Origin of the sequence: Anaeromyxobacter sp. Fw109-5 (assembly GCF_000017505.1) — a bacterium.
Classification (GTDB): domain Bacteria; phylum Myxococcota; class Myxococcia; order Myxococcales; family Anaeromyxobacteraceae; genus Anaeromyxobacter.
Window position 1 is genome coordinate 1802807 of record NC_009675.1, and the last position, 55125, is coordinate 1857931.

A 55125-nucleotide genomic window follows, 5' to 3' on the forward strand; every position below is an offset into this window, starting at 1 on the left:
CGGTGGACCTGCGCGCGGGCGAGCGCGTGCTGGACGTCGCCGCCGGCAACGGGAACGCCGCGCTCGCGGCGGCGCGCCGGTTCTGCGAGGTCACGGCCCTCGACTACGTCCCGGCCCTGCTGGAGCGGGCGGGGGGCCGCGCCGCGGCGAACGGGCTCGAGGTGTCCCTGCTCGAGGGCGACGCGGAGCGCATTCCGCTTCCGGACGCGAGCTTCGACGTGGTGCTCTCCACCTTCGGGGTCATGTTCACGCCCGACCAGGAGGGCGCCGCGCGCGAGCTCGCGCGCGTGTGCCGGCCGGGGGGGCGCATCGGCCTCGCGAGCTGGACGCCGGAGGGGTTCATCGGCCAGCTCTTCAAGACGCTCGGGGCGTCCCTCCCGCCGCCGCCGGGCCTCCGCTCCGCGGCGCTGTGGGGAACGGAGGCGCGGCTGCGCGAGCTGTTCGACGGCTCGGTCGCGGAGCTCCGGACCGAGCGGCGCCACTTCGTGTTCCGCTTCGCCTCGCCGGCGCACTGGCTCGAGGTGTTCCGCACGTACTACGGGCCGGTGCAGAAGGCGTTCGCGGCGCTCGCCCCGGACCGGCAGGCGGCGCTCGGCACGGAGATCCTCGCGCTCCTCGAGCGGTTCGACCGCGGCGACGGCCGCGGGCTGGTCGTGCCCGGCGAGTACCTCGAGGCCGTGCTGACCACTCGCTGAACTTCCGGTCCACCCTGCGCGGCGACGGCGCCGAGCCGCCGCCGCGCCGCGCTCGCCCGCGGCCGTCCTCACCCGGGGTGACACGCTCGCCCTGAGCGACCGCGCGCAGGCCCTGGGGGGCGAGCCCCAACCCGCACCCGCGACGCGGGCAGCGCTCGACCTTAGCCTCGCAGCACTGCCGGGATCGGCGGCGGCGCACGGCGGGCGTCGCGGGGAGGGTACCGTGAAGCGGAAGATCGGTCGGCGGGCGTTCCTGTCGCGCGCATCCCTCGGGATCGCCGCGGCGGCCACGGGCGGCAGCGCGCTGGCGCAGATGGGCGGCGGTGGGATGGGCGGCGGGGGAATGGGCGGCGGGGGAATGGGCGGCGGGGTGGTCGATCCGCCGGTCGGCTCCGCGCTCGCGGATCCTCCCGTCGCGGCGAACGCCTCCACGACCGCGGGCGTCGTGGACGTGACCATCGAGGCGCGCCTGGCGGAGATCGACCTGAACGGCACGCGGGCGACGCTGCTCACGTACGACGGGAGCTTCATCGCGCCGACGATCCGCGCGCGGAGCGGCGACGAGGTCAGGCTTCACTTCCGCAACGGGCTTCCGCCCACGGGCGACACGAACCTCCTCGGACACGAGAAGTACGTCACCAACGTGCACGTCCACGGCTGGCACGTCTCGCCGGGCGACGTGAACGGCTACCCCGCGGACGACGTCCACCTGACGCTGTCTCCCGCCCAGAGCCAGGAGTACAGGTACGATCTGGCCATGCAGCGCCCGGGGTCGATCGGGCTGTATCACCCGCACGTGCACGGCTCGGTGGCCGAGCAGTACTGGGGCGGCCTCGTCGGCGCGCTGGACGTGCAGGACGACGCGCGCGAGGGCTCGGGGATGGCGTCGATCACGGCGCTCGCCGGCGTCGACACGCACCTCGTGGTGCTGAAGGACATCACGATCGTCGGCGGCGCGCCTGCTCCGTACGAGTCGCTACGGGACTACATGCACGGCAAGGAGGGGCAGCTCGTCACCGTCAACGGGCAGGTGAACCCGTTCCTCTCGATGCGGCCGGGCGAGGTGAAGCGGCTGCGCATCATCAACGCGTCGAACGCCCGCTTCTACCGGCTGTCGCTGCAGGGCCACGCGCTGCACGTGGTCGGAACCGACGGCGGCCTCCTGGACCGGCCCTACGCCGTCACGGAGATGCTGCTCTCGCCGGGTGAGCGGCTGGACGTGCTCGTGAAGGCGAGCTCCTCGAAGGGGAGCTACAAGCTGCTCGCGCTCCCGTACGCCCGGATGGGGAACATGGCGTCGGCCCAGGTGACGCTCATGACGGTGAAGGTCTCGGGCTCGCGCGCGAGCGGCGCGATCCCGGCCATCGTGAACGGAACCGCGGCCAGGCTGGACGAGACCGCGATGGAGCCGAAGCGCGTGCGCTTCGTGCTCAGCATGGGTCAGGGTCGCGGCTACGTGAACGGGCGGACCTTCGTGAGCCCCGAGGACGCTTACGTGCACATGTCGGACGTGGGGACCGACGAGCTCTGGGAGATCGTGAACGACAGCGGGATGGACCACCCCTGGCACCAGCACGTGAACGACGGCCAGGTCGTCGCCGCCTCCGGCGGCGACGCGGCCTTCGCCGCGTACGCGAGCTTCCTGACGCTCGCGCCCGCCTGGAAGGACACCATCATCATCCCCAAGGGAGGGAGCGTCACGATGCGCCTCCCGATCCGCGATCACACCGGCATGACGATGTGCCACTGCCACATCCTCGAGCACGAGGACATCGGCATGATGGCGATGTGGCACATCATGGGGGAGGGGATGCCGATGTGACGGCGGCGCCCTTCGGTCCCGGCGGTGCTGGGAACGAGGTCGCGTCACGGCCGCCGAGTCAGGGCGCCGGCGAAAGGGGGCATGGCTCGGTCGCTCGACCGCCGCCCTTGCGCCGCGCGCCCCGCGGCCCCACGGTTCGGCGGAGGGAGCCGACCGTGATCGAGGAAGTACAGCCGGGGACCCGGCCGGGGTCCGCGGAGGAGACGAACGTCCAGGACGAGCGCCGGCTCGACCCGCGCGCCAGCGTGCTCGTCGTGGAGGACGAGCACGAGCTCAGGGAGCTCATCGCGCGCTGGCTGGAGACGCGGAGCTATCGCGTGGTCGAGGCGGCCGACGGTCACGACGCAGTCGAGCTGCTCCAGGCGGGGCTCGAGCCGGACGTGATCCTGCTCGACCTCACCATGCCGCGGATGGACGGCCGAGCGTTCCTCGACTGGCTCCGCTCCCAGCCCGAGCATCGCCACCGACCCGTCATCGTCGCGAGCGCCTACCTCGAGGACGAGCCACCGCTCGACGCCGAGCGGACCTTCTCGAAGCCGTTCCGCCCCGATCTCCTCGAGCGCGAGCTCGCGCGGCTCGTGGCCGGAGATTGACGGCGTTCGACGGCCGATGCGGGCCGATCGCCGGGCGCCCGAGGCGCCGGCGGCGTATCCTTCGCCGGTGGGAAAGCTCTTCCTCCTCTTCACCGTCGTCCCGCTGGCGGACCTCTGGCTGCTCCTGCGGATCGGCGGCGCGATCGGCTTCTGGCAGACCGTCGCGCTCATCGTCCTCACCGGCGCCGCCGGCGCGTGGCTCGCGCGCGCGGAAGGAACCCGCGTCCTCCGCGCCTGGCAGGCGGCGCTCTCCGCGGGCCGGCCACCGGAGTAGGGGGTGCTCTCGGGCGTCCTGTTGCTCGCCGGGGCAGCTCTCCTCGTGGCGCCTGGCGTGATCACCGACGTCGTCGGGCTGGCGCTGCTCTTCCCACCGACGCGCCGCCTCGCCGCCGCGGGGGTGCGTCGCTGGCTCGAGCGCCAGGCGAGGACGGGGCGGGTGCGGGTGTTCACGGTCGGAGGAGCGAGGCCGGGGAGCGCCTCGACCTCGCCCGACGGCGAGATCGACGTGACGCCGCGCCGTCCGCCGCGATCGGGCGCCGCCGGGTAGGGGATCCTGCGCGGGGCTACGCCGCGGCGCGGGCGATCTCTCGCCCGACGCCCAGCGGCCGCTTACGACCCAACGAGCCCGCGCGCGGGCGTGTTGGCGGGAACGCACGCCGATATGCGTCTGCCCTGCACGCGCCCCGCCGGTGGCTCTTCCCTCCGACGTGGGCCTGCGCGCGGACGGAGGCTGAAATGGCGAACGTGATGCCGAGGAACCAGGACCGGGCGCTGACGCCGGAGCTGCTCGCGCCTCTCCGCGAGCAGCTCCGCGGGGCGCTTTGCCTGCCTGGAGAATCCGGGTACGAGCAGGCGCGCACCCTCTGGAACGCGATGATCGATCGCCACCCTGCCGCGGTGGTGCGCGCCGCGGGTGCGGCCGACGTGATGCGCGCCGTGGCGTTCGCGCGGGAGCACGACGTGCTGCTCTCGGTTCGCGGCGGCGGGCACAACATCGCCGGGAACGCGGTGTGCGAGGGCGGGCTCACGATCGACCTCACCCCGATGAAGTCGGTGCGCGTGGATCCCGGCCGCCGCACGGCGCGCGTCGAGCCGGGGGTCACGCTGGGCGAGCTCGACCGCGAGACGCAGGCGTTCGGCCTGGTCACGCCGGTCGGCGTCAACTCGACGACGGGGGTGGCCGGGCTCACGCTCGGCGGCGGCTTCGGCTGGACGAGCCGCAAGCTCGGGCTCACCGTCGACAACCTGATCTCCGCGGACGTGGTCACCGCCGACGGAAGGCTCCTGCACGCGAGCGAGGACGAGAACGCGGACCTGTTCTGGGCCATCCGCGGCGGCGGCGGGAACTTCGGCGTGGTGACCTCCTTCGAGTTCCGCCTGCACCCCCTCGGCCCGACCGTGCTGGCCGGTCTCGTGATCCACCCGTTCGCCCGGGCGAGGGAGCTCCTCGGCGAGTGGCGGCGCATCGTCGCCGCCGCCCCCGACGAGCTCACCGCCTGGGTGGTGCTGCGCAAGGCGCCCCCGCTGCCGTTCCTTCCCGCCGAGGTCCACGGCACCGAGATCCTGGTGCTCGCCATGTGCTGGACGGGAAACGTGGAGGACGGCCAGAAGGCGCTCGCCCCCCTCCGCGCGCTCGGCAAGCCGCACGCCGATGTCGTCGGACCCGTCCCGTTCGTCGCCTGGCAGTCGGCGCTCGACCCGCTCCTCACCCCGGGGGCGCGGAACTACTGGAAGTCGCACGAGCTCGCCGAGGTCGGCGACGGGGCGCTCGACGTCCTGGTGGATCATGCCGGACGTCTGCCCACCCCCGAGTGCGAGGTCTTCCTCGGCGCCCTCGGCGGCGCGGTGAGCCGCGTACCGGCGGACGCCACCGCCTACCCGCACCGCGACGTCCCGTACTTCGTCAACGTCCACACGCGCTGGAGGGATCCGGCCGAGGACAGCGTGTGCGTCGGGTGGGCGCGCGCGCTGTTCGACGCGCTCGCGCCCCACGCCACGGGCGGCGTGTACGTGAACTTCATGCCGGAGGACGAGGCGCAGCGCGTCCGCCCGGGCGCGTATGGCGCGAACTACGACCGCCTCGCGAGGATCAAGGCGAAGTACGACCCGGACAACCTCTTCCACCTGAACCAGAACATCCGCCCCGCGGGATAGTGGCGACGCACCGATGCGTGGTGGCCGCGTCACCGAAACCTCGGTGCGCGCGCGCCTCTCTCTCGCGAACGGCCTGGAAATCGGGGCTCTCAGGCTGGCAGGCCGTTCGCAGTGGAGAGGGGCGACGAGCGCGGCCGTCGCCGCGCCGACGCCGCCCAGGCGGACGAGGAGACGAGAGCATGCTCACCCGCATCGGAGGGACAGCGGCCCCCGGAGACGCCGTCGACCTGCTGCTCGAGTGTCACGTGCGGATCCGCTCCTTCCTCGCTCTCGCCCGCCGCATCGCCGAGGCCGGGGAGGCGGACGAGGGCGGCGTGGCGGAGGCGGCCGAGCGCGTGCGCCGCTACTTCACCCAGGCGCTGCCGCTGCACGCGCGCGACGAGGAGGACTCGATCCTGCCGCGCCTGCGCGGGCGCGAGCCGGCCGTGGACGCCGCGCTCGACGAGATGACGCGCGAGCACGCCGACCACGAAGCCCCGCTCGCCGTGCTCGTCGGAGCGTGCGAGGAGCTCTCGCGCGCGCCGCGGTGCCTCGCGGCCCTCGCGCCGGTGGTCGCGCGCGCGACCGGCGAGCTCGAGCAGCACTTCGCCGCGCACCTCGAGCGGGAGGAGCAGGTCATCTTCCCGGCCATGCGCCGGCTCTTCGACCGCGCGACGGACGAGGCCCTGGTCCGCGAGATCCGGGCCCGCCGCGGGGTGGTTCCGCCGCCGGAGCCCCTCGCGAGCCCCGGCGCGGGCGGCCCCTGAAGCAGAGGGAGGTCAGGCGGAGGCGCCCGGCGTCGCCGGCAGCGCAGCCTTGCGCCGGCGGGCGCCGTCGCGCGCGTACACGAGGGCCGGGGCGACCAGCAGGAACAGGGGTACGAGCGGCCAGAGCCGGCCGTGCCAGAGCGCCCAGTCCGAGAGCAGCAGCTCCCACGACCTGCCGCCGGCGCGCCCGAGCCCGAGCTCGAGCGCGACGGTGAGCGCGGCCCAGAGCGCGCCGGTGCGCCAGGCCTGTCGACGCGAGGCGAGCGCCCACCAGCGCGTCAGCGAGAGGATCGCTGCCGCGAACACTCCGAGGAGGATCACCGTCGAGAGCTGATGGGCGGCGCCGTCCCCGAGCTCATCCGCGTAGGCGAGCTGGCGGAGGGTTCCGTTCCCGATCGCGAGGGCGAGCAGGAGGAGCCAGGCGGCGAGTGCGCGTGGGATCGACATGGTTGGTGCTCCGACGAACGCGCCGCAAACGGCGCGCAGTCGCCCATCTACACGAGCGCGGGTTCCGAGGCGCGCGCAGGATTGTCGCATGCGACGGGAGTGGTCCGCAGGCGGGAGCCTGCGCTCCCGAGGACGTGCGAGAAGTGGGGCGCGAGCACATGTTGTCGCGCGGCAGGTGACGAGGAGGCGCACATGCGGAGCAGCCCGGCCGGACCCTTCGCTTTCGGACGAGCCTCCTCGGGCGGATGGGGGGCCGCGCGCGCGCTGGCGCTGCTGGCGCTGCTCGCCGCCTCGGCGCCGAGCCGGGTCCCCGCCGCCGCGAGCGACCCGCTCCGCGCGCCGGCCCGAACCCTGGACGTGCCCTACGAGCCGACCGCGCCAGAGGTCGTCGACGCCATGCTGCGGCTCGCCGGCGTGAGCCCCGGGGACGTGGTGTACGACCTCGGCTGCGGCGACGGCCGGATCGTCATCGCCGCGGCGAAGCTCGGGGCGCGGGCGGTGGGCGTGGATCTCGATCCCGAGCGCGTCCGCGAGGCGCGGGCCAACGCGCGCGCGGCCGGCGTGGAGAGCCGGGTGGAGATCCGTGAGGGCGACCTGTTCGAGGCCGATCTCCGGCCTGCGTCGGTGGTGATGCTGTACCTGTGGCCGGAGGTGAACCTGCGCCTGCGGCCGAAGCTCCTGGCGGAGCTCCGCCCCGGCACGCGCGTGGTCTCGCACGCGCACGACATGGGCGATTGGGAGCCGCGGCGGACCGCCGTCGTCGGGGGAGCCCGGATCTTGCTGTGGACGATCCCGGGGCGGAAGGCGCGCTAGGTAGCTGGCGGTGCATGCGCCGTGGCTCGTGGGGGGTCGTGGGCGGGGTCGCGGTCGCGGTCGCGGTCGTGGTTGGGGTCGGGGGTCGCGGGCGGGGTCGGGTCGCGGGCGGGGTCGCGGTCGCGGTCGGGGTCGGGGTCGGGGTCGTGGTCGGGGTCGTGGTCGTCGTCGCGGTCGCGCTCGCGGTCGCGCTCACGGTCGCGGGCGGGGTCGGGGTCGCGGTCGCGGTCGTCGTCGCGGTCGCGGTCGCGGTCGTCGCGCTCGCGGTCACTATTCGTGAACCGCGCTCTCGTCACCAGGCAGGCTCGTGCCACCGGTGGGTGGCACTGCGCCTGCGGCTCTCGGGTCCACGCGCCGTTCGGGGGGACGGCCTTCGTCCGGGGGCTCACAGTCGTTGGTCATGGGGCGGCTCCTTCTCCGGGGGTGAAAGGAGCCGCCCCATGGCCAACAACCTCGCTTCCCTTGCAGACGTAGCTCGCTCCACCGTTCCCTCTCCCTCAACGTCCCGCATCCCTTCTCCCGCGCGCGTCCTCCCTCACCACAAGCTCCACGCGTTCGCCGTCGCGCGTGACCTGCTCCTCGCCGTCGTCGGCTCGCCCATCCGCGACGCGAAGCTCCGTGACGAGGCCGTCCGCTCGGCCAAGTCCGCCTGCCTCAACACGGCGGAGGGCGCCGGGCGAGTGACGAGGGGCGACAAAGCCCGCGCGTTCGCCATCGCCCGCGCCGAGACCGTCGAGGCCGCGGCGGCGGTCGAGATCGCGGCGCTGTGCGGGGACACCTCCGCCGCCCACGCGGAGGAGGTGGCTCGGATCGCGGACCGCCTCGTGGCGATGCTGACGGGGCTGGTGCGCTAGACCGGAGCGGCGCGGTGACCTCGCTCGGGTCACCGCGCCTCGTGCTGCGTTCAGCGCGTGGGGGCCCTGCGGAGCAGCCCTCGCAGCATGGCCCGGAGCCGGTCGGCGAGGGCGAGGATCTCGGCTGCGTCGGTCTCCTGGACCGCCCCGATGGCGGCTGCGAGGTCCACCGCCGCGACGACCTCGTGGAGCGAGCCGTCGGAGGCGAGGAAGTACTTGCGCCGCATGGCGACGCGGTCGTCGGGGAGTCCCTCGCTGAGGTTCAGGAACGCGCTCTTGGCCGCGCGGGTGGCCTGATCGCGGAGCTCCGCGTCGGAGAGCTGGGCGCGGTGAACGCGCACCGCGAGCTCTCGGGCGCAGCGGTAGACGTCGAGGGTCTGGAAGGGGAAGGGTGACGGAGAGGGAGAGGGGGAGGGAGTGAGGGTGGGGGAAGAGGAAACGGAACCGGGCTTCAACTGGACGAGAACGGTGTTTGGCATCGCGCCTCCTTCACCCCGGACAGGAGGCGCGATGCCAAACGCCCAAGCTCGAACCCGTCCTCCATTCACGAGGACCACGCGCTGCAGCCGCCGTGACGGGCAAAGCCCGGCGCGGCGGCTGATTGAGCGGGGTTCACGTCCTCGCGTTCGCCCCTCGACTCCGCGCCGTCCTTCGCCAGGCTCAGGACAGCGCTACGCTCGGGACGAGCGGAAATTCCTAACGGTCGCGGTCGGGGTCGCGGTCGGGGTCGCGGTCGGGGTCGCGGTCGGGGTCGCGGTCGGGGTCGCGGTCGGGGTCGCGGTCGGGGTCGCGGTCGGGGTCGGGGTCGCGGTCGGGGTCGGGGTCGCGGTCGGGGTCGCCCCTCGACTCCGCGCCGACGAGCGGGACTTTCTGATGGTCGCGGTCGCGGTCGCGGGTCGCCCCCGCTACGCCAGGTTGTGGAACACTCGCTGGACGTCCTCGTCCTGCTCCAGCGCGTCCACCATCTCGAGCACCTCCTTCGCCTGCTCTTCGGGGAGCTCGACGGGGGTCTGCGCCACGAATTCCAGCTCCGCCGAGAGGAGGGGGAGCTTCCGCTCCTCGATGGCCCCCTGCAGCTGCCCGAAGCTCTCGAACGCGCTGCGGATGACGAGCTGCTTCTCCCCCTTCTCGCCGGTCCCCTCGCCCATCTCCTCGAGGCCGTGGTCGATGAGATCGAGCTCGATCGTGTCGAGGTCGAGCCCCTCGGGCGCGAGCCGGAAGACGCCCATCTTGCGGAACTGGAACGCCACGCTGCCCGACGTGCCGAGGTTGCCGCCGTGGTTCTTGAAGTGCATCCGGACGTTCGCCACGGTCCGGACCACGTTGTCGGTGGCGGTCTCGACCATCACCGCGATGCCGTGGGGCCCGTAACCCTCGTAGAGGACGACCTCGTACGCCTGCTGGTCCTGGCCGCTGGCGCGCTTGATGGCGGCCTCGACCTTGTCCTTGGGCATGTTGGCGCCGCGGGCGTTCTGCAGCGCGCGCCGGAGCGCCGGGTTGTTGTCCGGGTTCGGTCCGCCCGACTTCACCGCGATGGCGATGTCCTTGCTGATCCGGGTGAACACCTTCGCCATCCGGTTCCAGCGGGCGAACATCGTGGCCTTGCGCGTCTCGAAGATGCGTCCCATGCGTCCCTCTCTCGGCGCGGGGCGAGGCCATCCCTCGCGCCCCCGAAGGGCGGATATCTCACCCGGCTACCCGCGCGCAAGCTCCGCGGGCGACGGGGGTCCCGGCGGGCCTGCCGGCGCGCCCCGCCGGTGCGCTCGCCGTGGCCGCGGGGGTCACTCGAGCCCGAACACCACGCGCCACTCGCTCCCCATGTTGTCGTCGGTGATCGGGGCCTTCCCTGCCGTGCGGGCGGCGATGTCCTGGCACCGCTCGACCGGACGCGCCGGAGAGGACCCGCCGCCCGGCTCGAGCGCCGTCTCCATCGAGAGGAGGGCGGCGAGGGCGCGCCGGTCGTCGGGGCGGGACGGGTCGAGCACGGGGCGCCCGTCGATCCGGTAGGCCTCGAGCGTCCGGCGCCAGCGCGCGAAGTCGAGGTCGAGCGGCGCGTCCGAGACGACGAGCTGGTTGCTGAAGCGGACGCCGTGCGGGAAGGCGAGGCAGCCCGTGCGCTGGGCGCGCTCGGAGCCGGTGGTGTTGTAGAAGAAGATCCCGCCCGGGCGGAGGTGTCCGCGCACGAGCGCGAGGAACTCCGCGGACAGCAGGCTGCTCGCGTGGGCGCGGAAGTGATAGGTCGTGTTCGAGACGATGGCGTCGAAGCGGCGGTGCGGGTTCGCGGAGAGCCAGCGGCGGGCGTCGTCCACGTGGATCGCCACCTTGGGGTTCGACAGCACCGAGGCCACCGCCGGGTCGCCGCGGACGAGCTCGAGGCAGCCGGGGTTGATCTCCACCACGGTGAGCGACTCGAGCTCGGGATGATTCGCGATCACCTGGGCCCACGAGCCCGAGGAGAGCCCGATCGACAGGACGTGGCGCGGCGAGGGGTGGAACAGCCCGAGCGCGTAGGCGCGCACGATGCCGTTCGTGTCGTGGACCAGGTCGGTGTTGAACCGGCCGTCGTACAGGCCGTGCCCGAACACCGTCCCGGTCGCGTCCACGGCCAGGATCCCGCTGCGGTTCTGGATGATCCGCGAGAACGCCGGCTTCCCCGCCGTGGACGACTTCCAGGTGAGCCGCTCGAGGACCCCGGACGAGAGCGAGGGCAGGCTGGCGGCCGCGAGCGCGCCCGCGCCGAGCGCCCAGGCCGTGGGCGCGGGCCGCAGCCCGGAGACGGCCGCGCCGAGGAGCAGCGCCGTCAGCACGCCGGCGAGGACCAGCGCCGCCGCGATGCCCGCGAGGCTCAGCCGGTCCATGAGGACGAAGCCCGTCACGACGCTGCCCGCCGCCGAGCCGACGATGTTGGCGAGGTAGAGCTGCGCCGTCCGCATCCCCGCGTCGCGATCGGCCGGCACCCCCAGGTGAGCGAGCGTCGGCAGGAGGACGCCCCAGCTCCGCGCGACCAGGAACACGAGCGCGAGCGCCACGGCGAGCGCGGCCCAGCCCAGCGGCGCGACGGCCCCGGCGAGCGGCAGGAAGGCCCAGCCGAGCGCGTTGCCCGCGAGGAGCGCGCGCAGCGCGGCGGCCAGCGCGTGCCGCGGACCCCGCCGGCAGCCGCGCGCGGCGCGGCGGGCGCCCGACGCCAGCCCCACCAGGAAGGCGCAGAGCGTGATGGCGAAGGCCGGAGCGCTGCTGCCGGTCGCGTAGGAGATCGTGCGGAAGAAGAACATCTCGTAGGAGAGCGAGACGAACCCGCCGAGGGCGCCGAGCCCCAGGACCGCCGCGAAGCGCGGGACGAGCGTCTCCGGTTGCCCGGACGGCGCGGACGCGGGCCCGGGCGCGACGGACGGCGAGCGGCCGCGCAGCTGCGCCAGGATCGCGCCCGCCGCGACCGCGGCGTTCGCCGCCACGGCGACGTGGAGCGCGCCGCGCATGCCGAGGAACGGGAAGAGCGCCCCGGCGGCCACCAGGCACGCCGCGCCGGCCCCCAGCGTGTTGACCTCGTAGAGCACGCCCACGGAGCTGCCGACGTTGGCGTTGCGACGGACGAGATGGCCCACGAGCACGGGGAGGGTCGCCCCCATGAGCAGCGTGGGAACGAGGACGAGCGCGAGGCTCACCGCCGCGACCACGGGCAGCGAGGCGCCGAGCACGAGCGCCGCGACCGCGTCGAAGACGCGGAGCGACACGAGGCCGAAGGCGCCGGTCGCGAGCTCGATCGCGGCGAGCAGGGGGAGGAGCGGCACGTCGTGCCGGCGCGAGAGCCAGCCGCCGGCGAGGCTCCCGAGCCCGAGGCCGAGCATGAACGCGGTGACGACGACCGTGACCGACTCGACGTTGACGCCGAAGATCCGGAAGAGCGCGCGCTGCCAGACGAGCTGGTAGATGAGGGCCGGGAACCCCGAGAAGAAGAACAGCGCCTGAAGGAGGCGGATCGAGCGCTCCGGCGCCCCGGCTCCCCGCGGCCCGTCGACCCACGTCGCGCTGGCGGTGTCGGTCATCCCGCCGCTTCCTACCGCGCGGCGTGGCCAGCCGGATGCGCTCCGTTGGGCGTGCGGCCGCCACGCCGAGCGTTCGTCCGGCGCCGCCACGACGAGGCGCCCCGCCTCGTCTCGCCTCGCCGAGGGAGGCGATCAGCCGGGGATGAGGGCGTGCAGCAGGTCGGCCCGGTCGACGGCGCCCAGCAGCCGCCCGCTCGCGTCGGTGACGGCGAGGACCTTGTGGTTTCCCTCCAGCACGAGGCCGATCGCCTCGCTCACGGGGGTGTCCTCGCGGGCCACCACGACCTCGCGGGTCATGAGGTCGGCGGCGGTCCGCGCCCGCGCGTGCCGCTCGGTCGCCGACTCCTCCGGGTCCGAATGGCCGAAGGGGAGGCGGCTCATGAGCGAGCGGAGCGCGCCCGGCCGGAGCGCCGGCGTGATCCGCTCGAGCAGCTCGGCGTCGGTGACGAGCCCGACCACGCGGTGCTCCGCATCCACCACGAGCGCGCGGTTCAGCCGCGTGGCGATGACCGCCTGGAACACCTCCGGCAAGGCGGTGTCCGGGCGCACCAGCGGGAAGTCGCGCCGCATGACGCGCGAGAGCGGCGTGTCACGCGCGAGCCCGAGCTCCCGGTGCGCGGGCGGCGCGCCCTCGAAGCCGCCGGCCGCGGCCCTGAGCAGATCGACGCGGCTCACGATCCCGACGAGCTTCCCGTGGTCGTTCACCACGGGGAGGCGCTTCAGGCGCAGCCGCGCCATCCGCTCCGCCACCTCGGGGAGTGGCGCGGCGGCCTCGACCGTGACCGGCGGGCGGGTCATCACGTCGCCGGCCACCTGGGTGGAGCGGGACAGCCGCTCGCGCAGCCCGTCCAGCGCGGGCCGGTCGAGGCTCTGAACGAGCTCGAGCCGCATGCCCAGGCCGCCCTTCCTGGCGAGGTCGGAGCTCGTGACGATCCCGATCGGCACCTCGTCCTCCACCACGAGTACGGCCCGGTAGGGCTTGCCGAGCAGCGCCTCCACCACCTCGCGGATGGGAGCGTCCTCCCTGGTCGAGAGGACGCCGCGCGACATCACGTCGGCCGCGGTCATGGCTGCGGGCACGTCGCGGATGGGGCGCGGCTGGTGGAGCACGATCTCGGTGTCGTCCACGGTGATGAGGCCGTGCGGGACGAGCTCCTTCACGCGCGGCAGCAGCCGCTCCACCACCTCGGGACGATCGATCCATTCGACGATCACGGGCAGGTGCGGGGCGACGTCCGCGAGCCCGGCCGAGTGGAGCTCGCCCGCCGCGCCGAACCCGCTCGACGCCCGAAGGAGCGTCGCGCCCTGGGCGTTCTCGCGCCGAAGCAAGGCGAGCACCGCGTGCGCGGCGGGGCTCCGCCCGACGCGGTCCTCCTCGGTCGTGTAGACGCGGACGCGCTTCGCCTTCCCCACGTGTTCGCTCGCCACCGTGTGATCCCCCCGGCATGTATGATGCGCGCTCCCGGCCAGCGGCCGGGGGCGCCCCCCATGAGACTCACGCTCGGCATCTCTCCCTGCCCCAACGACACCTTCATCTTCGACGCGCTCGTGAACGGGCTCCTCGACACGGGAGCGCTGCGCCTGGAGGTCGTGCACGAGGACGTGCAGACGCTCAACGAGTGGGCCCTCGAGGGCCGGCTCGACGTCAGCAAGATCAGCTATGGCGTGCTGCCCCGCGTGGCGGAGGACTACGTCGTGCTGCGCTCCGGCGGGGCGCTCGGGCGGGGGGTCGGACCGCTCCTCGTCGCGCGCCCGGGTGCCGGGGCGTTCGACCCGGAGACGATGCGCGTGGCCATCCCGGGACGGGACACCACCGCGCACCTCCTCTTCTCGCTCGCGTACCCCGCCGCGACGCACAAGCAGTTCGCCGTGTTCTCCGGGATCGAGGACGCGGTCCTCTCGGGGTCGGCGGACGCGGGCGTCATCATCCACGAGAGCCGCTTCACGTACGCCGCGAAGGGGCTCGTGAAGCTGCTCGATCTCGGAGAGCACTGGGAGCGGACGACCGGCGCCCCCATCCCGCTGGGCGGCATCGTGGCGCGGCGCTCGCTCGATCGCGCGGCGACGCGGGAGCTCGACCGGCTCGTGCGCGCGAGCGTGGAGCACGCCCTCGCGCGGCGGCCGCACGTGAGCGAGTACGTGCGGCGGCACGCGCAGGAGCTGGACGAGGCGGTCATGCGCCAGCACATCGACCTCTACGTGAACGACTTCTCCGTGGACGTGGGCGAGCCCGGCAGGAAGGCCGTCGAGACGCTGCTCGGCGTGTACCGCCGGGTGAACCCCGGCTCCCCCCCGGTGCGAGGGGACGTCTTCCTCGAGGGCGCCGCCGGGCGGGAGCATCGCGGGGGGTGAACTCCCCGGGACGCCTCGTCGGGTACAGCCGCCACCTGCTCGTGCACCGGCGCGGCGCGCGGGGCACATCCCTGCACCACCCCAGGAGGCAGGCATGACGCGAAGGATGTTCATGGCGGCGGCGGCAGCGCTCGCGATCACCGGCGCCGCGCACGCCGAGGTGAAGACGCAGGAGGTCGAGTACCGGCAGGGCGACACCCCGCTGCAGGGCTTCCTCGCCTACGACGACGCCGCGACGGGCAAGCGGCCCGGCGTGCTCGTCGTCCACGAGTGGTGGGGCCACAACGACCACGCCCGCAACGCGGCGACGAAGCTCGCGGAGGCGGGGTACGTGGCGTTCGCGCTCGACATGTTCGGCAAGAGCAAGGTGACGACCCACCCCGAGGAGGCGAAGGGGTTCGTCGCGGAGGCGACGAAGGATCCGGACGTGAAGCGGGCTCGCTTCGAGGCCGCGCTCGAGCAGCTGAAGGCGCAGCCTCAGGTGGATCCGGCCCGGATCGGCGTCGTCGGCTACTGCTTCGGCGGCGGGGTGGCCCTCGACATGGCGCGCGCGGGCGAGGACCTGAAGGCGCTCGCCACCTTCCACGCGCCCCTCCAGCCTTCTGGAGAGCCCGCGCGCAAGGCGACCTTCCGGCCGCGGGCGATCCTGGTGCAGACCGGCGGCGCGGATCCGATGGTGCCGAAGGAGCAGGTCCAGGCCCTCGAGAAGGAGATGAAGGCCGCAGGGGTGAAGGCGCAGGTGATCACGTATCCGGGCGCGAAGCACGCCTTCACGAACCCGAAGGCGGACGAGGCGGGGAGCCCGGCGCTCGCGTACGACGCCAAGGCGGACCGCGCGTCGTGGGCGGCCATGCTGAAGTACCTGAGGCAGGTCCTCGGCAGGTGAACGCGCCCGGGGGCGGCGGCCGCGCGGGGCGGCGTGCGCCGGTGCTCTCCGTGACGGAGCTCCGCAAGCGCTACGGCGAGACCGTCGCGGTGGACGGCATCTCGTTCGAGGTGGGCGCGAACGAGATCGTCGGCCTGCTCGGCCCGAACGGCGCCGGGAAGACGACCACCATCAACATGGTGCTCGGCGTCCTGGAGCCGAGCGCGGGGACGATCCGCATCGAGGGCGTGGACCTCGCGCGCGAGCGCTCGCGGGCCCTCGAGCGGACCAACTTCGCCGCGGTCTACGCGCCGCTCCCCGGCAACCTCACCGTCGCCCAGAACCTGCGCTTCTTCGGGCTGCTCTACGGCGTGGGGCGGCTCGCCGAGCGGATCGACGCGCTCCTCGACCAGCTCGAGCTCGGCCGCTTCCGCGACACGAGGTGCGGGGTGCTCTCCTCCGGCGAGCAGACCCGCGTCGCGCTGGCGAAGGCCCTGCTGAACGACCCGCAGCTGCTGCTGCTGGACGAGCCGACCGCCTCCCTCGACCCGGCCACCGCTCGCGACGTACGCGCCCGGATCCGGGCGAGCGCGCGGGAGGGCACGCGAGGCGTGCTGTGGACCTCCCACAACATGTACGAGGTCGAGGAGGTCTGCGACCGCGTGCTCTTCCTCTCCCGCGGGAGGATCCTGCTAGAGGGAGATCCGCGGTCGCTCCCGCGGGAGCACGGCAAGGGGTCGCTCGAGGAGCTCTTCATCACGGTGGCCCGCGAGCCGCTCGCGCTGGAGGGACCATGATGGTGCGGGCGAGGCGCGTGCTCGCGGTGGTGCTCCGCCAGGCCTACCTGGTGCGCGGGAGCCTCTCGCGCATCGTGCCGCTCTTCGCGTGGGTGGCGGTGGACATCGTCCTGTGGGGGTTCATCACGCGCTGGCTCGACAGCGTCGCGGCGCCCGGGTTCAGCTTCGTCCCGGCGCTGCTCGGCGCCGTGCTCCTGTGGGACTTCCTCGCCCGCGTCATGCAGGGCGTGACCATGGCGTTCTTCGAGGACGTCTGGTCCCGCAACTTCCTGAACGTCTTCGCGACCCCCATCACGATCGGCGAGTACGTCGCCGGGCTCGTGCTCTCCAGCGTGGCGACGAGCGCGCTCGGCCTCGCCGTCATGCTCGTCATCGCGACGGGCGTGTTCGGGCTGTCGTTCCTCGCGTACGGCGCGCCGCTCGTGCCGTTCCTGCTCGTGCTGTTCCTGTTCGGCATCGCCCTCGGCATCACCGGCGCCGCGCTGGTGCTCCGGCTCGGCCCGGCCGCGGAGTGGTTCGTCTGGCCGATCCCGGCGCTGCTGTCGCCGTTCGCGGGCGTGTTCTACCCGCTCTCGACGCTCCCCGGGTGGATGCGCGCCGTGTCCTGGACGCTGCCGCCCTCGTACGTGTTCGAGGCGATGCGGGCGATGGTCGGCGGCGGGTCCTTCTCCGGCGCCGCGCTCGCCTGGAGCGGCGCGCTCGCGGTGTTCTACGTCGTCGTCGCGAGCTGGATCTTCTCGCGCGTCCACCGCCACGCGGTGAGGACCGGGCTCATAGCCCGCTACAGCGCCGAGACCGTGAGCTGATCCACGTGCTCCGCGGGCGGCGCGCGGGACCCGGCGAGCCAGTGTGAAGCGGCGCCGGCGGTCCCTCGACAGGCTCGCGGCCGGCGGGGCTGGGGCGCAGCGCCCGTACGTTCGCCCGGGTGCCCCCGCGGCGATACCCGGCGCGCCGCGGCGTGATCAGGTTCTCGTCCATGAGGGCGCTCACCTACGAAGGGCCGGCGCGCGTGCGCGTGCGGCACAAGCCGGATCCGCGCATCGAGCATCCGCAGGACGCCATCCTGCGGGTGACCTGCGCTGCGATCTGCGGCTCGGACCTCCACCTCCTCCACGGGCTCGTCCCCGACACGCGGATCGGCTCGACCTTCGGCCACGAGATCGTGGGGGTGGTCGAGGACGTCGGCTCGCAGGCGGACGGCGTCGCGAAGGGCGACCGGCTGATGGTCCCGTTCAACATCTCCTGCGGCGGCTGCTACTACTGCGAGCGCGGGCTCACCGCCTGCTGCGAGAACACCAACCCGTCGAGCGACATCGCGTGCGGGGTCTACGGGTACTCGCACACGACGGGCGGCTACGACGGGGGGCAGGCGGAGTACGTGCGCGTGCCGTTCGCGGCGATCGGGCCGATGAAGGTCCCGGACGACATGTCCGACGAGGAGGTCATCGCGCTCACCGACGCGCTCCCCACCGGCTACCAGGGCGCGGAGATGTGCAACCTCTCGGGCGGAGAGACGGTGGTGGTCTTCGGCGCCGGGCCGGTGGGGCTCTTCGCGATGAAGTCCGCCTGGCTCCTCGGCGCCGGGCGGGTCATCGCGGTGGACAAGGTCGGGTACAGGCTCGACTTCGCGCGCCGCTGGGCGGGCGTCGAGACGATGGACTTCGAGGCCGTCGACGTCATCACCGCCGTGAAGGACCTCACCGAAGGGCGCGGCGCGGACGCCTGCATCGACGCGGTCGGGCTCGAGGCGGCGGGCTCGCCGATGCAGCGCGCCGCCGGTGTGTACGCGAAGACGGTGGCCGGCTCCGCGACGGCGCTCAACTGGTGCTTCCACGCGGCGCGCAAGGGCGGGACCGTGTCGGTGGTGGGCGTGTACGGCCCGCCGTACAACCTCGTGGACTTCGGCACGGCGATGAACAAGTGCCAGACGATCCGCACCGGCCAGTGCAGCGTGCGTCGCTACATGCCGCAGCTGCTCGAGCACGTCCGCGAGGGGCGCATCGACGCGCGGGCGCTCATCACGCACCGCTACCCGCTCGACGAGGCCTCGGAGGCGTATCACACGTTCGCCCAGAAGAAGGACGGCTGCATCAAGCCGGTGCTCCTGCCGCACGGACGGACGCTCCATTGAGCCGGGGCCCGCGCGAGAACCCAGGGGAGAGGCCCATGCAAGAGACGACGAGCACCACGCCGGCCGGCACGGGGCGCGAGCCCGGCGCCGGCCAGCCGGTCGGGGTCGATCTGGATCCGGCGCGGCGGCCGGGGGTGCCGCGCATGCACGCTCCGGAGAGGCTGCCTCACACCCGCTTCCCGCCGGAGCGGCAGCGGAGCCGCGCGACGGTGTTCATGCACGGCCGGCCGCACAAGACGTTCCCGCCCGTGTTCGGGACCGCCGTGCCGCCGAAGGGCCTCTCCGGCCTCGTGCGCCGCGCCGCGTACCACTACCCCGACCACTACATGCGCCACTGGACGATGCTGCTCTTCGCCGATCGCGTCGACCTGTGGGAGCACCGCGCGCGCAAGGCGCTGCGGCTCGCCGCGCCGGCCCTCGTGGCGCTCGTCGCCGTGCGCGCCGGGCTCCGCGCCATCGCGCGCTAGACGCTCGCGGCTCGACCTCGCCGAGCCCCGGCTCGCGCCGACCGGGCGCGCGGGACGGGCCTGAGCGCGCGCATGCCCGATCGGTCGTGTCACCGGCTGCCTGGCGAGGCCCCGCCAGCGCGTCCGCCGAGCGCTCCCTGCGATCCGCCAGCGAATTTCCTGCGAGCCGAAAAAGCTCGTCGGCCGGGGGGGCGAGTGCCCTCTGACGCGGCGGCGGTGCGGGGGTTCCGTCTCACCATCGCTCTGTGGCATGGCGAAGGGGCGGACGGGCGAGGGTCAGTGGGTCGGTCGGTCGGGTGGGGTCCCGCTCGCAGGAGAGCGCTCCATGAGCCGATGGACCCGCGTGCCCGCCGAGGCGTGGCTCGCTTGCGCGCTGCTGCTCACGTCCGGGAATGCCCGCGCGGCGCCGCCGGCCTCGGCGTCGATCTGGGTCGCGCCCGCCAGCGAGAAGATCCTCCCCGCCGCGCCAGCGCGCGCGAGCGCGGCCGCCGCGATCGCCGCCGCGCGGAACGAGTTCGAGGCGTTCCAGGTGGTGATCACCGGCTCGGCGCGGAAGGTGCGCGCTACGGCGTCCCCGCTCGTCGGGCCGGGCGGGGTGACGATCGCCGCGCCGCGGCTCTATCGCGAGGCGCTCCTGAACCTCACGCGTCCATCCGCGCCGGACGGGGCGACCGGCAGGTTCCCGGACGCGCTCGTCCCGGACGTGGACGACGTCGCCGGTGAGCGAAGGAACGCGTTCCCGTTCGACATCCGGGGATCCGAGAGCCGGGCGCTCTGGGTCGAGGTCTTCGTCCCGCCCGGCGCCGCGCCCGGCTCGTACCGCGGCGAGGTCCGCGTCGAGCACTCCGGACGCACCTCGATCGTGCCGGTCGAGCTGACGGTCTGGGACTTCGAGCTGCCCTCGACGGCGACGCTCAGGAGCGCCTTCGGGCTGGCCTGGGGCGCGCTGCCCTCCGGGCACGGCATCAGCTCGTCGGACCTCGCCGCGTTCGCGACCCTCCGCGCGCGCTACGGCCAGCTCGCGCTCGACCACCGCGTCTCGCTCTCGCACCACGACGACGGCATGTGGAACGACCTCGAGCACTTCGACCGGTATTACGGCCCGCTGATGGACGGCACGGCTGCGACGCGGCTCCCGGGCGCGCGGCTCACCGCGGTCGAGTACCTGGGGCCGCTCGCGGACGTGGCGAACCTGGCGCGCTGGGCGCAGCGCTACCGGTCGCGGCCGGGCTGGTTCGAGCGGCTCTTCCAGTACACCTGCGACGAGCCGCCTTATCAGGGCTGCGGGTGGGGAGACATCGCCCTCCGGGCCAGCGCCGCGAAGAAGGCGGATCCCGAGTTCCGGACGCTCGTGACCACGACCATCCAGGAGGCGGAGGCGAACGGCGCGACGGGGCTGCTCGACCTCGTGGTGCCGGTCGTGAACTTCATCGACGACAAGTCCGGCGGCTACGCCGGCGACCAGCGCCCGAAGTACGACGCGTTCCTGGCGGCCGAGCCGCAGAACGAGGTGTGGCTCTACCAGAGCTGCATGAGCCACGGGTGCGGCGGGAGCTCCGCGTACGGCACGGGCTGGCCGAGCTACATGGTCGACGCGAGCGCGGTGCGGAACCGCGCCATGCAGTGGCTCGCCTTCAAGTACCGGGCGACGGGCGAGCTCTACTGGGACACGACGTACGCCTACCTGTCCGGCGATCCCTGGGCGAGCGTGTGGGAGTTCGACGGCAACGGGGACGGCACGCTGTTCTATCCCGGCACTCCGGCCAAGATCGGCGGGACCACCCACGTGCCGGTCGCCTCGATCCGGCTGAAGATGATCCGCGAGGGCATGGAGGACCACGAGTACCTCGTCCTGCTGGCGGCGCTCGGGGACCGCGGGCTGGCGGCGCAGCTCGTGGACGAGCTGTTCCCGGCCGCGTCCGTCTCGGACCCCGGGGTCGCGCGGCTCATGGCGGCGCGCGAGCGGCTGGCGCGGCGGATCCTGGAGCTCCGCGGCAAGCCGCTCCCGTGATCGATCGGGCCGAGCGTCCGGCTGCTTGACTCGACGCGGCGTGCGGGACTAGCCTCGCTTCGTTCCTCGAACGAGCGCAGCGGGTGGCTGCGTCGCGTCCGCGGAAGACCCCGATCAGAACGACCCCAGCGTCGCCCGGCGGGCGTCGCGGAGCGCGACCGGCGCCCCGCGGCGGCCGGCGCGCGAACGTCGTCGCCAGGAGTGGTCCGACCATGCAGTCCGCGCTGTTGCCCGCGCTCCTCTTCGCAGCCGTCGCCGTCGTCGTGGGCCAGAAGCTCCTCGCGCGCCGACGGGCCGCGAGGCTCAAGGTCTCCGGGGGCCGCATGGCCCTCGTCCTGAACATCGTCAACCGGCGTTGACGCGGGGACGTCGCCCCCGGCCTGTCAGCGGCTGACCGCGCTGGCCGTCGCCGAGATCCTCGCGCCCGGGCGCGATGGAAGTACCATCGCGCCGTGGCGAGGCGGCGCGCGAGGAAGAGGACCGTCCGGTCCGGCAGGCGCGAGCCGCCGCCGCTCGCGGGCGTGCTCCTCCTCGCGGTCGTGTCCCTCGCGGCGGTCAACTTCGCCTACCAGGTCATCCGCAAGCCGACCGAGCTCCTCGGCCTGGTCGCGCCGGCGTCGCCCAAGCTGCCCGGGGACACCTGGTCCGAGTACGGCGAGCTCTTCGAGGAGCACTCCACGGCGCTCGTCCGGCCGGAGCTGCTCGCCGCGCTGGTGCAGGTGGAGAGCGCGGGCGATCCGCTCGCCCGGACCTACTGGCGCTGGCGGTGGAGCTGGAACCCGCTCGCGCTCTACGCGCCGGCGTCGAGCGCGGTCGGCATCCTGCAGATCACCGACGGCACCTTCGCCGAGGCGCGCCGCCTCTGCATCCACGACCACGGCGTGGCGCGCGAGGGCGCCTGGTACGACCCGCGCGCCTGCTGGTTCAACGCCCTCTACTTCCGCACGGTCCCGAGCCACGCCATCGAGATGACCGCCGCGATGCTGCACGAGCAGATGACCGAGATCCTCGCCGGCCGGATCGCGAGCCCCGAGCAGCGCCAGCGGCTCGCCGCGCTCGTCCACCTGTGCGGGCGCGGGCGCGGCCCCGCCTTCGCGCAGCGCGGGTTCCGGGCGGCCCCGGGCGAGCGCTGTGGCGACCACGAGCTCGATCGCTACCTGGACCGCGTGCGGGCGCTCGCGCTGGCGTTCGAGCGAATGCCGCGGCCGTGGCTCTGAGGAGCCGGCTCACCCGCAGCGCGACGGCCGGCAAGGTCCCGTCGCGCCGGCCTCGCAGCAGTGGAGGGCGGCGCCCTTCGTGTCGAAGAACGCCACCCGGTAGCCGGGCCCGTCACACTCGAGCACCGCATAGCCCCACGCCGTGCTGGTGAAGCGGACCTGCGTGCGCGCGGGCGTCCGCGTCGTGAACCCCCCGAAGGCGCCCATCGCCGTGCTCCCCGAGACGAACACCTCGAGGCCGTCGAGCGAGAGGTGCTCGAGGGTGTGGAAGTGCCCTGCGAAGAACGCGCGCGCGCGCCCGCCGGCTGCCCCGACGAGGCGCGCGATGCGGGCGGCGTACGGCAGCGGCCGCCGGTTCCCATACCCGTGGACGGCCGCGGGCGGGTGATGGCCGACGAGGAAGCAGGTCCGCTCGGCGCCGCAGGAGGCGGTGGCCTCGCGGACGAAGGCGAGCTCGTCCTCGAGCGTGAAGCCGCCGTAGTCCTTCACGGCGACGTTGGTGTCGAGCACGATGAACCGGACCGGACCGCGGTCGAGGACATAGTGGCGCGCCGGCATCGTCCAGGTGGGCGTGCGGCGCGCCACCGAGAGGCACGCCCGGCGCCGCGTGGCCTCGACCTCGCCCAGGGCCGCGCGCTCGCAGCCTGCCGCGCCCTCGCCGACATCGTGGTTGCCGAGCGCGAGGAAGATCGGCAGCGGCGTCCCGTCACGTGCCGACAGGCCGGCGAGAGGCGCCTCGTTCACCCGGAAGAGCGGATCGTCGGGTGGCTCGGCGCCGGGCGCGACGGTCACGCCGTCGTCCGCGAAGCGGCACGTCTCGGCCCCGGGCCGCGTCGGCTCCGGGCCGCAGCGGTAGATGTTGTCGCCGACCTCGAGGGCGAGATCGAACGGGCGCGCGCGGGTGGCGAGGCGCATCGCCCCCGCGGTGAGCCGCTGAGGGATGGTCCGGTAGCCGAAGTCGCCGAAGACCAGGACGCGCAGCGCCTCCGGCCGGCTCGGCGTGGCGGCGCCGTCGGGGTCGGCGCGATACCCGGCGTGCATGCACGAGAGGAGCGCGCTCCCGAGCAGCGCGGCCCAGGCGGCCGCCGGCACGCTCCGTGTCATCGCTCCGGCCTCCCGAGGCCCCAGGCGGCCCCCGCCCATGGAATCCGCGCTCAGGGCGTGCGCCTCCGGTGACGCGCCGCCCGATGGCGGGAACCTGCGTCGCGGCCCGCGCCGGCGCACGTCCCCCGGCGAGCGCGAGGCAGTCGGCTGGCGCCGGAGCACGTCGCGAGACAGATCCGATGGGTGCGCGCCCGGTTGAAGAGCCTTCGTAGCGACCAGATCCCGGACCTTTCCCGCTACGTCCCGCCGGAGCCGGAGTCGTTCGCGATCCCGCTCGTGCTGGAGGTGGGGCCGCTCGGCCTGCGCGGGCGTGAGCGGTTCGACCTCCTCGCCGTGACGCCGCGCTGGCTGCAGGAGCGCCACGGCAAGGGAGGGGCGATCCTCGGACGCGGCCTGCTCGTCGTGTTCGAGTGGCGGTACGAGCGGGTGAGGGCGTTCCTCGCGCGGAAGGTGGAGGCCTGCAGCGGAGCCACCTGGCTCGACGTCGTCCGGAAGGTCGGACAGATCGCCGAGTGGGAAGGCGGCGAGGAGAACGTCGTCGGAATCCGCTGAGATCCCGGGTCGTTGCCTGCGCACGCCCGACGCGCATCGCGCGAGGGGTTCCCGGGTGCGGCAAGTGGACGGTGGTCTCGGGGTCGATAGTGGAGTAGACGAGTCTGCTTTTGGCGCGCCTGGCCGGAACGCAGCCGGCCGGCACGGGACCGGCGCCTGCGCCCCGCAGGCGCGGGCAAGGAGCAGCGGTGGAAGGGCAGCAGGGCAGGGCGCAGCGGCCGCACGTCGTCATCGTCGGGGGTGGGTTCGGCGGGATCTACGCGGCGAGGGGGCTCTCGCGCGCCCCTGTGCGGGTCACGCTCGTCGACAAGCGCAACCACCACCTCTTCCAGCCGCTCCTCTACCAGGTGGCCACGGCGGCGCTGAACCCCGGCGACATCGCCGAGCCCATCCGCCACGTGCTGTCGCGCCAGAGGAACGCGCGCGTGCTGATGGCCGAGGCGGCGGCGGTCGAGCCGGACGCGAGGCGGCTGCGCCTCGGCAACGGGCTCGCGCTCGACTACGACTACCTCGTCATCGCGGCCGGCGCGACGCACTCCTACTTCGGCCACGACGAGTGGGCGCGGTTCGCGCCGGGGCTCAAGACGCTGGAGGACGCGGAGGAGATCCGCCGGCGGGTGCTCACCGCGTTCGAGCGGGCCGAGGCGGACCCGGATCGGCAGCGGCGCGAGGCGCTCCTCACCTTCGTGGTGGTCGGCGGCGGCCCCACCGGAGTCGAGCTCGCCGGCGCCCTCGCCGAGATCGCCCGGTTCACGATCCCGCGGGATTTCCGCACCGTCTCCACCGAGCGCGCGCGCGTCATCCTCGTCGAGGGCGCGGAGCGGATCCTGCCGGCGCTCCCGCCCGAGCTCTCCGCTGCGGCGCAGCGCGATCTCGAGCGGCTGGGGGTGCACGTCTGGACCGGCAAGCGCGTCACGGGCGTCGACCCGCGCGGCGTGCAGATCGGGGAGGAGCGGGTCGCCGCTCGGACGGTGCTGTGGGCCGCCGGCGTGGCGGGCGCGCCGATCGCGGGGACCCTGGGCGTCCCGCTGGACGCCGCCGGGCGCGTGGTGGTGAACGACGATCTCACCGTTCCCGGCCGCGAGGAGATCTACGTCGTCGGCGATCTCGCGTCCGCGCGGAAGAAGGACGGCACGCCCATCCCCGGGGTCGCGCCCGCGGCGATCCAGCAGGGGAAGCACGCCGCGAGGAACCTCGTCGCGACGCTCGCGGGCAGGCCGCGCAGGCCCTTCTCCTACTTCGACAAGGGCGTCATGGCGACGGTCGGCCGCGGGCGCGCGGTCGCCGGGTTCTGGCGCCTGCGCATGACCGGGCTGCTCGCCTGGTTCGCCTGGCTCTTCATCCACATCTGGTTCCTCATCGACTTCCGGAACCGGGCCGCGGTCCTGTTCCAGTGGGTGTGGCACTACCTCACGTTCAAGCGCGGCACGCGGCTCATCCTCGAGACCCCCGAGGAGGAGCGCTTCCGGGCCGTGGCCGGGATGGCGCCGCCGGACGTGGACGCGTGGCCGCCGAACGAGAGCGACGCCGACCGGCCCGAGACGTAGCGGGACGCCACTTGAGCGGAGTCGCCGCCCGCTCGCCCGTCCCCTGCGCGCGGGCGCCCGCCCGGGAGGCGCGCTTGGGCCCCGGAGCCCTGCCGGGTTAGAACCCCGCCCCATGTCGGAGCGGAGCGGAGACGAGCGGGCGGGCCTGAGCGGCGAGGAGGTGGCGATCGCGCTCCGCGTGCTCGCCCGCGTCGCGGCGGACCGGACGGTGCTCGCGGGCGTGGACGCAGAGACCCGGACGACGCTCCAGAAGCTCGCCGGCGAGGTGGCCCGGCCCGATCTCAAGCAGCGCAAGAAGCTCCAGCGGGCCCTCCTCCGCGACGAGCGCGTGCAGCGCAGGGCGCGCGACGAGGCCCTTCGCAAGGAGACGGGCATCCAGCAGCTCCGCGAGGCGCCGGTGTTCTCGACCCCGCTGCCCGAGCTGCCCCGCCCCGGGGCAGATGCGTCCGGCTGGTGGCCGCGGCTCGGCGACGGCAGGGCCGCGCCGCCCCCGCCCGACGGCGCCGCGGCCGGAGCGGAGCCCGCGGACGGGCCGGTCCTCTCCGAGCCTCGCAAGTGCTACGTCTGCAAGGCGCCGTACGACCGGCTCCACCGCTTCTACGATCAGCTGTGCCGCGCCTGCGGCGACGAGAACTACGCACGCCGAGCGGCGGCCGTGGACCTCCGCGGGCGCGTCGCCCTGGTCACCGGCGCGCGGGTGAAGATCGGCTACCAGGCCGCGATCCTGCTGCTGAGGGCGGGGTGCACCGTCGTCGCCTGCACGCGCTTCCCGCGCGACGCGGCCGCGCGCTACGCCCGCGAGCCCGACTTCGACGCGTGGAAGGATCGCCTCCGGATCCACGGCATCGACCTGCGCCACACCCCCAGCGTCGAGCTGCTCGCGCAGCGGCTGGCGGCGACGCTCCCGAGGCTCGACTTCCAGATCCACAACGCCTGCCAGACCGTGCGGCGGCCCCCGGGGTTCTACGCCCACCTGCTCGAGCGGGAGGAGGCCCCGCTCTCCGCGCTGCCCGAGGGGGAGCGCGCGCTCGTGCGCGAGCACGAGGAGCTCAAGGCGGCGCTGGCCGACCACCGGACCGCGGCGGGCGTCACGCGCGCGGCGCTCCTCTCCCAGGCGACGAGCGAGGCGGACCTGCTCCTCCCCGGCAGGAGCGCGCTGGAGCTGTTCCCGCGCGGCGTGCTCGACGCGGACCTCCAGCAGGTGGATCTCCGCGCGCACAACTCGTGGCGGCTCGCGCTGCACGAGGTGCCGACGCTGGAGCTGCTCGAGGTGCTCCTCGTGAACGCGACCGCGCCGTTCGTCATGACGGCGCGCCTCAAGCCCCTCATGCTCCGCGATCCCACCCCCCCGCCCGGCACCGGCACGAGCGGCGACCCCGCGAAGCACGTCGTGCTGGTCTCCGCCATGGAGGGGCAGTTCTACCGGGAGCACAAGACCGACAAGCACCCGCACACGAACATGGCGAAGGCGGCCCTGAACATGATCGTGCGGACGAGCGCGAGCGACTACGCGCGCGACGGGATCCACCTCAACGCGGTGGACACGGGCTGGGTCACGGACGAGGACCCGGCCCACCTCGCCGCGCGGAAGGCCGAGGAGCACGCCTTCTCGCCGCCGCTCGACGTGGTGGACGGCGCGGCGCGGATCGTCGCGCCGATCTTCGAAGGGTTCCGCTCCGGCCGCCACCCGGCGGGCCTGTTCTTCAAGGACTACCGCCCGACGCCCTGGTGAGCGGGGCGGACGAGCGCCGCCCACGCGAAGAACGCGGCGACGAACGCCATCCCCGCGACGCCGAGCCAGAAGGGGATGCGTGCGCGATCGAGCGCGGCGAGCAGGCGCGCGCCGAACGCGAGCGCGAGGAGGGTGGCGACCGTGGCCGCCCTCCAGGGGCTCTCCTGGAGTGGCGGCGCGCGGCCGCCGCGGGAGAGGACCACGTGCGCGGCGATCGCCAGCGTGAGGAGCGTGAACCCTCCGACGAACACGACGTGGAGCGCGGCGGTGCGCAGGCTCGGGGCGAGCGCGGCGAGCCAGTAGCCCAGCGGCACCAGCCAGGCGGCGAGCCAGACCAGCCGCCGCGGGAACCCGGGGAGCGGCGGCGCGCGGCGGAGCCCCGCCGCGAGGGCGAGCGCGCCGGTGGCGGCGATCGCGCGCAGCGACATCCCGAGCCTCGCGTCGAGCAGGGCCTCGATCGGGAAGGACGCGAAGAACGCCAGCGCCGCGATCCCGTGGAGCACGGGCGCCCGGCGAGCACGGCCCGGCTCCGGGGCGCGCTCGCTCGCGCCGTCCCCGCCGCGCGTGAGCCCGGGGAGCAGGCTCCCTCCCACCCCGAGCACCAGCCCCGTCACGAAGCCCTGCGCGAGGAGGGCCCTCCCGAGATTCCAGGCCGCCGGGGCGCTGGACGCCGCGACGAGCGGCGCCACCGCGGAGAGCAGCGCGCCCCCTGCGCCGGCGAGGATGGACAGGGGCACCCATACGAACGCCGCGGGGAAGGGCGGCCGCGCGGCCGCGCCGGTGCGACGGATCGTGAAGCGGAGCACGACCGCGGTGAGCACGAGCCAGAGCCCGTGGGCGAGCGCGGCCCGGCCCACCCAGGCGCTCGCCACGCACGCGGTCGGGAGCGCCAGCGCGGCGCCCATCTCCCAGGGGCCGGGGGCGGGCGTGCCCGTCCGGCGCGGGACGAAGGTGAAGAGGATGCCGATCAGGAAGCAGCTCAGGAACCCGTGGATCTGCGCGAGCGGGTGGAACAGCCCGAGCGCGCCTCCACCCGTCCCGCGGGAGACGAACGGCAGGACGGCCGCGATCGCCAGCCCCGCGCCCAGCGAGAACAACGCCCGGTACGGCTCGCGGCGCCAGGCGGGGGCTGCGAGGTGGGGCGCGCTGGCCATCCCGGGGATGTAGCGCGCCCGTCGCCCGAGGCGGCGCCCGGGAGGGACGGACCGGGGCCGCAAACCCAGTCCCGTCGAATCCGTCGTGGCCCGACGGCCACGCGGATCCGACGGGCGGCGCGGCTCGCCGCGGACGCAGGGGGTCAGCGCGCCCGCTCGGGCGGCGTCGTGCCGGTCGTCCCACCGCTCCCCGCTCCACCCCTGGCGCCGGTGCTCCCCGTGCCCGTGTCGCCCGTGCCGGAGCCTGCCCCGGTGCCGCTCTGGCTCGCCGGAGGTGCACCGGTGGTGGTGCTCCCCGTCACGACCTGCACGAGCAGCGCCGTCGGCTCGGTGCCCGCCATCTCGTACGAGACGTGGGCGTCCTCACCGGGCGTGAGCTGGGCCGCGGAGGCCTGCCGTCCGTCGATCTGGACGCGCGTCTGGGGCGTGATGGCGAAGGTCATCGGCTCGCCGCTCTGGGGCTGGACGACGAGCTGCTGCGGGGTGGCGCGCCTCACCTCGCCGGTGACGACCTGCTCGCCGCGCGAGACGATCTGCTGCTGCTGGTCGAGCTGCCGTGAGGCCTGCTGCTGCGCCTGCTGCGCCTCCTGCGTCGCCTGGCTGGTCCTCTGGTTCGCCTGCTGCTGCGCCTGCTCCGCCTCCGCGGTCTCCCGCTCCGCGCGCTGCTGGGCCTCGGTCAGCCGGCGCTGCGCCTCCTGGACGTCCCGCTGCGCCTCCGCCGCCTGCTCTTGCTGCTTCGACGCCTCCTCCTGCGCCTTGGCCGCCGAGCTGAGCGCCTCCTTCGACTGCTCCTGCGAGGCCTCCACGCGGCGCGCGGAGGGGTTGTCGGCGCTGGCGCGCTTGCCACCGAACGTCGAGCACCCGCTCGCCGCCACGGCGATCATCCCCGCGTAAAGTACGTTTCTCGTCCGTGTCCTCGTCGTCATGCCGCTCCCCCTCCGTGGGTCATGACTGCAAGCTGGAGGCGAAGACGAGGTCCCGCAATCGGGACGGCCGCGCGCTCTCCGCGCGTACGTCCGCTCCTCCCCGGGAGATCGGCGCCGCGCGCGACGGCGCCCGAGCAGCGGAGCGGGAGGCGCCTCGCCGTCGGCGCCTCGCTCTCGCTGACGGCCGCCCGAGGTGCGGGTGGTACGATGCCTCGCCTTGCGCCGCGCCGTCCTCGACCTCGCTCCGCTGGGCCGCCTCGAGTTCGGGGAGCCCACCCGCGTCGTGGCGACCGACGACCCCGCCCGCGTCCGGGCCGCCCTCGCGGAGGTCGAAGGCGAGGCGCGCCGCGGTCGATGGGCGGCTGGGTACGTGGCCTACGAGGCTGCGACCGGGCTCGAGCCCGCGCTCGCCGTCCGCGGCCGCTCGGGACCGCTCTTGTGGTTCGGCATCCACGACGCGCCGGCGAACCCATCGGCGCCGGCCGCGGGGGCGATCGCGGGAGCGCGCGTCGGGGCGCTCGCGCCGGAGGTCACGCGCGCAGAGCACGTCGCCGGAGTGGAGACGGTGCGCGCCGCGCTGGGACGCGGGGACGCCTACCAGGTGAACCTGACCTTCCGCATGCGCGGGAGCTTCGACGGCGATCCCTTCGCGCTGCACGAGCGGCTCCGCGGCGCGCAGGGCGGCGGGTACACCGGCTGCCTCGTCGTGGACGGGCGCGCGGTGGTGTCCGCGTCGCCCGAGCTGTTCTTCCTCCGGCGCGGAGACGCGATCCTCGTCCGGCCGATGAAGGGGACCGCCCGGCGCGGCCGGACCCTCGCCGAGGACGAGCGTGCGGCGAAGACGCTGGCGGCCTCGCCGAAGGAGCGCGCCGAGAACGTCATGATCGTCGACCTGCTCCGCAACGACCTCGGCCGCGTCGCGCGAACCGGCTCGGTGCGGGTGGCCGAGCTGTTCACGGTCGAGCGCTACCGGACGGTGCTGCAGCTCACCTCGACCGTCGAGGCGCGCCTCGCTCCCGCGGTCGGCCTCGCCGAGCTCTTCGCGGCCCTGTTCCCGTGCGGCTCGGTCACGGGGGCGCCGAAGATCGCGGCGACGCGGATCATCGCGGCGCTGGAGCGGAGCCCGCGCGGCCCGTACTGCGGCGCCCTCGGCGTCGTGGCGCCGGGCGGCGACGCGGTGTTCAACGTGGCGATCCGCACGCTCGACCTCGACCTCGAGCGCGGCCTGGCGACCTACGGCGTCGGCGGCGGCATCACCTGGGGCTCGGATCCCGGGCGCGAGTGGGACGAGGCGATGGCGAAGGCCGAGGTGCTCGCCGAGCCGGCGGAGGACCTCGAGCTGCTCGAGACCCTCCGCCTGGAGCGGGGCGTCTACGCGCGGCTCGACCGGCACCTGGCCCGGCTCGAGGCGTCGGCGCGCTACTTCGGGATCCCCGTGGACCTCGCGGCGGTGCGAGCGGCCCTCGACGCGGAGGCGCGGAGCGCGCCCGCCGAAGGGGCGCGCGTCCGGCTCCTCGTCGGGGCCGACGGACGGCCGCGGACGGAGTCGGCGGCGCTCCCGGCGGCGTCGGCGGAGCCGCTGCCGGTGGCGCTCGCGCGGGCCCCCGTCGATCGCGCGGATCGGCTCCTCTTCCACAAGACCACGCGCCGCGCGGTGTACGACGCCCGGCGCGCCGAGCGGCCCGACGTCTTCGACGTGCTGCTCTCGAACCGCGAGGGCGAGCTGACCGAGCTCACCATCGGCAACCTCGTCGTCGAGCTCGGCGGCGAGCGGCTCACCCCGGCCCTCGACTCGGGCCTGCTCGCCGGGACCCTGCGCGCGGAGCTGCTCGAGCGGGGAGAGGTTCGCGAGGCCGTGCTGCGCGTCGCCGACCTCGAGCGCGCCGCGCGGCTGTGGCTCGTGAACTCGCTGCGGGGGTGGGTGCCGCTCCGGCTGGTCCGGTGACCGTCACCCGAGCCTGGGAGCCGGGAACCGCGGCCGCTCGCCCCCCTCCGCCCATCGCCTCGCGCCTTCGCGCCAGGCGACGACCCCGGCCAGGAAGGCCGCCAGTCGTAGCCCTTCGATCCCGCCGCTCGCCTCGAGCCGCCGGAGCCCGGTGTCGAGGAGCCGCACCATGCCGGAGGGTCGGCCCTGCACGAGCCCCTTGTGAAAGCCGGCGGCGATCTGGATGAGCCCCTGGAGCGCGAGCCGCGCCGCGCCGGTCTCCGCGCGCCAGGCGTCCTCCCACACCTCGTGCGCGTCGAAGAAGCGGCCGGCGTCGAAGAGGCGCGCCCCCTCGGCGAGCGCGGCGCGGGTCTCCTCGGGGTGGGAGTCCTTCCCAGGCGGCACCCTCCTCCTCTAGCGCGGCTGCGTGGCCGCCGCGCGGGAGGGGAGCGCCACCCTGCTCGCCGTGCGGGCTTCGCCCCCGGGCCGGGGCGACTGTCCGGCGCGGCACGGGTTGAAGCGCAGGTCGCGGCGTGCGAAAACGCCCGTCCCGTGATCCGCTTCGACGGCATCTCCATGCAGCACGGCCGCCAGCTCCTCTTCGTCGAGGCGTCGGCCGTCCTCCACCGCGGCGAGAAGGTGGGCCTCGTCGGCCCGAACGGCGCCGGCAAGTCCACCCTGTTCCGGCTCGTCACCCGCGAGGAGGAGCCGGACGAGGGGAACGTCTCCATCGACCGCGGCGTCACCGTGGGCCACTTCTCGCAGGACGTCGGGGAGATGTCCGGCCGCAGCGCGGTCGAGGAGACCATGGACGGCGCCGGGCCGGTGTCGCAGGTCGCGGCGGAGCTGCACGCGCTCGAGCACGCCCTCGCCGACCCGGCGCGCGGCGACGAGCTGGAGGCCCTGGTCGAGCGCTTCGGCAACGTGCAGGCGCGCTTCGACGAGCTCGGGGGCTACGCGCTCGAGGCGAGGGCTCGCGAGATCCTGGGCGGGCTGGGCTTCACGACGGAGATGATGGACGGCGACGTCGGGGCGCTCTCCGGGGGCTGGAAGATGCGGGTCGCGCTCGCGCGCATCCTCCTCATGCGCCCCGACGCGATGCTGCTCGACGAGCCCTCGAACCACCTCGATCTCGAGTCGATCATCTGGCTCGAGGAGTTCCTCCAGGCCTACGACGGCGCGATCCTCATGACCTCGCACGACCGCGAGTTCATGAACCGGGTCGTGTCCAAGATCGTGGAGATCGACGGCGGCGAGCTCACCACGTACTCGGGCGACTACGACTTCTACGAGCGCGAGCGCGCCATCGCCGACGCGCACCAGCAGGCGCAGTTCGACCGCCAGCAGGCGATGCTCAAGAAGGAGCTCGCCTTCATCGAGCGGTTCAAGGCGCGCGCCTCGCACGCCGCGCAGGTGCAGTCGCGCGTCAAGAAGCTCGACAAGATCGAGAAGGTGGAGCCGCCCCGGGTCCGCAAGACCGTGGACTTCGAGTTCCGCGCCGCGCAGCGCTCCGGCGAGGACGTGGCGAAGCTCACCGGCGTGGTGAAGCGCTACGGGGCGCGCGCGGTGCACGACGGGCTCGACTTCCTCGTGCGGCGCGGCGAGCGCTGGTGCGTGCTCGGCGCGAACGGCGCCGGCAAGTCGACCCTGCTCAAGATGGTGGCGGGCGAGACCGCGCCCGACGCGGGGAGCGTCGCGGTCGGCGGGAGCGTGAAGATGGGCTACTTCGCCCAGCACGCGATGGAGCTGCTCGACGCCGGCCGGACCGTCTGGGACACGCTCCAGGACGCCTTCCCGCGCGCGTCGGTCGGCTCGCTGCGCACGCTCGCCGGCTGCTTCGGCTTCTCCGGCGACGAGATCGAGAAGCGCTGCAAGGTGCTCTCGGGCGGCGAGAAGGCGCGCCTGGTGCTCGCGAAGCTGCTCTACGACCCGCCGAACTTCCTGGTCCTCGACGAGCCCACGAACCACCTCGACGTCACGACGAAGGAGATGCTGGTGCGTGCGCTCGCGGGCTACGAGGGCACGATGCTGCTGGTCTCGCACGACCGGCGCTTCCTCTCCGCGCTCACGAACCGGGTGCTCGAGCTCACGCCCGAGGGGCCGATCCCCTACGGCGGAGGATACGCCGAGTACGTCGCTCGCACCGGCCGCGAGGGGCCGGGGCTCAGGCACCTGGGCGCGGCGCGGTAGCCGCTACACCAGGGCCAGGCGAAGTCGAAGGACCCCGACCCCGACCTCGACGTCGCCTCGATCGGATCGCTCGACGCCGGTCATCCCGAGCCCTTCGACTCCGCGGCCTCCGTCCGCTACGCTCAGGACAGGCTGCGCTCCGTCGCGTCAGCGACGGAGCGGATCGAGGGACCTCGACGACCCGACCGCGACCGCGACCCCGACCCCGACCGCGACCCCGACCGCGACCGCGACCCCGACCCCGACCCCGACCGCGACCGCGACCCCGACCGCGACCGCGACCCCGACCCCGACCCCGACCCCGACCCCGACCCCGACCCCGACCCCGACCTCGACCGCGACCGCGACCGCGACCCCGACCGCGACCGCGACCGCGACCGCGACCGCGACCCCGACCCCGACCCCGACCTTGTCATTCATCACATCGGCTCGTCCTGGACTCGGGACGAGGTGCCGACCGCGCGCCCGCGGTGGGCACGCGCGAGGGAGCAGTACGAGCGAGGGAAAGCGGCCTACGAGGGGCCGGAGAGGCGGCGTCGCCGCGCGTCCGCCGCGTCGCCGGAAGACGCTGCGGTCGGCTTTGCTCCCGTTCCGCCGACCGCGGTCACGTTGCCCACAAGCCCTGCTGAATGGCAGCTGGCGCGGTGCCGGCATGCCCCGTCCGCTCGGCGAGGTTTCCGCGCCGGAAGCGGTCCATGTGCTCGCGCCCGTAGGTCTGTTCGGCGTGCAACAGGTTGTGCGACCTGCAGGCGACCCGGAGATTCTCGAGCGTCGAGAGACCCCCCAGGGCGAGCGGCTGGATGTGGTCGAGCTCCAGCTGCCAGCGGCTGTCGCAGCGCCGCCCGTCCGGAGCGACCCAGGCGCAGCGTCCACCGTCGCGCTTCCAGACCTCGCGCCGCACTGCCGCCGGGATCGTGCTCGTGGGCGCGGCGGACTCGGCGGAGGGACGTGTCTCCCGGTCGGCCTTCCGCTGCCGCTCCGGCGCGATCGCGCCCTTGCGCTTGCCGTGCGTCTCGACGGCGCAGCGGATGGCCTCGCGGAGCACCGCCGCGAGATCGCCGTCCGGGATCTTGTGCGAGAGCAGCGCGGTGAGCGTCTCGAGGTCCTCCTTGCAGGACGCGTCGATGGTGACCCGCAGCGACCAGCCGCTCTCGCTCACGGCGCGGGTCTCCGCCCGCGTCTTCGGGCGGGGAACGTCGGGCAGCGCGGAGACCGTGGGCGGCAGCGACCCACCAGCCGCCGCCGGCGCGGGGATCGCCTCCTGCGGCTCGGCAGGTCCGTCATCCACTGCCGCCAGCGGCAGCGCCGGCGCGCTCGCGGCTGCAGCGCGGTCGGGCAGCTTGCGCAGGCCCGCCCGCGGAGCGGTGCGCGCCTGGAGCGAGGCGACGAGGTGATCCACCTCGGCCTTGGTGCGGTAGGCGGCCCGGGCGACGAGGTCGGGCAGGTTCTCCTCGGTCAGCACCTGGCCGAGCAGCTGGACGGTGGAGATGCAAAGGCGGCCATCTCGCAGGGCGTCCTCGAGGCTGGGGAACCGGCGCAGCACCCGCATCGCCTGGATGCGTCGCCCGGCAGCGCCCTCGCGCAGGTGGAGCACCTCCAGGCAATACGCCCAGAGCGAGGGGTACCCGGCGTCCACGTACGCGCGGCGGCGATCGAACACCTCGAGGTGGAGGAGGAACTCGACCTGGACGTCGCGCTCCTGGCCGGCGAGCTCGCGCAGGCGCTGGGCGAGGAGGGTCGAGTCGAGGGCGGAAGGGGCGATCGCGGGCATGGTGCACCTCCTGTGCACCCTTCGTAACACGCGATTTCCGCACCTCCTGAGACGCGCCAGGATCGCGCCTGCGCCGTTTTCCGGCCCCGCCCCTTCGCCGTCCACGCGGCGCGCCGGACGCGCACGGCGCGGCCTGCCTGCGCTCGCGAGGTACGTGCTCTCGACGTACCGCGGACGTCGAAGCGCGCTTCGCCTCGAACCTCGTCAAGAGGGCGACGTTCACCCACCGCAACTGGGACTCGCGTGGCTCGCAAGAGCTGTCGCTGGAGATAGCAAGGACTTTGAGTGAATGCCGCCGTTGGCCGAGCGTGCGCGCAATTTCTCGGACCTGCTCTGCCCGCTGCCCAGTCACCGCCGACGCCGGTGAAGACGCACCGCATGATGGGCACAGGCGCGCCGGCGCGAGCGCTTCTCCCCTCGATGCCCGAGCCCCGTCTGCGTACGGGCGACGGCACACGACCTGCCGGCATGCGGGTGCTGTCGCCGTGGGATGTGATGAATCGAGAGGACCCCGACCCCGACCCCGACCTCGACCCCGACCCCGACCTCGACCTCGACCTCGACCCCGACCCCGACCCCGACCTCGACCCCGACCCCGACCCCGACCTCGACCCCGACCTCGACCCCGACCTCGACCGCGCCTCGCCCCCGCCCTCACCCTCGCCAGATCCTCCGGCGAGCGGACCGCCTCCGCGGTAACCTGCCGGGATGAGGACGGTCACCGCCACCCGCTACGTCACGCCGCTCCGGGAGGGCGGGTCGCTCCCCGCCATCGTGGAGGGAGACGACGACGGGCTCTACGTCGCGAAGTTTCGCGGGGCAGGGCAGGGGCCGAAGGCGCTCGTCGCGGAGGTGATCGCGGGCGAGCTCGCCCGGGCGGCGGGGCTGCCCGTCCCGGAGCTCGTCCGGCTCGAGATCGGCGCGGAGCTCGGGCGGAACGAGCCGGACGAGGAGATCCGCGACCTCCTCAAGGCGAGCGTCGGCGTGAACGTCGGCCTCGACTACCTGCCCGGGAGCGCCAGCTTCGATCCGGTGGCCGGCCCGGCGCCCTCGGCGGCGGAGGCGTCGGAGATCGTCTTCTTCGACGCGCTCGTGACGAACGTCGACCGGACGGCGCGGAACTCGAACCTCCTCTGCTGGCACCGGCGGCTGTGGCTCATCGACCACGGCGCGTCCCTCTACTTCCACCATGCCTGGCCGGAGGCGCCCGATCCTGCGCTGACGCCGTTCCGGGCCGTGAAGGACCACGTGCTCCTGGCGTGGGCCGCGGAGCTCCCCGCCGCGGCCGCGCGCCTCGCTCCCAGGCTCGCGAACGGCGCCATCGCGCGCGCGGTCGGGGAGGTGCCGGACGCCTGGCTCGAGGGCGAGCCCCGCTTCGCGACGGTGGCGGAGCACCGCGCCGCGTACGTGGGACACCTGGAGCGGCGGCTCGCCGTGGCGGAGCTCTTCACGGAGGAGGCGGACCGTGCCCGCGCGCTGCTCGTTTGACTACGCGATCGTCCGCGTCGTCCCGCGCGTCGAGCGGGAGGAGTTCGTGAACGCGGGCGTGATCCTGTTCTGCCTCGCGCAGGACTTCCTCGCCGCGCGCGTCGAGCTCGATCGGGAGCGCGTCCGCGCGCTCTTCCCGGGGGTGGATCTGCCGCTCGTCGAGGAGCACCTCGCCGCGCTCTCGCGCGTCGCCGCGGGCGGGGAGGGGAGCGGGCCCATCGGCGGGCTGTCACTCCGCGAGCGCTTCCACTGGCTCGTCGCGCCGCGGAGCACGGTCATCCAGGTCGGACCGGTGCACTCCGGCGTGTGCGAGGTCCCGGCCCAGGCGCTCGAGAAGCTCCTCGATCGCATGGTGCGGACGGCGCCGGATCCCCGGCGATGACGCGCGCCCCGGCGGCTCGGCGCGACGTCCCGGTCCTCTTCCTCTCGCGCTCCCTCCGGCTCTTCGCGTACGGGCTCGTGTCGGTCGTGCTCGCGCTCCACCTCTCCGCGGCGGGCTTCGGCGAACGGGCGATCGGGGCGCTCTTCACGCTGACGCTGCTCGGCGACACGGCGCTCTCGTTCTGGATCACCACCCGCGCGGATCGCTGGGGCCGGCGGCGCATGCTGGTCCTCGGCGCCGTGCTCATGGCGCTCGCGGGCGGGATCTTCGCGGCCACGACGTCGTTCGCGCTCCTCCTCCTGGCGGCCACGGTCGGCGTGGTGAGCCCGTCCGGCAACGAGGTCGGGCCGTTCCTCGCGGTCGAGCAGGCGGCGCTCGCGCAGGAGCTGCCCCCGGCGCGGCGGACCTCCGCCTTCGCCTGGTACCAGCTCGCCGGGGCCGGGGCGACCGCGCTCGGCGCGCTCGCCGGGGGAGCCCTGGCCGGCGGGCTGCAGGCGCGGGGCGTCGCGCCGCTCGCGAGCTACCGCGCCGTGATGGCGGCGTACGGGGTCGCGGGGCTCGCCCTCGCGGCGGTGTTCACCCGCCTCACGCCCGCGGTCGAGGCGCGGCCGGCGACCCGAGGCGCGGCCGCCCCCGCGCGGCTCGGGCTGCACCGCTCGCGCGGGACGGTCCTCCGCCTCTCCGCGCTCTTCTCGCTGGACGCCTTCGCCGGCGGCTTCGTGGTGCAGAGCTTCGTCGCCTGGTGGTTCCACGCCCGCTTCGGCGTGGGCCCGGCGAAGCTCGGCGCGATCTTCTTCGGCGCGAACCTGCTCGCCGGCGTCTCGGCGCTCTCCGCCGCCTGGATCGCGCGCCGCATCGGGCTCGTGAACACCATGGTCGCGACGCACCTGCCGTCGAACGTGCTCCTCGTCATGGTGCCGCTGATGCCGACCTTGCCGCTCGCGATCGGCGTGCTGCTGCTACGGTTCTCGATCTCGCAGATGGACGTCCCCACGCGCCAGTCGTACACGATGGCGGTGGTCGCGCCCGACGAGCGCTCCGCGGCGGCGGGCGTGACCGGCATCGCGCGCACCATCGGCGCCGCCCTCGCCCCGCTCGCGGCCGGCCCGCTCTACGCGAGCGCGGCGCTCGCGTCCGTCCCGTTCTTCGTCTCGGGCGGGCTGAAGATCCTCTACGACCTCGTGCTGTGGCGGAGCTTCCGCAGGGTGGTGCCGGACGAGGAGCGGGCCTAGAACCCGGGTCTGGGTCCACCGCGCGGCTGACGGACGGGCGAGCGCACCGGCGGCGCGCGATCGAGCTCGACCGCGACCCGGTGCTGGGACGGGAGGGATGGCATGGACTTGCAGCTCGCGGGAAGGACCGCCGTGGTCACCGCCGGCACGGCGGGGATCGGGCACGCCATCGCGGCCGAGCTCGCGGCCGAGGGGGCTCACGTCGTCGTCACCGGGCGCTCGCGGGAGACGCTCGAGGGCGCCCTCGCCGCGCTCCCCGACAGCGTGCGCGACCGGGTCCGCGGAGTGGCCGCCGACGTCGGGACCGCGGAAGGTGCGGCGGCGCTGGTGCGAGCGGTGCCGCGGGCGGACATCCTCGTGAACAACCTCGGCGTCTACGAGCCGAGGCCGTTCGAGGAGATCCCGGACGCGGACTGGGCGCGGCTCTTCGAGGTGAACGTGATGAGCGGCGTGCGGCTCTCGCGCGCCTACCTGCCCGGTATGCGCGCGAGCGGCTGGGGCCGGATCCTCTTCATCTCGAGCGAGTCGGCGTTCGCCATCCCGGCGGAGATGATCCACTACGGGATGACCAAGGCGGCGCAGGTCGCGGTCGCGCGCGGCATCGCGGAGACGACGAAGGGAACCCGGATCACCTCGAACGTGGTGCTGCCCGGGCCGACGCGGTCGGCGGGCATCGTCGAGTTCCTCCACCGCATGTCCTCGAACCCGGCCGCGAGCGACGCCGAGGTGGAGCGGGAGTTCTTCGAGAGGCACCGCCCGGCGTCCCTCCTCCAGCGGCTCATCGACGCCCGCGAGGTGGCGCACCTCGTGGCGTACCTGGCGAGCCCGCTCTCCTCGGCGACGAACGGCGCCGCGCTCCGCGTCGAGGGTGGCCTGCTGCGTCAGGTCGGGTGAGCGCTCGGCCCGCGGGCGGTGGCCGGTTCGCTGCCCTAGTGGTGCGCGGGCGGCTGCGCCTCCGTGCCCTGCTGGGCGCGCGAGGCGGTGCGGCCCTCGGCGTAGTGCTCCATGCCGGCGACGTCGATGATGACGCAGGCCTCGTCCCCGACCGTCCATGCGTCGTGGCCGGGCGGGATGGTGACGTAGTCGCCTGCGGCCATCTCCGCCTCCTCGCCGTCGTCCATCACGAGGTGCATCCGGCCCGAGACCACGTAGCCGGAGTGCGCGGCCTGGCAGCTCCGCGTGCCGGCGATCGGCTTCACGTGCGTCGACCATCGCCAGCCCGGCTCGAAGACGCCTCGGCCGACGGTCCCCTCGCCGAACCTCAGGATCTCCGCGTGTCCCTTGTCCGCGAACGGACGGGTCTCGTCGGGAGAGGAAAACCGCTTGATCGAGATGTGCGCCATGGCGACGACCTCCAGTTCCGGCCACCGGACGCAGCCGGTGAGCCACGGTGCTCCGCTAATTGACGACGATCAAGACGCTGCCCGCGGTCGTCGGGGGGCGCCCGGAAGGGCTCGGTGAGCGAGCGGAACGCGCGCGGGTGTCTCGCCGCGAAGGACGAGGAGGGCGCGAGGCCGCCCGGACACCCCTCGCCCGCGCGCCCGAGCGGCTGGTGCAGGTCCGTCAGCGGCCCGGCGCGTGGATCTGGTCGAACAGGCCGCCGTCCGCGAAGTGCCTCGCCTGCGCGCTCGCCCAGCCTCCGAAGACGGCGTCCACGGTGAACAGCCGTAGCTTGGGGAAGCGGTCCTCGTACCGGGCCGCCACCGAGGCCAGGCGCGGTCGATAGTGGTGTCGCGCGGCGATCTCCTGGCCCTCCTCCGAGTGCAGGAACTGCACGTACGCCTCCGCGAGCTCGCGCGTGCCATGCCGTTCCACGACGGCATCCACCACCGCCACCGGCGGCTCGGCGAGGATGCTCTCCTCGGGCACGACGAGCTCGAGGCCGCCGTGACCGAGCTTCTCCATCGCCAGCAGGGCCTCGCTCTCCCAGGCGAGGAGCACGTCGCCGATCCCGCGCGCGACGAACGTCGTCGTGGAGCCACGCGCTCCCGAGTCGAGCACCGGCACGTTCGCGTAGAGGGCGCGGACGAACGCCAGCGCCTGGGCCTCGTCGCCGCCGCCCTTCTCGAGGGCGTGGGCCCACGCGGCGAGGTAGCTCCAGCGCGCGCCGCCCGACGTCTTCGGGTTCGGCGTGATCACCTGGACGCCCGGCTTCACGAGGTCGTCCCAGGCGCGGATGCCCTTCGGGTTCCCCTCGCGGACGAGGAAGACGATCGTGGAGGTGAAGGGCGCGGCGCCGCCGGGGCGCCGCCCGGCCCAGTCCGGCGCGACGAGCCCGGCCCTGCCGAGCGCGTCGACGTCGTAGCCGAGCGCGAGCGTCACCACGTCCGCCTCCAGCCCGTCGATCACCGAGCGGGCCTGCTTGCCGGAGCCGCCGTGCGACTGCCTCACGGTGACCTCCTGGCCCGTGCGCGACCTCCATCGACGCGCGAACGCCGCGCTCGCCTCCCCGTAGAGCTCGCGGGTCGAGTCGTAGGAGACGTTGAGCAGCTCGGCGCGCGCGGGCTTCTCCGACGTGGCGCCGCGGCACGCGCCGAGCGCCGCGAGGAGCGCCAGGCCGCCGAAGGCCGCGAGCGCCGCGGAGCTGCGCCTCGCCGTCACAGCCCGCTCGCGGTGAGGCTGTCGAGCTCGCCGCCGCCCGCGGGGAAGACCCGCACGCGCCGCGGCGCGAGGTGGACGGCGTCGCCGGGGGCGAGCGCGAGCGCCTCGCTCTTGCGGAGATCCAGCTCCGCCTCGACGGCGCCGCCGAACCCGGGCGCGGAGAGCTCGACGCGCACGGCCGCGCCGAGCGGCAGCACGCGCTCGACGTTCGCCGCGAAGGAGCCGGGGACGGGCGCGCGGTGGATCTCGATCTCGTGGGGGCGCACGAAGACGTGCGCCTGGGCGCGGCTCGTGGCGGCGGCGGGCGCGGCGAACTCGAGGTCGTTCACGTACGCGCGGTCGCCCTCGACCCAGCCGTGGAACGCGTTCACGGCGCCGAGGAAGCGCATCACGAACGGGCTCGCCGGCTCCTCGAACACCTGCGCCGGCGTGCCGATCTGCTCGACGCGCCCGCTGTTCATGAGCACGACGCGGTCGGAGACCTCGAACGCCTCCTCCTGGTCGTGCGTCACGAAGACGCTCGTGACGTGCAGCTCGTCGTGGAGCCGGCGCAGCCAGCGGCGGAGCTCCTGGCGGACGCGGGCGTCGAGCGCGCCGAACGGCTCGTCGAGGAGGAGGATCCGCGGCTCGGTGGCGAGGGCGCGCGCCAGCGCCACGCGCTGGCGCTGCCCGCCGGACAGCTGCCGCGGGTAGCGGCCCTTGAGGCCGTCGAGCTGCACGAGCCGGAGCAGCTCCGTGACGCGCGCCGAGATCTCGGCGCGGGGCCTCCTCCGCACGCGGAGCGCGAACGCGACGTTCTCCTCCACCGTCATGTGCCGGAAGAGGGCGTAGTGCTGGAACACCACGCCGACGTTCCGCTCCCGGGCGCTGCGCGCGGAGACCTCCTCGCCGCCGTGCCGCACCTCGCCGGCGTCGGCGGCCTCCAGGCCGGCGATGATGCGGAGCAGGGTCGTCTTCCCGCAGCCGGAGGGCCCGAGGAGCGCGACGAGCTCGCCCTCCGGGATCTCCAGGGAGACGTCGCGCAGGACGGGGTTCCCGTCGAACGCCTTGTGCACGCCGCTGACGGCGATGCTCATGGGGTGCTCCGCGGGACGGCGCGCCGCCCGGCTCGAGGGTTCCACTCGAGCGCGCGCTTCGCGACGAGCGTGACGAGGGCGAGGACGAAGAGCAGCGACGCCACCGCGAAGGCCGCCTGGAAGGCGTACTCGCCGTACAGGATCTCGACCTGGAGCGGGAGGGTGTTCGTGACGCCTCGGATGTGGCCGGAGACCACGGAGACGGCGCCGAACTCGCCCATCGCGCGGGCGTTGCAGAGGATGACTCCGTACAGGAGGCTCCACTTCACGTTGGGCAGCGTGACGCGGGTGAGGATCTGCCATCCGCTGGCGCCGAGCACGAGGGCGGCCTCCTCCTCCTCGACCCCCTGCGCCTCCATGAACGGGATGAGCTCCCGCGCGACGAAGGGGAAGGTCACGAAGACGGTCGCGAGGACGATGCCGGGCACCGCGAACACGATCTTCACGTCGTGGGCGATGAGCCACGGCCCCAGCCATCCGTGCGCGCCGAAGAGGAGCACGGTCATCATCCCGGAGATGACCGGCGAGACGCCGAACGGCAGGTCGATGAGCGACACGAGGAAGCTCTTGCCGGCGTAGCGGAAGCGGGTCACCGACCAGGCCGCGGCGAGCCCGAAGACCGCGTTGAGCGGGACCGCGACCGCCGCGACGAGCAGGGTCAGCTTCACGGCCGCGAGGGCGTCGGGATCGACGAGGGCCCTCCAGTAGAGCGTCACCCCCCCGCGCAGCGCCTCGGCGAGGACCGTCGCGGCCGGGACGAGCACGAACCCCGCGATGAACAGCAGCGCGAGGCCGACGAGCGTCCGGCGCACCCAGGGCGGATCCTCCGTCGCCCGGCGCGGCCGCTTCGCCGGGCGGGCGAGGCGGGGCGGCCCGACGCCGGCCGCGTCGGGCAGGGGAAGCGAGGCGGCCGCCGGCGGGACGAGCTCGGAGCGCGCGAGGGCGGGCGAGGTCATGCCGTCCCCGTGCGCGTCCGCGTCCAGGCCTGAAGCCGGTTGATCGACACCAGCAGGACGAAGGACGCGCCGAGGAGCACCGTCGCGATCGCGGCGGCGCCCGCGTAGTCGAACTGCTCGAGCCGCGTCATGATGAGGAGCGGCGCGATCTCCGTCCGGAGCGGCATGTTCCCGGAGATGAACACCACCGAGCCGTACTCGCCGAGCGCGCGCGCGAAGGCGAGCGCGAACCCGGTGAGCGCGGCGGGGACGACGGCGGGGAGGAGGATGCGCCGGAAGGTCTGCCAGCGCGTCGCGCCCAGCACCGCCGCCGCCTCTTCCAGCTCCGGATCCAGGTCCTCGAGGACCGGCTGCACCGTCCGGATGACGAACGGCAGGCCGATGAACGTGAGGGCGATGGTGACGCCCAGGGGCGAGAACGCCGCCCGGATGCCGACGCGCTCGAGGTGGCGCCCGACGAAGCCGGTGGGGCCGTACACCGCGGTGAGCGCGAGGCCGCTCACGGCGGTGGGGAGCGCGAAGGGGAGGTCCACGAGCGCGTCGACGAAGGTGCGGCCAGGGAACCGGTAGCGCGCGAGGACCCAGGCGACGAGCACGCCGAAGACGACGTTCAGCGACGCCGCGACGAGCGAGGCGCCGAAGCTCAGCCGATAGGAGGCGAGGGCGCGCGGCGAGGCGACGACGGCCCACGCGTCGGAGAGCCCGAGCGTGCTCGACCGCAGCGCCACGGTCGACAGCGGGACGAGCACGACGAGGCACAGGTACAGCACGGTGAAGCCGGTCGAGAGCCCGAACCCGGGGAGCACCCCGCGGCGGGCGCGTGCGCGGGCGCTCACGAGGCGGCGACCTCGGCGGTGCCGGCTGCCGCGCCGCGAAGGAGGCCGCGCCCCCGCAGGTGATCGAGGATCCGGCGGGCCGACTCCTCGACGGTCTCGACGTCGGTGCGGACCACCACGTCGGGGCGGGCCGGCGGCTCGTAGGGATCGGACACGCCCGTGAACCGGGTGAGCTCGCCCGCGAGCGCCTTCCGGTAGAGCCCCTTCACGTCGCGCTCCGCGAGCGTCGCCACCGGCGCCGAGACGAAGACCTCGACGAACGGCACGCCGTCGCGCTCGGCGAGCGACCGCACCTCCTCGCGCGTGGCGGCGTACGGCGAGATGGCCGCCGTGACCGCCGCGGCGCCGGTCCGGGCGAGCAGGCGCGCGACGAAGCCGATGCGCCGCACGTTGGTGTCGCGGTCCTCCTTGCTGAAGCCGAGCCCGGCCGACAGGTAGGTGCGGACCTCGTCCCCGTCCAGGATCTCGACCGGCCGCTCCGCCGCCAGCGTGTCGCGCAGGGCGTGCGAGAGGGTGCTCTTTCCGGCGCCGGAGAGCCCGGTGAGCCAGAGGATGTAGCCGCCGAGAGGGGAAGCGAGAGAGGTCGGGGTCGAGGTCGAGGTCGGGGTCGAGGTCGAGGTCGGGGTCGGGGTCGAGGTCGAGGTCGGGGTCGGGGTCGCCGTCTCGCTCGCGATCCGCAGCACCGTCGCCGGCCGCGCGTGCAGCCCGCACTCGGTCTTCGTCCGTCCCCTCCAGCGCCCGGCGCGGGGATCCTCTCCCGCGCCCACCGGCGTCGTGCACGGGGCGCAGCCGATGCTCCGGTAGCCCTGGGCGTGGAGCGGGTTCGTGGGAACGTCGTGCGCCCGCACGTGCTCCTCGACGTCGCGGCTCGACCAGGCGGCGAGCGGGTTCACCTTCACGAGCTGAAACTTCTCGTCCCACTCGACGACGGCGGCGTTGGCGCGATCGGGCGTCTGGTCCCGCCGGATCGCCGTGACCCACGCGTCGAACCGGCCGAGCTCGGCGCGGAGGGGCAGCACCTTCCGGACCTCGCAGCAGTGGTCGGGGTCCGTCTCCCAGGGGGCGGGGGCGCCCTCCGGGACCGGCGCGTCCGCCGCCGAGCTGGCGACGCGGCGGATGGTGATCCCGTAGCGTGCCTCGAGGCGGTTCCAGAGCGCGTAGGTCTCGGGGAAGAGCGTCCCCGTGTCGATGGTGAACACGTCGAGCGGGATGCCGGCGCGGGCCGCCACGTCCACGAGCACGCAGCCCTCGGCCCCGAACCCGGTCGCGAACCCGACGCGGCCGGGGGGATACTCGGCCGCGACCGCCGCCAGGATCTCGGCGGGCGTCTTGCCCTCGAGCGCCTCCGCCCAGCGGGCGAGCTCCTCGCGCGGGGGGGCCGTCACAGGATCATCCCCGCCGCGACCGTGTCGTTCGTGGCCTCGTCGATCACGATGAGCGCGCCGGTGGCGCGGCTGACCGCGTACCGGTCGGCGGCGATCGGCTGCGCGAGCCGGAGGGACACGCGCGCGATGTCGTTCATGGCGAGCGTGTCGGCGGGCCGCTCGCCGAGCTCCGCGAGGTCCACCCGGAAGGCGATCTCCGAGATCGTGGCGCGCGCCTCGCGCGTCGTGTGGCGGACGAGGTAACGGCGCCCGGTCGCGAGCGGCCGCTCCGAGAGCCAGCACAGCATGGCCTCGACCTTGCGGGTCGGCTCGGGCGCCTCGCCGGCGCGGACCAGGAGGTCGCCGCGCGAGACGTCGAGCTCGTCCTCGAGGAGCAGCGTCACGGACTGATCGCTCACCGCGTTCGCGAGCGACGCGTCGAGGAGCCGGATCTCCTTCACGCGCGTCGAGCGGCCGGAGGGCAGCACCTGCACCGCGTCGCCCACCCGGATCTCGCCCGACTCGACCCGGCCCATGTAGCCGCGGAAGTCGTGGTGCTCGAGGGTCTGCGGCCGGCAGACCCACTGGACGGGGAAGCGGAACGGCTCCGGAGCCTCGGCGTGGCCGGGAGGGGCCTCCTCGAGCAGCTCGAGCAGCGTCGGCCCGCGGTACCACCCGAGGTTCTGGCCGCGCTCCACGACCATGTCGCCCTCGAGCGCGGACATGGGGATGAAGCGCACGTCCTCGATCCCGAGCCTCTCCGCGAACGCCAGGTAGTCTGCCTGGATCCGCTCGAAGACCTCGGAGGACCAGCCGACGAGGTCCATCTTGTTCACCGCCACCACGAGGTGCGGGATGCCGACCAGGTGGGCGAGGTACGAGTGGCGCCGCGTCTGGGTGAGCACGCCCTTGCGCGCGTCGACGAGGATCACGGCGAGGCTCGCGGTGGAGGCCGCGGTGACCATGTTGCGCGTGTACTGCTCGTGGCCCGGCGCGTCGGCGATGATGTACTTGCGCGTCCCGGTCGAGAAGTAGCGGTACGCGACGTCGATGGTGATGCCCTGCTCGCGCTCCGCCTGCAGCCCGTCGGTGAGGAGCGAGAGATCGACCGCCTCGAGGCCGCGCTTGCGCGAGGTGCGCTCGATCGCGTGCAGCGCGTCGGCGAGGATGGACTTGGTGTCGAGGAGGAGCCGCCCGATGAGCGTGCTCTTCCCGTCGTCGACGCTGCCGCAGGTCAGGAAGCGGAGCAGGCTGTCCGCGTCGGGCGCGGGGAGTCGTTCGGCGGCGAGCATCAGAAGTACCCCTCCTTCTTGCGCTGCTCCATCGAGGCGTCGGACGTCTGGTCGTCGAGGCGCGTCGCGCCTCGCTCGGTGATGGTGGTGGTCGCGGTCTCCGCCACGATCTCGTCGAGCGTCCGGGCCGTGGACTCGACGGGGGCGGTGCAGGTGATGTCGCCCACCGTGCGGAAGCGGACCGAGAGCTCCTCGACCTGCTCGCCGGGGCGGGGCGGCGTGAGGTCCGTCACCGGCACGAGGGCGCCCCCGCGGCGCACCACCGCGCGCCGGTGGGCGAAGTAGATGGAGGGGATCTCGAGCCGCTCGCGCGCGATGTACTGCCAGACGTCGAGCTCGGTCCAGTTGGAGATGGGGAACACCCTCACGTTCTCGCCCTTGTGGACGCGCGCGTTGTAGAGGTTCCACAGCTCGGGCCGCTGGTTCTTGGGGTCCCAGCCGCCGAACTCGTCGCGGAACGAGAACACGCGCTCCTTCGCGCGCGCCTTCTCCTCGTCGCGGCGCGCGCCGCCGATGCACGCGTCGAGCTCCAGCTCGGCGATCGCGTCGAGGAGCGTGACGGACTGGTGCTTGTTGCGGGACTCGCCCGGGTGCTTCAACACGACCCGGCCGGCGCGGATCGAGTCCTCCACCGAGCGCACCACGAGCCGCTCGCGCAGCTCCGCCGCGCGGCGATCGCGGAACTCGATCACCTCGGGGTAGTTGTGCCCGGTGTCGACGTGCAGGAGCGGGAAGGGGAAGCGCCCAGGGCGGAACGCCTTCTCGGCGAGGCGCAGGAGGCAGATGGAGTCCTTGCCGCCCGAGAAGAGCAGCGCGGGGCTCGCGCACTGCCCGGCGACCTCCCGCAGGACGTGGATGGCCTCGGCCTCGAGCCAGTCGAGGTGGGTCAGGGCGCGCGTTGACGTTGGGGCGACGGCCATTCCGCTGGATCTCCTCGGGGCGCGGCGGGAACAGCGGCGCGTCCGTGATAGCGGATGGCATCCTATAAAACGGACAGGCGTCAGGTCAAGCGGACGGCCAGGGCCTGGCGCGCACCGCCGATCCGCCAGCGGGACGCGCGGGTTCGAACCGGGCACGCTCCGAGCCCCCGCGTCTCACCCGCGCGCCCGCACCCGCGATTTCTGCCGGCGAGAGGGCGAGCACCACCGCCGCGGATGGCTACGTTCCCCGCCCACGGAGCGTAGAGGAGGGTGCCTCATGGAACGGATCGAGAAGAAGATCCTGATCGAGGTCGAGGCGGGGCGCGTCTTCGACCACCTCAGCGATCCCAGGAACCTGCTCGAGATCTGGCCCAGCCTGATGGAGGTCACGAACGTCGAGCTGAAGGAGGGGGGCCGAGCCGCCTGGGACTGGACCTACAAGATGGCGGGCCTGCGTTTCCACGGCCGGTCTGAGACCACCGAGGTGGAGCGGCCGAGGCGCCGGGTCACCAGGAACGAGAAGGGCATCCCGAGCACCTTCGAATGGACGTTCACGCAGCGCGACCACGGGACCGAGGTGGCCCTGAGGGTCGAGTACGAGCTGCCGCTGCCGCTGCTCGGCCACGTGGCGGAGCTGTTCCTGCGCCACTCGAACGAGCGCGAGGCCGAGACGCTGCTCCAGAACCTGAAGGAGCGGCTCGAGGCAGCCGCGACGGCCGCGCACGGGGCCGCCATGGAGTCCGGGAAGGAGCCACCGGCGCCGACGCTGCCCCATTGACGTTCCGGTCCGAGGGCGGCGAGGGAGGTCAGCCGCTCCCGCGCCACGCACCCGGCGCCCCGGGACGAGGTCAGCGCCGGGGACGAGGGCCCCGCCGCGTCCACGCGAGCACCGCGCCGACCAGGGCGATCGCCAGGGCGCCGCCTCCGCCCGTGCCGCAGCCCCCGCCGGACGCCGCCACGACGGGATACGCGTCCGATCCTGCGGGAGAGGAGGGCTGCGGCTGAGACGGTGGCGCCGTCGGGGTCGCGCCCGCGTCGGAGCTCGGCGGCGGCACGTCCTTCACGATCTGGAACTCGTCGAGGACGCTGCCGTCGGGACGCGTGGACTCGACCTGCAGCGTGCCGCCGTCCAGGGTGATCACGAGGTGCTGGAACTCCGTCGCCCTGAACGCCGTCCACTCGGCGGGCGGGATCACCGACTGGTACAGGTAGTCGCTCCCGCCGCCCGCGGTGACGTAGACCGGCGCGCCCGGGCGATCGTAGTCCTTCTTCACGAGCCCGCCCTGCCAGGCCGGCCAGGTCCGCTCGTACAGGTGGTTATGGGCCTGGAGCACGAGGTCGACGCCGCGGCCCTCGAAGATCGCGAGCAGCGCCCGCGGGACCTCCGGGTACACGCCGTACTTGCCCGTGGCGAGCGCCGGCCGGTGCATGGTGACGATCTTCCACGGCGCCTTCGTCGCGGCGAGGTCCGCGTCCAGCCAGGCGACCATCGTCGCCGCGTCGCAGCCCATCTCGCTCGGGTTCATCGGCGAGATGCAGTTCGTGTCGAGCGCGACGACGTGGAGGTCTCCCCAGTCGAACGAGTAGTACCGCTCGCCCTGCGGCCCCGAGGGCAGCTCGACCGCGTCGAGGTACGGCTGGGCGAACGGCACCCGGTACTCGTGGTCGCCGACGCCGGTCCACAGCGTGGCGTACGGCATGAGGTCCTTCCACACGCCGAAGAACGTCGTGTCCCACTCGGCCACCGCGCCGTCCGGATACGAATTGTCGCCCATCGTGAGCACCGCCTCGACGCCCCGCGCCTTCAGGCGGGCGACGTTCGCGCGCGCGTTCGGTCCGGCGGATCCCGTGTCGGCGGTCGCGCCGAGCACCGCGTGGCGCGCCGCCTCCGTGCCGGGGACGCCTGGCGTCCGCACCGCGCCCTCGCCAGCCCCCCCGCCGTCGACGGTCACGCGGAACGGGGTGGTGGCCGCCGGAGTGAGGCCCTCGAGGCGCAGCAGGTGCTTCGTGCCGTCGCTCGCGACGCGCGCCTGGCCGCCGCCGGGGAGCTCCGCGATCACCTCGACGTGGGCGGCCGCGTCGGTCGTCACGACGACGAGCGTGGAGGTGGGCGTGGTCTGTTGCAGGAACGGCCCGCGCACGACGCTCGCGGCCTGCGCGAGGTGGGGAAGCGCGAGGACCGCGGCGAGCGCGGGGAGGCGCGAGATGAAACGCACGTACGTCTCCTTCCGCGTCCGCCGTGACGGACGCCTGGACGATTCACTGGGGAGGGCGGCTCCCGGGAGAACAGCCCGCCGCCGGCGCCTCATTCCGTCGGGATGGCGCCGCGGTGTGTGGCCGGGTGCGCTCGTGTGGGCGCGAACGGATTGACGCTCGCCGGCTCCCTGCCTAGGACACCAGCACCGAGGCTGCCGCCGCCGCCTCCATGCGCCGGAGGTCCCGATGCCCTACGAGCCCGCCGAGATCCTCCAGCGCTACTCCGCGGGTGACGCTTCGTACCCGAACGGAAGCGCCCTCGCGCCCGACGCGCGAGCGGCCTGGGACGCGCTGCAGCGGCCCGACGCGGGGCGGCTCGGCTCGGCGCGGACGCGCGACTCGGCGCGGCGCGAGTGGATCGTCGAGGCGCACCGCGAGCGCCGGCGCGGGCGCCTCCTCGTGCTCCGGCCGGTGCACGGGGATCTCGAGCCGTTCCGCGCCACCGCGGACGGGTACAGGCCGGAGACACACCTCGCCGTCGCAGCCGACGATTGGAGCCTCCTCGCGCTGCTGGTCGCCGGCCACGACGGCGACGCGGGGCGGCCCGACGAGGAGCTCGCCGCCGCCGCCTTCCGGATCGTCGATCGCATGGTCCGCGAGGCGCAGCATCGGCTCCTCATGGGCGCCGCCGAGGACGAGGACGAGGAGGACTGACATGTCCGCGACCGCCGCCACGGGCCTCATCGCCCGCCACCTGACCGACGATCACGCGCGCCTCGACGCGCTGCTCGCCCGGGCGATCGCTCCGGAGCGCGCGCTGGACCGCGAGGCGTTCGACGCCTTCCGCGCCGGGCTCCTCCGCCACATCGCGCTCGAGGAGAAGCTCCTGCTGCCGGCGGTCCGCAGGGCGCGCGGTGGCGAGCCGCTCCCCGGCGTCGAGCAGCTCCGGATCGAGCACGGCGCCCTCGCCTCGCTGCTGGTGCCGACGCCGACGCCCGAGCTCGTGATCGAGATCCGATCGATCCTCGTCCCGCACGACGCTCGGGAGGAGGGACCGGGCGGCGTGTACGACGAGTGCGACGCGCTGCTCGGGAGCGAGGCGGAGGCGCTCGTCGAGCGCATGCGCGTCTACCCGCCGGTCCGCGTGGCGTCGTACTCGGACGGCCCTCGCGTGCTGCGCCGCGCCGAGGACGCCCTGCGGCTGTCCGCGAGGAGCCACGGGGGGCGCTGACCGCGAGACGCGCCCTCTCGGCGCGGGGTTCTGGGGTACAACCTGCCGGTCGCTCGACCGGGCCCTCGCCGTGGGCCCGCTCAGGGGAGCCTACCGGATGAGAACGTCAGCCCAGGACGCCGACTGCCGCGCGCGCGCCGCCGCGCTGCTCGAGAACATCGCCGACTACGTCTCGCTGCACGCCCGCCGCGCGCCCGGCGCGGTCGCGCTCGTCGAGCACAACACCGGCGAGACGGTCACGTGGAAGCAGCTCGACACGGCCGTGGACGCGTTCGCCGCGAAGCTCCTGGCGAGCGGCTTCCGCAAGGGCGACGTCCTCGCCACGAGCCTCCCGCTCCTCAAGGAGCACGTGTTCCTGCTCCTCGCCTGCTACCGGATCGGCGTCGTCGCCGCGCCCCTGGATCTGCGCCTGCGCGCGGGCGAGCTGCGCGCCTGCCTCGAGAAGCTCCAGCCGAAGGGCTACTTCTTCGCGGGCGCGCCGGCCCTCATGCCCGTGCTCCGCGAGGTGGTCGGCGGGTGTCGCTCGGTGCGCCACTGGGTCCAGTTCCAGAAGGAGCCGGACGGGATCCTCCCCGGCGCCACGTGGGTGAAGGACTTCACGAAGGGGATCAAGGCGACCTACGTGAAGGCGCGCCTCCTCGGGAGCGTGCGCCGCGCGCGGCGGGAGGTCGGGCGGCGCGACGGCTGCCTCGTCATCTTCACCACGGGCTCCACCGGCTCGCCCAAGCCGGCGCTCCTCTGCCACGAGAGCATCCTCGTGCAGAACGTCGGCCTCGCCGTGGGCTTCGGCCTGAAGGAGGGCGACCGGCTGCTGGTGAACCTCCCGCCGTCCCACGTCGGCTGCACGACCGAGCTGCTCGGGACCGCGATCTACGAGGGGCTCGTCTCGGTGCTGCTGCACATCTTCGACGCGGAGAAGAGCCTCGAGGCCATCGAGCAGCACCGCGTCACGGTGGTGGGGCAGATCCCGGCCCTCTTCAACCTGGAGTGGGCCCACCGGCGCTACCGCGACCTCGACCTGTCGAGCCTGCGCGCCGCCATCTACGGCGGGCAAGGCGTCCCGCGGGCGTTCCTCGATCGGCTGCGAGAGATGGCGCCCGAGATCGGCACGGGGCTGGGCCTGACCGAGACCTCCGGCTTCTGCACCTACACCGCCCTCGGCGCGACGGCGGACGATCTGGCGGAGGGCATCGGCTTCGACTCGCCGCTCTGTCCCATCTCCATCCGCGCGCCGCTGAACGCGGACGGCACCGCGGGCCGCGAGCTGCCGCCCGGCGACGTCGGCGAGATCTGCTTCGCGGGCCCGCAGGTGTTCCTCGGCTACCTGAACGATCCGGAGGCCACGGCGAAGGCGATCTCGAAGGACGGGATCTGCTACACGGGCGATCTCGGAGCCTACACGGAGCGAGGCCTCCGCCTCGCCGGGCGCGCGAAGCTGACCATCAAGCCGAAGGGCTTCCAGGTGTTCCCCGGCGACGTCGAGAACCACGTGGTGGGCGCGCTGGAGGGCCGGGTGAGCGCCGCCGCCTGCGTCGGCGTCGAGCACGCCGTATGGGCGGAGGCGATCGTCCTCTTCGTGGAGCGCGTGGCCGGCCAGTCCGTGACGCCGGAGGACGTGATGGCCGCCTGCGCGGGCATCGCGTCCTACGCCCGGCCGAGCCACGTCGAGCTGGTCGAGAGCGGCGCGCTCCCGCTCAACCGCGTCGCCAAGACGGACTACGTCGCCCTGAAGGAGCGCGCGCAGGAGATCGTGGACGGCCTGCGCCGGCAGGGCAAGTGGGACAAGCGCGCGTCCGCGTAGCCTGACGCGCCGGGCGGACCGCGCAGGGCGAAGGGGTCCCCGCGATCGCGGCGGTCCCTCGCGCGCGGGCCCGCCGGGGGCGGGCGGTTCACGCAGGGACCGCGCGGACCGTAGCGTCAACGGATGGTCCACATCCTCGACAAGCGCATCCGGCTGGCGTACCCGCTCGGGCACCACCTCCACTGCCTCATCGCGCAGCTCCCGAACCGCCTCCGCCGCACGCCGGAGGGGTGGCGGATCGCCGAGCCAGAGGGGCAATGGCGCATCATCCGCTCCGTGCTCGAGCTCGTCGCCGAGGGGCCGGGCAACCTCAAGAAGCTCCACTTCCTCATGCTCCCGGAGAGCTGCGTCCCGCTCGAGCGGCTGGACGACCTGCTCGACGCGGTCTCCCGCTTCCGCCCGAGCACCGTCACCATGTTCGGGCTCGAGCACGTGCGGCTCCGCACCTACCGCGAGCTGCTCGAGCGGTTCCGTGAGGACAACGCGGAGGCGATCCCGCTCGTCGATCGGGACATCGACTCCGGCGACGTGCTCGACGTCCCGGTGAACGTCGGATGTGTCGCGGCGAGGGACGCGGAAGGGCGGCTGCGGGTGTTCCTCGAGGCGAAGACGCACCCGTTCCGCGCCGAGGAGTTCCTCGACAAGTACGAGGACCAGTACCGCGGCCGGCACCTCTGGCTGTTCCGCAACGAGGCGACGCCCTTCAACTTCATGGTGCTCGTCTGCCTCGACTACGTGTACCGGAACCTCTACCAGTCGAACATCCGCGCCATCATCGACCACGCGAACCAGCTCTTCTTCCGCTCGCGCCAGACGCTCGACGCGCTCTTCGTCGTGCAGAGCAACCCCAAGCCGGAGCACCGCGTCTACCGCGACGTGCTCGCCGGGTTCTACGGCGAGTACCTCGAGGACACCCCGGGCGTGCGCGAGACGGTGACGGTGTTCGGCAACTGTTCCGGCGAGAGCGTCATGGGAGAGCGCGACCCGGGCGCCACCTACGGCATGTCCTCCGTGGTGATCGGGCCGCACCACCGGCTCGCCCAGGTGCGGCACGAGGAGTACCAGGTCGACGACTTCGGCGGCGCGCCGCTCTGCCGCCTGCGCTTCGGGGTGGGGACGCGGCTCTACTACCTCAACCTGCCTCAGCACCACGAGATCGATCCGCGCTCCTCGCGCATCCCGCTCAAGGTCCACGCCGTGCTGCGCCCCGGGCCGGACTGGATTTGGCGCGTGGCGAGGCCCGGCGATCGGGCGGAGCCGCAGCGGGTGGACGCGGCGGAGGAGGCCGGGGAGGAGAAGCTCGTGGTCGAGCGGTAGGATCCCGGCGCGCTCGCCTGAGCCTGTCGAAGGGCGAGCCGAGCACCCCGACAGCGCTCACGGGGTCGTGGGCGCCCGCCGCCGCTCGGCGCGCGCGAGCCGAGCGCCGGGGATCACCTGCTCCGCGCGGAGCGCGCGCTCGAGGTGCGCGGCGAGCGCGGCGTGGCCCTCGTCGTTCAGGTGGATGGCGTCCGCGGCGAACCGCGGCAGCGCCTCCGCGGCGAACGCGTCGTCCCCGCGCACCACCACCGCCCCCGCGGCCCGCGCCTCCTGCACGAGCGCGGCGTCGTACGGGGCTCGGCGGTGCTGCTGCAGGCGGCGGCCGGGCTGGGGAGTGCACACCACGAGCAGCGCGTCCGGGAACGCCTCGCCGAGCCCACGCAGCACCGCCGCGACGGCGTGACGGAAGGTGCCGGGCACGCTGGCCTCGCCGATGGGGATCGAGGCGACGGCGTCGTTCGCGCCGTACATGAGCACGACGACGGAGGGGTGGATGCCGCTGGCGGCGAGCGCGCGCCAGCGCACCTCGCCCGAGGCCGCGGCGCGTCCGGGCACCTCCGTGAGCGTCGAGCCGGAGAGCCCCGCGTTGATCTCCCGCCAGCCCACCCGGCGGGCGAGGAGCGACGTCCACCGCCGGTGGGTGGCGGTCGCGCCCGAGCCGGCGACGGTGCTCGACCCGAAGAACAGCACCTGGGGGGCGTTCGCGGGGAGGGGTCCGCGTGAGGGCTGCCCGTGCGCCTCGAGGCATCCGGCGAGGATGGCCAGCGCGACGGCGGCGGCGCGGGTCCGCAGGCCTCGGGTCACCCTCGCTCCGCCCATGCGGCTCACCGGACCGTCGGATTCACTGCGCGTGCGCTATCGTGAAACGCGCACCTGATGGCGGGATGGTAACCGGGGAGCCACGGCCGACGCGAGGGAGGGGGGCCTGCCGTGTTCGTGGGAGGCCCAAACCGGTCAGAGGCCGGAGCCACCGCGCTACGGCGCGGTGCGCCGTACCTCGATCACGGAGTAACCACGCCGTCCGGCCGGGAGCTCCACCTCCACGTCGTCCCCCGCCTCGTGCCCGAGCAGCGCCCGCGCGACGGGAGAGTGCACGCTCACCATCCCCCGCCGCGGGTCGGCCTCGTCGGGGCCCACGATGCGCCAGGTGAGCGCTCGGCCGTCCTCGTCCTCGACGACCACCCACGTCCCGAAGCCGACCTTCCCCTCCAGCGCGCTCTCAGGACCGAGGACCGTCAACGCGGCGAGCGTTCCCTCGACCAGCGCCGCTCGCCGCTCGAGCTCCGCGAGGCGGGCCGCGCGCGCATGCTCCGGCAGGCGCGCCGCCTCCGCGCGTGCGTCGCGGAGGGCCTCCAGCTCCTGGCGAAGCGCCGCCTGCCCCTCCGGCGTGACGTACCGCACCTCGCCCGGCGCCACCCGCGGCGGGCCCCGCACCATCGGGGTCTGCTCGGGCGTCTCCTCGCTGGTGAAGGCCTTCGACACGAACCCAACGTAAGGCCGCCCGCTCCTCGCCGCCCCATCGCACC

General features: G+C 74.0%; 54 protein-coding genes and 2 pseudogenes (1 of these 56 running past the window's edge). 32 read left to right on the forward strand and 24 right to left on the reverse strand.

Annotated features, from left to right (window positions below; translation table 11 throughout):
• The 6 genes and pseudogenes from ANAE109_RS08140 to ANAE109_RS08165 form a co-directional block, all read left to right on the forward strand.
• Positions 1–695, forward strand: partial view of a class I SAM-dependent methyltransferase gene (locus ANAE109_RS08140; RefSeq protein ID WP_011985911.1) — the 3' portion only. 166 nt of this gene lie to the left of the window's left edge; 695 of the gene's 861 nt are visible here — the last part of the coding sequence; its start codon lies beyond the left edge, outside the window; the stop codon is at positions 693–695.
• Positions 696–918: 223 nt separating this feature from the next.
• Positions 919–2517, forward strand: coding sequence for a multicopper oxidase family protein (locus ANAE109_RS08145; protein ID WP_011985912.1), 1599 nt, complete (start codon positions 919–921; stop codon positions 2515–2517).
• Positions 2518–2672: 155 nt separating this feature from the next.
• Positions 2673–3110 carry a response regulator gene (locus tag ANAE109_RS24045; protein ID WP_049768545.1) on the forward strand — a complete coding sequence of 146 codons (438 nt, stop codon included), beginning with the start codon at positions 2673–2675 and terminating at the stop codon, positions 3108–3110.
• 67 nt (positions 3111–3177) lie between these two features.
• Positions 3178–3657, forward strand: a pseudogene (locus ANAE109_RS25745) (FxsA family protein).
• Between the two features lie 188 nt (positions 3658–3845).
• Positions 3846–5264, forward strand: a complete 1419-nt coding sequence (locus ANAE109_RS08160) for an FAD-binding oxidoreductase (RefSeq protein WP_011985916.1) — start codon at positions 3846–3848, stop codon at positions 5262–5264.
• 179 nt (positions 5265–5443) lie between these two features.
• Positions 5444–6010, forward strand: a complete 567-nt coding sequence (locus tag ANAE109_RS08165; RefSeq protein WP_011985917.1) for a hemerythrin domain-containing protein — start codon at positions 5444–5446, stop codon at positions 6008–6010.
• Positions 6011–6022: 12 nt separating this feature from the next.
• Here ANAE109_RS08165 and ANAE109_RS08170 read toward each other — a convergent pair whose 3' ends face one another.
• On the reverse strand, positions 6023–6457 hold the full coding sequence (locus ANAE109_RS08170; protein ID WP_011985918.1) for a hypothetical protein: 435 nt from the start codon (positions 6455–6457) through the stop codon (positions 6023–6025).
• Positions 6458–6649: 192 nt separating this feature from the next.
• Between ANAE109_RS08170 and ANAE109_RS08175 the strand changes: the two genes are divergently transcribed.
• Positions 6650–7270 (forward strand): cyclopropane-fatty-acyl-phospholipid synthase family protein, encoded by a 621-nt coding sequence (locus ANAE109_RS08175; protein ID WP_011985919.1) that lies wholly within the window; start codon positions 6650–6652, stop codon positions 7268–7270.
• Here ANAE109_RS08175 and ANAE109_RS24590 read toward each other — a convergent pair.
• Positions 7267–7566, reverse strand: a complete 300-nt coding sequence (locus tag ANAE109_RS24590) for a hypothetical protein (protein WP_041448202.1) — start codon at positions 7564–7566, stop codon at positions 7267–7269. The two genes, ANAE109_RS08175 and ANAE109_RS24590, sit on opposite strands and share 4 nt — an antisense overlap.
• Before the next feature lie 144 nt (positions 7567–7710).
• Here ANAE109_RS24590 and ANAE109_RS08185 point away from each other — a divergent pair, with 144 nt between their 5' ends.
• The gene (locus ANAE109_RS08185) at positions 7711–8124 is read left to right on the forward strand and encodes a four helix bundle protein (RefSeq protein WP_011985920.1); all 414 of its coding nucleotides are present in this window, start codon (positions 7711–7713) and stop codon (positions 8122–8124) included.
• A gap of 50 nt (positions 8125–8174) precedes the next feature.
• On the opposite strand, the gene ANAE109_RS08190 is transcribed toward ANAE109_RS08185, so the two are convergent.
• The 4 genes from ANAE109_RS08190 to ANAE109_RS08205 all read right to left on the reverse strand — a co-directional run bounded on the left by ANAE109_RS08190 (position 8175) and on the right by ANAE109_RS08205 (position 13595).
• The gene (locus ANAE109_RS08190; protein ID WP_011985921.1) at positions 8175–8603 is read right to left on the reverse strand and encodes a four helix bundle protein; all 429 of its coding nucleotides are present in this window, start codon (positions 8601–8603) and stop codon (positions 8175–8177) included.
• Positions 8604–9029: 426 nt separating this feature from the next.
• Positions 9030–9752 carry a YebC/PmpR family DNA-binding transcriptional regulator gene (locus ANAE109_RS08195; protein WP_011985922.1) on the reverse strand — a complete coding sequence of 241 codons (723 nt, stop codon included), beginning with the start codon at positions 9750–9752 and terminating at the stop codon, positions 9030–9032.
• 153 nt (positions 9753–9905) lie between these two features.
• Entirely contained in the window at positions 9906–12167 is a 2262-nt protein-coding gene (locus tag ANAE109_RS08200) for a fused MFS/spermidine synthase (protein WP_011985923.1), read from the reverse strand.
• A gap of 132 nt (positions 12168–12299) precedes the next feature.
• Positions 12300–13595: a DUF190 domain-containing protein gene (locus ANAE109_RS08205; protein ID WP_011985924.1), complete on the reverse strand. Its 1296-nt coding sequence runs from the start codon at positions 13593–13595 to the stop codon at positions 12300–12302.
• Positions 13596–13655: 60 nt separating this feature from the next.
• On the opposite strand from ANAE109_RS08205, the gene ANAE109_RS08210 reads away from it, so the two are divergent.
• From ANAE109_RS08210 to ANAE109_RS08245, 9 genes are all read left to right on the forward strand, one after another.
• Complete coding sequence (locus tag ANAE109_RS08210) at positions 13656–14519, forward strand: 1,4-dihydroxy-6-naphthoate synthase (RefSeq protein ID WP_011985925.1); 864 nt, start codon at positions 13656–13658, stop codon at positions 14517–14519.
• Positions 14520–14613: 94 nt separating this feature from the next.
• Complete coding sequence (locus ANAE109_RS08215; protein WP_011985926.1) at positions 14614–15405, forward strand: dienelactone hydrolase family protein; 792 nt, start codon at positions 14614–14616, stop codon at positions 15403–15405.
• On the forward strand, positions 15402–16181 hold the full coding sequence (locus ANAE109_RS08220) for an ABC transporter ATP-binding protein (RefSeq protein ID WP_011985927.1): 780 nt from the start codon (positions 15402–15404) through the stop codon (positions 16179–16181). Before ANAE109_RS08215 ends, ANAE109_RS08220 begins: the two co-directional genes overlap by 4 nt.
• Positions 16178–16987, forward strand: coding sequence for an ABC transporter permease (locus tag ANAE109_RS08225; RefSeq protein WP_011985928.1), 810 nt, complete (start codon positions 16178–16180; stop codon positions 16985–16987). Before ANAE109_RS08220 ends, ANAE109_RS08225 begins: the two co-directional genes overlap by 4 nt.
• A 170-nt stretch (positions 16988–17157) precedes the next feature.
• Entirely contained in the window at positions 17158–18312 is a 1155-nt protein-coding gene (locus tag ANAE109_RS08230) for a zinc-dependent alcohol dehydrogenase (RefSeq protein WP_011985929.1), read from the forward strand.
• Positions 18313–18347: 35 nt separating this feature from the next.
• Positions 18348–18779 carry a hypothetical protein gene (locus ANAE109_RS08235; protein WP_011985930.1) on the forward strand — a complete coding sequence of 144 codons (432 nt, stop codon included), beginning with the start codon at positions 18348–18350 and terminating at the stop codon, positions 18777–18779.
• Between the two features lie 325 nt (positions 18780–19104).
• A complete protein-coding gene (locus ANAE109_RS08240) occupies positions 19105–20790 on the forward strand; it encodes a DUF4091 domain-containing protein (protein ID WP_011985931.1) in 1686 nt (561 codons plus the stop codon).
• A gap of 212 nt (positions 20791–21002) precedes the next feature.
• Positions 21003–21149 carry a hypothetical protein gene (locus tag ANAE109_RS25255; protein WP_158305879.1) on the forward strand — a complete coding sequence of 49 codons (147 nt, stop codon included), beginning with the start codon at positions 21003–21005 and terminating at the stop codon, positions 21147–21149.
• 93 nt (positions 21150–21242) lie between these two features.
• Positions 21243–22007 carry a transglycosylase SLT domain-containing protein gene (locus tag ANAE109_RS08245; RefSeq protein WP_011985932.1) on the forward strand — a complete coding sequence of 255 codons (765 nt, stop codon included), beginning with the start codon at positions 21243–21245 and terminating at the stop codon, positions 22005–22007.
• A gap of 9 nt (positions 22008–22016) precedes the next feature.
• On the opposite strand, the gene ANAE109_RS08250 is transcribed toward ANAE109_RS08245, so the two are convergent.
• Complete coding sequence (locus ANAE109_RS08250; protein WP_011985933.1) at positions 22017–23111, reverse strand: metallophosphoesterase; 1095 nt, start codon at positions 23109–23111, stop codon at positions 22017–22019.
• A gap of 195 nt (positions 23112–23306) precedes the next feature.
• Here ANAE109_RS08250 and ANAE109_RS08255 point away from each other — a divergent pair, with 195 nt between their 5' ends.
• From ANAE109_RS08255 to ANAE109_RS08265, 3 genes are all read left to right on the forward strand, one after another.
• Positions 23307–23663, forward strand: a complete 357-nt coding sequence (locus ANAE109_RS08255; protein ID WP_011985934.1) for an immunity 8 family protein — start codon at positions 23307–23309, stop codon at positions 23661–23663.
• A gap of 188 nt (positions 23664–23851) precedes the next feature.
• Positions 23852–25210, forward strand: a complete 1359-nt coding sequence (locus ANAE109_RS08260; RefSeq protein WP_011985935.1) for an NAD(P)/FAD-dependent oxidoreductase — start codon at positions 23852–23854, stop codon at positions 25208–25210.
• 112 nt (positions 25211–25322) lie between these two features.
• Positions 25323–26942: an SDR family NAD(P)-dependent oxidoreductase gene (locus tag ANAE109_RS08265; protein ID WP_011985936.1), complete on the forward strand. Its 1620-nt coding sequence runs from the start codon at positions 25323–25325 to the stop codon at positions 26940–26942.
• On the opposite strand, the gene ANAE109_RS08270 is transcribed toward ANAE109_RS08265, so the two are convergent.
• Both ANAE109_RS08270 and ANAE109_RS23345 read right to left on the reverse strand, forming a co-directional pair.
• Positions 26921–28096 (reverse strand): NnrS family protein, encoded by a 1176-nt coding sequence (locus tag ANAE109_RS08270; protein WP_011985937.1) that lies wholly within the window; start codon positions 28094–28096, stop codon positions 26921–26923. The genes ANAE109_RS08265 and ANAE109_RS08270 overlap by 22 nt on opposite strands.
• A gap of 143 nt (positions 28097–28239) precedes the next feature.
• Entirely contained in the window at positions 28240–29022 is a 783-nt protein-coding gene (locus tag ANAE109_RS23345; protein WP_011985938.1) for a hypothetical protein, read from the reverse strand.
• Between the two features lie 217 nt (positions 29023–29239).
• Here ANAE109_RS23345 and pabB point away from each other — a divergent pair, with 217 nt between their 5' ends.
• Positions 29240–30967, forward strand: coding sequence for an aminodeoxychorismate synthase component I (gene pabB, locus ANAE109_RS08280; protein ID WP_049768548.1), 1728 nt, complete (start codon positions 29240–29242; stop codon positions 30965–30967).
• 3 nt (positions 30968–30970) lie between these two features.
• Here pabB and ANAE109_RS08285 read toward each other — a convergent pair whose 3' ends face one another.
• On the reverse strand, positions 30971–31351 hold the full coding sequence (locus ANAE109_RS08285; protein WP_011985940.1) for a DUF309 domain-containing protein: 381 nt from the start codon (positions 31349–31351) through the stop codon (positions 30971–30973).
• 147 nt (positions 31352–31498) lie between these two features.
• Here ANAE109_RS08285 and ANAE109_RS08290 point away from each other — a divergent pair, with 147 nt between their 5' ends.
• Complete coding sequence (locus ANAE109_RS08290; RefSeq protein ID WP_011985941.1) at positions 31499–33136, forward strand: ABC-F family ATP-binding cassette domain-containing protein; 1638 nt, start codon at positions 31499–31501, stop codon at positions 33134–33136.
• A 147-nt stretch (positions 33137–33283) separates the two neighbouring features.
• Here ANAE109_RS08290 and ANAE109_RS25260 read toward each other — a convergent pair whose 3' ends face one another.
• Positions 33284–33556, reverse strand: coding sequence for a hypothetical protein (locus ANAE109_RS25260; protein WP_041448205.1), 273 nt, complete (start codon positions 33554–33556; stop codon positions 33284–33286).
• Between the two features lie 184 nt (positions 33557–33740).
• Positions 33741–34907, reverse strand: coding sequence for an HNH endonuclease (locus tag ANAE109_RS08300; protein ID WP_011985942.1), 1167 nt, complete (start codon positions 34905–34907; stop codon positions 33741–33743).
• Between the two features lie 495 nt (positions 34908–35402).
• On the opposite strand from ANAE109_RS08300, the gene ANAE109_RS24810 reads away from it, so the two are divergent.
• The 5 genes from ANAE109_RS24810 (at position 35403) to ANAE109_RS08325 (ending at position 38903) form a co-directional block, all read left to right on the forward strand.
• Positions 35403–35606, forward strand: a complete 204-nt coding sequence (locus ANAE109_RS24810; RefSeq protein WP_041448206.1) for a hypothetical protein — start codon at positions 35403–35405, stop codon at positions 35604–35606.
• A gap of 9 nt (positions 35607–35615) precedes the next feature.
• Positions 35616–36395 (forward strand): HipA family kinase, encoded by a 780-nt coding sequence (locus ANAE109_RS08310; protein ID WP_011985943.1) that lies wholly within the window; start codon positions 35616–35618, stop codon positions 36393–36395.
• Complete coding sequence (locus ANAE109_RS08315; RefSeq protein ID WP_011985944.1) at positions 36373–36777, forward strand: DUF3037 domain-containing protein; 405 nt, start codon at positions 36373–36375, stop codon at positions 36775–36777. Before ANAE109_RS08310 ends, ANAE109_RS08315 begins: the two co-directional genes overlap by 23 nt.
• On the forward strand, positions 36774–38009 hold the full coding sequence (locus ANAE109_RS08320) for an MFS transporter (protein ID WP_011985945.1): 1236 nt from the start codon (positions 36774–36776) through the stop codon (positions 38007–38009). The genes ANAE109_RS08315 and ANAE109_RS08320 overlap by 4 nt, the downstream gene beginning before the upstream one ends.
• A gap of 102 nt (positions 38010–38111) precedes the next feature.
• Positions 38112–38903, forward strand: coding sequence for an SDR family NAD(P)-dependent oxidoreductase (locus ANAE109_RS08325; protein WP_011985946.1), 792 nt, complete (start codon positions 38112–38114; stop codon positions 38901–38903).
• 35 nt (positions 38904–38938) lie between these two features.
• Here ANAE109_RS08325 and ANAE109_RS08330 read toward each other — a convergent pair whose 3' ends face one another.
• The 9 genes and pseudogenes from ANAE109_RS08330 to cysD all read right to left on the reverse strand — a co-directional run bounded on the left by ANAE109_RS08330 (position 38939) and on the right by cysD (position 47054).
• Positions 38939–39352 carry a cupin domain-containing protein gene (locus ANAE109_RS08330; RefSeq protein ID WP_011985947.1) on the reverse strand — a complete coding sequence of 138 codons (414 nt, stop codon included), beginning with the start codon at positions 39350–39352 and terminating at the stop codon, positions 38939–38941.
• Positions 39353–39572: 220 nt separating this feature from the next.
• Entirely contained in the window at positions 39573–40610 is a 1038-nt protein-coding gene (locus ANAE109_RS08335; RefSeq protein WP_011985948.1) for a sulfate ABC transporter substrate-binding protein, read from the reverse strand.
• The gene (locus ANAE109_RS08340; protein WP_011985949.1) at positions 40607–41686 is read right to left on the reverse strand and encodes a sulfate/molybdate ABC transporter ATP-binding protein; all 1080 of its coding nucleotides are present in this window, start codon (positions 41684–41686) and stop codon (positions 40607–40609) included. Before ANAE109_RS08340 ends, ANAE109_RS08335 begins: the two co-directional genes overlap by 4 nt.
• Positions 41683–42642: a sulfate ABC transporter permease subunit CysW gene (cysW, locus tag ANAE109_RS08345; protein WP_011985950.1), complete on the reverse strand. Its 960-nt coding sequence runs from the start codon at positions 42640–42642 to the stop codon at positions 41683–41685. The genes ANAE109_RS08340 and cysW overlap by 4 nt, the downstream gene beginning before the upstream one ends.
• Positions 42639–43478: a sulfate ABC transporter permease subunit CysT gene (cysT, locus tag ANAE109_RS08350; RefSeq protein WP_011985951.1), complete on the reverse strand. Its 840-nt coding sequence runs from the start codon at positions 43476–43478 to the stop codon at positions 42639–42641. The genes cysW and cysT overlap by 4 nt, the downstream gene beginning before the upstream one ends.
• Entirely contained in the window at positions 43475–44032 is a 558-nt protein-coding gene (cysC, locus tag ANAE109_RS08355; RefSeq protein WP_041448999.1) for an adenylyl-sulfate kinase, read from the reverse strand. The genes cysT and cysC overlap by 4 nt, the downstream gene beginning before the upstream one ends.
• Positions 44033–44182: 150 nt before the next feature.
• Positions 44183–44863, reverse strand: a pseudogene (locus ANAE109_RS08360) (phosphoadenylyl-sulfate reductase); the annotation flags it as partial.
• Positions 44860–46134, reverse strand: a complete 1275-nt coding sequence (locus tag ANAE109_RS08365; RefSeq protein ID WP_011985953.1) for a sulfate adenylyltransferase subunit 1 — start codon at positions 46132–46134, stop codon at positions 44860–44862. The gene ANAE109_RS08365 and the pseudogene ANAE109_RS08360, both read right to left, overlap by 4 nt.
• Positions 46134–47054 carry a sulfate adenylyltransferase subunit CysD gene (cysD, locus tag ANAE109_RS08370; protein ID WP_011985954.1) on the reverse strand — a complete coding sequence of 307 codons (921 nt, stop codon included), beginning with the start codon at positions 47052–47054 and terminating at the stop codon, positions 46134–46136. The genes ANAE109_RS08365 and cysD overlap by 1 nt, the downstream gene beginning before the upstream one ends.
• 277 nt (positions 47055–47331) lie before the next feature.
• Here cysD and ANAE109_RS08375 point away from each other — a divergent pair, with 277 nt between their 5' ends.
• Positions 47332–47832, forward strand: a complete 501-nt coding sequence (locus ANAE109_RS08375) for an SRPBCC family protein (protein WP_011985955.1) — start codon at positions 47332–47334, stop codon at positions 47830–47832.
• A gap of 70 nt (positions 47833–47902) precedes the next feature.
• Here ANAE109_RS08375 and ANAE109_RS08380 read toward each other — a convergent pair whose 3' ends face one another.
• Complete coding sequence (locus ANAE109_RS08380; RefSeq protein ID WP_041448207.1) at positions 47903–49270, reverse strand: metallophosphoesterase; 1368 nt, start codon at positions 49268–49270, stop codon at positions 47903–47905.
• 226 nt (positions 49271–49496) lie between these two features.
• Here ANAE109_RS08380 and ANAE109_RS08385 point away from each other — a divergent pair, with 226 nt between their 5' ends.
• The 4 genes from ANAE109_RS08385 to ANAE109_RS08400 all read left to right on the forward strand — a co-directional run bounded on the left by ANAE109_RS08385 (position 49497) and on the right by ANAE109_RS08400 (position 53599).
• Positions 49497–49964 (forward strand): hypothetical protein, encoded by a 468-nt coding sequence (locus ANAE109_RS08385; RefSeq protein WP_011985957.1) that lies wholly within the window; start codon positions 49497–49499, stop codon positions 49962–49964.
• Between the two features lies 1 nt (position 49965).
• Positions 49966–50481 carry a hemerythrin domain-containing protein gene (locus ANAE109_RS08390; protein ID WP_011985958.1) on the forward strand — a complete coding sequence of 172 codons (516 nt, stop codon included), beginning with the start codon at positions 49966–49968 and terminating at the stop codon, positions 50479–50481.
• 97 nt (positions 50482–50578) lie between these two features.
• Complete coding sequence (locus ANAE109_RS08395; RefSeq protein WP_011985959.1) at positions 50579–52282, forward strand: class I adenylate-forming enzyme family protein; 1704 nt, start codon at positions 50579–50581, stop codon at positions 52280–52282.
• Positions 52283–52405: 123 nt separating this feature from the next.
• Entirely contained in the window at positions 52406–53599 is a 1194-nt protein-coding gene (locus tag ANAE109_RS08400) for a hypothetical protein (protein ID WP_011985960.1), read from the forward strand.
• A gap of 57 nt (positions 53600–53656) precedes the next feature.
• Here ANAE109_RS08400 and ANAE109_RS08405 read toward each other — a convergent pair whose 3' ends face one another.
• Both ANAE109_RS08405 and ANAE109_RS08410 read right to left on the reverse strand, forming a co-directional pair.
• Positions 53657–54403 carry an SGNH/GDSL hydrolase family protein gene (locus tag ANAE109_RS08405; protein ID WP_041448208.1) on the reverse strand — a complete coding sequence of 249 codons (747 nt, stop codon included), beginning with the start codon at positions 54401–54403 and terminating at the stop codon, positions 53657–53659.
• 171 nt (positions 54404–54574) lie between these two features.
• Entirely contained in the window at positions 54575–55081 is a 507-nt protein-coding gene (locus tag ANAE109_RS08410; RefSeq protein WP_011985962.1) for a GreA/GreB family elongation factor, read from the reverse strand.
• Between the last annotated feature and the right edge of the window lie 44 nt (positions 55082–55125).

Coding starts and splice junctions, on each gene's coding strand:
- ANAE109_RS08160 (WP_011985916.1), top strand. CDS start 3,846: ATGGCGAACGTGATGCCGAGGAACCAGGACCGGGCGCTGACGCCGGAG.
- ANAE109_RS08165 (WP_011985917.1), top strand. CDS start 5,444: ATGCTCACCCGCATCGGAGGGACAGCGGCCCCCGGAGACGCCGTCGAC.
- ANAE109_RS08170 (WP_011985918.1), bottom strand. CDS start 6,457: ATGTCGATCCCACGCGCACTCGCCGCCTGGCTCCTCCTGCTCGCCCTC.
- ANAE109_RS08175 (WP_011985919.1), top strand. CDS start 6,650: ATGCGGAGCAGCCCGGCCGGACCCTTCGCTTTCGGACGAGCCTCCTCG.
- ANAE109_RS08185 (WP_011985920.1), top strand. CDS start 7,711: ATGGCCAACAACCTCGCTTCCCTTGCAGACGTAGCTCGCTCCACCGTT.
- ANAE109_RS08190 (WP_011985921.1), bottom strand. CDS start 8,603: ATGCCAAACACCGTTCTCGTCCAGTTGAAGCCCGGTTCCGTTTCCTCT.
- ANAE109_RS08195 (WP_011985922.1), bottom strand. CDS start 9,752: ATGGGACGCATCTTCGAGACGCGCAAGGCCACGATGTTCGCCCGCTGG.
- ANAE109_RS08200 (WP_011985923.1), bottom strand. CDS start 12,167: ATGACCGACACCGCCAGCGCGACGTGGGTCGACGGGCCGCGGGGAGCC.
- ANAE109_RS08210 (WP_011985925.1), top strand. CDS start 13,656: ATGAGACTCACGCTCGGCATCTCTCCCTGCCCCAACGACACCTTCATC.
- ANAE109_RS08215 (WP_011985926.1), top strand. CDS start 14,614: ATGACGCGAAGGATGTTCATGGCGGCGGCGGCAGCGCTCGCGATCACC.
- ANAE109_RS08225 (WP_011985928.1), top strand. CDS start 16,178: ATGATGGTGCGGGCGAGGCGCGTGCTCGCGGTGGTGCTCCGCCAGGCC.
- ANAE109_RS08230 (WP_011985929.1), top strand. CDS start 17,158: ATGAGGGCGCTCACCTACGAAGGGCCGGCGCGCGTGCGCGTGCGGCAC.
- ANAE109_RS08235 (WP_011985930.1), top strand. CDS start 18,348: ATGCAAGAGACGACGAGCACCACGCCGGCCGGCACGGGGCGCGAGCCC.
- ANAE109_RS08240 (WP_011985931.1), top strand. CDS start 19,105: ATGAGCCGATGGACCCGCGTGCCCGCCGAGGCGTGGCTCGCTTGCGCG.
- ANAE109_RS25255 (WP_158305879.1), top strand. CDS start 21,003: ATGCAGTCCGCGCTGTTGCCCGCGCTCCTCTTCGCAGCCGTCGCCGTC.
- ANAE109_RS08250 (WP_011985933.1), bottom strand. CDS start 23,111: ATGACACGGAGCGTGCCGGCGGCCGCCTGGGCCGCGCTGCTCGGGAGC.
- ANAE109_RS08265 (WP_011985936.1), top strand. CDS start 25,323: ATGTCGGAGCGGAGCGGAGACGAGCGGGCGGGCCTGAGCGGCGAGGAG.
- ANAE109_RS08270 (WP_011985937.1), bottom strand. CDS start 28,096: ATGGCCAGCGCGCCCCACCTCGCAGCCCCCGCCTGGCGCCGCGAGCCG.
- ANAE109_RS23345 (WP_011985938.1), bottom strand. CDS start 29,022: ATGACGACGAGGACACGGACGAGAAACGTACTTTACGCGGGGATGATC.
- ANAE109_RS25260 (WP_041448205.1), bottom strand. CDS start 33,556: ATGAATGACAAGGTCGGGGTCGGGGTCGGGGTCGCGGTCGCGGTCGCG.
- ANAE109_RS08300 (WP_011985942.1), bottom strand. CDS start 34,907: ATGCCCGCGATCGCCCCTTCCGCCCTCGACTCGACCCTCCTCGCCCAG.
- ANAE109_RS24810 (WP_041448206.1), top strand. CDS start 35,403: ATGAATCGAGAGGACCCCGACCCCGACCCCGACCTCGACCCCGACCCC.
- ANAE109_RS08310 (WP_011985943.1), top strand. CDS start 35,616: ATGAGGACGGTCACCGCCACCCGCTACGTCACGCCGCTCCGGGAGGGC.
- ANAE109_RS08320 (WP_011985945.1), top strand. CDS start 36,774: ATGACGCGCGCCCCGGCGGCTCGGCGCGACGTCCCGGTCCTCTTCCTC.
- ANAE109_RS08325 (WP_011985946.1), top strand. CDS start 38,112: ATGGACTTGCAGCTCGCGGGAAGGACCGCCGTGGTCACCGCCGGCACG.
- ANAE109_RS08330 (WP_011985947.1), bottom strand. CDS start 39,352: ATGGCGCACATCTCGATCAAGCGGTTTTCCTCTCCCGACGAGACCCGT.
- ANAE109_RS08340 (WP_011985949.1), bottom strand. CDS start 41,686: ATGAGCATCGCCGTCAGCGGCGTGCACAAGGCGTTCGACGGGAACCCC.
- cysW (WP_011985950.1), bottom strand. CDS start 42,642: ATGACCTCGCCCGCCCTCGCGCGCTCCGAGCTCGTCCCGCCGGCGGCC.
- ANAE109_RS08365 (WP_011985953.1), bottom strand. CDS start 46,134: ATGCTCGCCGCCGAACGACTCCCCGCGCCCGACGCGGACAGCCTGCTC.
- cysD (WP_011985954.1), bottom strand. CDS start 47,054: ATGGCCGTCGCCCCAACGTCAACGCGCGCCCTGACCCACCTCGACTGG.
- ANAE109_RS08375 (WP_011985955.1), top strand. CDS start 47,332: ATGGAACGGATCGAGAAGAAGATCCTGATCGAGGTCGAGGCGGGGCGC.
- ANAE109_RS08385 (WP_011985957.1), top strand. CDS start 49,497: ATGCCCTACGAGCCCGCCGAGATCCTCCAGCGCTACTCCGCGGGTGAC.
- ANAE109_RS08390 (WP_011985958.1), top strand. CDS start 49,966: ATGTCCGCGACCGCCGCCACGGGCCTCATCGCCCGCCACCTGACCGAC.
- ANAE109_RS08395 (WP_011985959.1), top strand. CDS start 50,579: ATGAGAACGTCAGCCCAGGACGCCGACTGCCGCGCGCGCGCCGCCGCG.
- ANAE109_RS08400 (WP_011985960.1), top strand. CDS start 52,406: ATGGTCCACATCCTCGACAAGCGCATCCGGCTGGCGTACCCGCTCGGG.